The organism is Streptomyces sp. GL_140, assembly GCF_057834465.1.
The window spans coordinates 6,864,806-6,922,476 of the sequence record NZ_CM174404.1 but is presented as its reverse complement, the minus strand read 5'-3'; the positions used below and the strand labels follow the sequence as shown (position 1 = coordinate 6,922,476).

The following is a 57,671-nucleotide window of genomic DNA, read 5'->3' as shown; positions in this document are numbered from 1 at the left end:
CTCCGGGCGGGTCGCCACCGACGAGGTCCACCGGGCGGGCGACCGGCTCCTGGCCGTCAACGTACGGCCGACCAAGCCCTACGCGGGCCGCCCCTCGGGCACCGTCATGACCCTGCGCGACTCCACCGAGCTCGCCGCGCTCTCCGGCCGGGCCGCGGTGGCCCGCGACCGCCTCCAGCTGCTCTACGACGCGGGCGTGCGGATCGGAACCACCCTGGACGTGGTGCGCACCGCCGAGGAACTGTCCGAGGTCGCGGTTCCGCGGTTCGCCGACTTCGTCACCGTGGAGCTGCTGGAGCCCGTGCTGCGCGGCGAGGAGCCCACCGTGGGCGGGCACACCGAGATGCGGCGGGCCGCGATGAGCGGGGTCCGCGACGACCAGCCGCTGCAACCCGTCGGGGACATCATCCGGTTCGTGGTGCCGACCGCGCCGATGGCCGCGGCCCTGACGGCGGGGCGCGGGGTCCTCGCGGCCGATCTGGACTCCGCCTTCGGCTGGCGGGCCCAGGACCGGGACGGGACCCGGGTGGCCCTGGACTACGGCTTGCACTCGCTGATCTCCGTACCGCTCCAGGCCCGCGGGGTGGTCCTGGGCATGGCGAACTTCTGGCGGTCGGAGACCCCCGAGGCCTTCGACGAGGAGGACCTGTCCTTCGCCGAGGAGCTGGCGGCGCGGGCGGCCGTCTCCATCGACAACGCCCGCCGTTTCACGCGCGAGCACGCGGTGGCCGTGACCCTCCAGCGCAGCCTGCTGCCGCGGGCGCTGCCGGACCTGAGCGCCGTGGACGTGGCCTTCCGCTACCTGCCCGCGAAGGCGGGGGTGGGCGGGGACTGGTTCGACGTGATCCCGCTTGCCGGGGCCCGGGTGGCGCTGGTCGTCGGCGACGTGGTGGGGCACGGGGTGCACGCCGCCGCCACCATGGGCCGACTGCGGACCGCCGTGCACAACTTCTCCACCCTCGACCTGCCGCCCGACGAGCTGCTGGGCCACCTCGACGAGCTGATCGACCGGATCGACCAGGACGAGTCCGCGGGGGACGGCGGATCCGGGGAGGGCGAATCCTCGGGCGTCACGGGGGCCACCTGCCTCTACGCGGTCTACGACCCGGTGTCCGGCCGCTGCACCATGGCCAGCGCGGGCCACCCCGGCCCGGCCCTGGTGGGCCCCGACGGCCGGGTCGAGTACCCCGAGCTGCCGATCGGGCTGCCGCTGGGCGTCGGCGGGATGCCCTTCGAGGCCGCGGAGCTGCACCTGCCCGAGCCGAGCCGGCTGGTGCTCTTCACCGACGGGCTGCTGGAGGACCGCGACCGGGACTTCGACACCGGCCTGGCCATGCTGACCGAGACCCTGGCCCGGCCGGACCGCAGCCCCGACCAGGCCTGCGCCGACGTACTGGCAGCGCTGCTGTTCCCGGCGCCGAGCGACGACATCGCCCTGCTCATCGCGGACACCCGGCGGCTGGCGGCCGACCGGATCGCGGAATGGGAGGTGCTGGCGGACCCGGTGGACGTCTCGCGGGTCCGCCGGGCCGGGGCGGCGCAGCTGGCCGCGTGGGACCTGGAGGACATCTCCTTCACCGCCGAGCTCATCCTCAGCGAGCTGATCACCAATGCCATCCGCTACGGGACCGCCCCGATCCGGGTCCGGCTGCTGCGCGACCGCACCCTGATCTGCGAGGTCTCCGACGGCAGCAGCACCTCCCCGCACCTGCGGTACGCGGCCACGACCGACGAGGGCGGCCGCGGCCTGTTCCTGGTCGCCCAGTACGCGGAGCGCTGGGGCACCCGTTACACCGAGCGCGGCAAGGTCATCTGGGCCGAACTCCCGCTGACGGGCACGGTGGAGCCGATGCCGCCGGCCGTACTGGACCTGGACGCCCTGGAGGACCTGGCCTGGTAGCGGCGGCAGTGGTGGTGTCCGCCGCCCGGAGCCGGGCGCCCGGAGCCGGAGCCGGGTGCTCAGAGCCGCGCGCTCAGCCGTGCCTTCGCCTCGGGCCATTCGTCGGCCAGGAGGGAGAAGTAGACGCTGTCGCGCCAGGTGCCGTCCGGGCGGCGGCGGTGGCGGCGCAGGACGCCCTCGCGGCGGGCGCCGAGACGGGCGATGGCGGCCTGGGAGCGGGTGTTGAGGTGGTCCGTCTTCAGCTGCACACGGCCCATTCCGAGGTCTTCGAAGGCATGGGTGAGCAGCAGCAGCTTCGACTCGGTGTTGACGGCGCTGCGCCAGTACGCGCGCCCGTACCAGGTCCAGCCGATCTCCAGGCGCTCGTTCTCCGGGCTGATGTCGAGGTACGTGGTCCAGCCGACGGCCCGGCCGCTTTCGAGGTGGATGACGGCGAAGGGGAGGTAGATGCCCCGCTCCGCGTCCGCCAGCACCGAGTCGAGCGTGGCGCCCAGCTCCTCCTCGGACTGCGGGGCGGGCCCGCCCTGCCACTGCCACACCTGCTCGTCGCGGCCGCCGGCCACGTACAGGTCGGGGAGATGGCTCCGGGTCAGGGGCTCCAGGCGGACGTGACGGCCGGTGAGCGTGATGGGCGACGGCGACTTGGCAGACATGGAGGAGAAGATAACCGCCCGTTGCGCTAGACACAAAGGATTATTGCACTAGTGCAGTATCGGGTTCAGCTGGTCCGGGCCAGCAGGACCGCCACGTCGTCCTGCGGGGCCTCCGGGAGCAGGCGCGCCAGGATGGCGTCGCACAGGGACTCCAGCGGCTCCTGCGCACCCTTCAGGGCCTCCGCCAGACCCGCCATGCCCTCGTCCAGGTCGCGGTCCCGCGACTCGATCAGGCCGTCCGTGTACAGCACGAGCAGGCTCCCGGGAGCCAGCCGGACCTCCACCGTGCGGAACTCCCGACCGCCCGTGCCCAGCGGGGTGCCGGTCGGACCGTCCAGGAAGGTCACCTCCCCGGTCGGCGTGATCATGGCCGGCGGGGGGTGCCCGGCGCGGGCGATGACGCACGTGCCCGTCGCCGGATCGTGGACGGCGTAGGCACAGGTGGCCATCTCGTCCTCGCCCAGGTCGGCCACCACCGCGTCCAGTGAGCGGAGCATCTGCTCCGGGGCCACGTCGTGGCGCGCGAGCGTCCGTACCGCCGTGCGCAGCTGGCCCATGACGGCGGCGGCGTGGATGCCGTGGCCCATCACGTCGCCGATGACCAGGCCGGTCCGGCCGCCCGGCAGCTCGATCACGTCGAACCAGTCGCCGCCGACGTCGTGGTCGCTGGCCGGCAGGTAGCGGCCGGTCAGCTCCAGGCCGGTGACCTCGGGCAGCGCGTTGTTGGTGAGGCTGCGCTGCAGCGTCAGGGCCGCCGCGCGCTGGGTGGTGTACATCCGGGCGTTGTCGATGTTGAGGGCGGCTCGGGCGACCACCTCGTCGATGAGCACGCAGTCCTCGTGGTCGAAGGGCTCGCGCCCGCGCTCCCGGGTCACCACCACCACCCCGAGCACCTGACCCCGGGCCACCAGCGGGACCATCCGGGCGCAGCCGAGGGTGGCCAGGTACGCGCGCAGCGCGGCCGCGCGCGGATCCCTGATCAGGGCCGGGATGTCGGCCGTGAAGAGGTTCATCGGCACGCCCTCGCTGATGACCTGCTCGTAGGCGGTGCCCGCCGGGATCTGGAAGGTCTGCCCGGGGACCAGCCTGGCCGTGGGCGCGCCGGGATCCGGGAACAGGGCGGCGAGGCGCCGGAGCACGCCCCGGGTGGACGCAGCGGCCTCGTCGGGTTCCAGGACCGCTTCCAGCAGCTGTACGTCCGCCGAGTCGGCGAGCCGGGGCACCAGCACCCCCGCGAGCTCCTGGGCGGTCTGGCTCAGGTCCAGCGTGGTGCCGATGCGCGCGCCGGCCTCGGACAGCAGCGCGAACCGGCTGCGGGCCCGCTCGGCCTCGGCCTGGGCGCGCTGCCCGTCGGTGATGTCGATGAGGGAAGCGATCAGGCCGAGCGGCCGCCCGGAGCCGTCCAGCAGCGGGGCGTACGAGCAGGACCAGGTCCGGTCGTGGTCGGGGTCGGCCGGGGTGCGGCCGGTGCGGCGGACGTCGACGACCGGGGAGCCGCACTCCAGCACCTGGCGCATGAGGTGTTCGAGCGCGGTGGCGTTGACCCCCGGCACGACCTCGGTGAGCCGTTTGCCGACGTGCTCGGCGGCGGACACCCCGTTCATCCGGGCGAGGGCGTCGTTGACCCGCAGGAAGCGCAGGTCGGTGCCGAGGGTTCCGAGGCCGATGGGCGACTGGGTGAACAGGCTCTGGAGCGCGGCGAGCGAATCGCGCATCCGCAGGACCTCGGAGGTCTCCACGGCGATGAGCATGGCCCCGGTGCGCCCCTGCGGATCGGGGGAGGGCAGGATCCACATCTCCATCGGGACGCGGTGCCCGTCGCGGTGGCGCACGGGCAGGGTGCCGCCTACGGTCTCCCCGGCCTGGACCCGGCGGGTGAGGTCGGCGGCGAGCTCGTGGTTGCTGTCGGGGACCAGCACGTCGGAGCCGAGCCGGCCGAGGATGTCCTCGGGGCGGTGGCCGAGGAGGTCCTGGGCGGCCAGGGACCACTCGACGACGCGCCCGTCGGCGTCCTCGCGCCACAGGGCGATCGGCAGCAGCTCGCTCAGCACGCCCGCGTACCCGACCGCAGCCACCGGCCGGTCCGGTACCTCGCTCGTCTCCTGGTACGTGTCCAATGCGCCGACCTCACCCCAGGGGGCCCGATTCCTACCGATTCACCCTATCCGAGGCTCCGGCCACCGGCGCTGTGTCGGTTCCGCGCCCGGGTCGCGGCGCCCGCGCCCGGGTCACTCCCAGTCGTCCCACGGCGGGTCCATCTCCTCGTCCCCCGGTCCGAAGAGCGACTCGCTCTCCTCCGGTGCCGGAGCCCTGCCCGCCGGGGCGGCCACGACACTCGGCGCGGCCGCGGCCGCCCGGGCCGGCGCGGCCGACCGTACGGGCGCCGCCGCCCGTGCCGGGACGGCTTCCGGCGCCCTCGCCGGTGCCAGTACGGACACGGGCACGGGCACGGGCACGGGCGCTGGCACGGGCGCGGCCGCCTCCGCCCCGTCGGCCCCGGCCCCGTCTTCGGCTCCGGCTCCCGCTTCGCCCAGGGTCCGCAGGATGCCCTCGGCGTACTTGGCCAGCTTCGCCTCGCCGACGCCGCTGATCGTTCCCAGCTCCGCGACCGTGCCGGGCAGCTGCGTCGCGATCTCGCGCAGCGTCGCGTCGTGGAAGACGACGTACGCCGGCACGCCCTGCTCCCGCGCCGTCTCCGCACGCCAGGCGCGGAGCGCTTCGAAGACCGGCAGCGCGGCCGCCGGCAGATCGACCGGCACCCGGGCGCCCTTCCCGGAGCGGGACCCGGACTCCTTGCGGGCGGAGCCGGCGGCCGGCGCGGTCTCCTTGCGCATGGACAGGGTGCGGCGGCCCCCGAGCACCTCACCGCTGGCCTCGGTCAGCACCAGGGTCCCGTAGTCCCCCTCGACCGCCAGCAGCCCGAGCGCCAGCAACTGCCGCACCACTCCGCGCCATTCCGCCGTGCCCAGGTCCGCGCCGATGCCGAAGACCGAGAGCCCGTCGTGGTCGAACTGGATGACCTTGGCCGTCTTCTTGCCCTGGAGGATGTCGATGATCTGGCCGGCGCCGAACTTCTGCCGCCGTTCCTTGGCCAGCCGCCACACCGTGGACAGCAGCTTCTGCGCCGCGACCGTCCCGTCCCAGGATTCGGCCGGGGCCAGGCAGGTGTCGCAGTTCCCGCAGGGCTCGCCCGACTGCCCGAAGTACGCCAGCAGCCGCACCCGGCGGCAGCCGACCGTCTCGCAGAGCGCGAGCATCGCCTCCAGGTGCGCGGTCAGGGAGCGGCGGTGCGCGTCGTCCCCCTCGGAGCCCTCGATCATCTTGCGCTGCTGGACCACGTCCTGGAGGCCGTAGGCCAGCCAGGCCGTGGCCGGTTCCCCGTCGCGGCCGGCGCGGCCGGTCTCCTGGTAGTAGCCCTCGACCGACTTCGGCAGGTCCAGGTGGGCCACGAAGCGCACGTCGGGCTTGTCGATGCCCATGCCGAAGGCGATCGTGGCCACGACCACGACCCCGTCCTCCCGCAGGAACCGCGACTGGTTCGCCGCACGCGTGCGCGCGTCCATCCCCGCGTGGTACGCCACGGCGTCGATGCCCTGCTCCACCAGGGCGGCCGCCGTCTTCTCCACGGAGGCCCGCGAGAGGCAGTAGACGACCCCGGCGTCACCGGCGTGCTCGGTCCGGATCAGCTCCAGCAGCTGCTTGACCGGGTTGTTCTTCCCGACGATGCGGTACTGGATGTTCGGCCGGTCGAACCCGGCCACGAAGTGGCGGGCCTCCCCCAGGCCCAGCCGGGCGGCGATCTCGGCGTGCGTGGCCTCGGTGGCGGTCGCGGTCAGCGCGATGCGCGGCACCTTCGGCCAGCGCTCGTGCAGCATGGACAGCGCGAGGTAGTCGGGCCGGAAGTCGTGGCCCCACTGGGCGACGCAGTGCGCCTCGTCGATGGCGAAGACCGAGACCGTGGCCCGGTCGAGGAGCCGCTGCGTGCCCTCGGTGCGCAGCCGCTCGGGGGCCAGGTAGAGGAGGTCGAGCTCGCCGCCGAGGAAGGCCCGCTCGACCTCGCGGCGCTCGTCGACGCCTTGGGTGGAGTTGAGGAACCCGGCCCGCACCCCGAGCGCGTTCAGCGCGTCCACCTGGTCCTGCATCAGGGCGATCAGCGGCGAGATCACCACGCCCGGACCGTCTCTGACCAGCGCCGGAATCTGGTAGCAGAGCGACTTTCCGCCGCCGGTCGGCATCAGCACGAGCGCGTCGCCGCCGCCGACGACGTGCTCGATGATCTGCTGCTGCTCGCCGCGGAAGGAGTCGTACCCGAAGACGCGGTGGAGCACCTGCAGGGCATCGGGGATCTCGGCTGCTGCTTCCGGAGTGGTCATCCCAGAAGCCTAGCGACCTCTTCGAACACATCGGTCCGGATCCCCCGGCCCTGTGGACAACCCGGAGGGGCCCGCGGCGGCGCGGCCCGGCCGCGGGGAGGCCCGAGCGGTGCCAAAGTGGGACATCTCCGCCAGCCTCCGAGAGGAACGCGCGATGTGGCAGCCCGACGGGTGGGACGTACGCGTCCGCCTCGGTGTCCTCACCCCGCACGCCGACGTCGGCCCCGAGTCCGAGCTGCGGGCCATGGCCCCGGCCGACGTCGGCCTGCACACCGCCCGGGTGCCGTTCGGCGCGATGGGGCCCGGCGGAGCGATGGACCCCACCATCCCGCTCGCCCCCGTACGGGCCTTCGCGGAGCCCCCGCACCTGGACGAGGCCGCCGAACTGCTGGCCGCCGCGCCCGTGGCGGTGATCGCCTTCGCGTTCACCAGCTCCGCCTACGTCATCGGCCCGCGCGGCGAGGCCCACATGGTGGCCCGCCTGGAGCAGCTCACCCGCGGGCTGCCCGTGGTCGCCACCTGCGCCGCCGTGGTCCGGGCGCTGCGCGCCCTGGGGGCCGGCCGGATCGCCCTGGTGGACCCGCCGTGGTTCGACGAGACCCTGAGCGACCTGGGCCGGGGCTACTACGAGGACTCCGGGTTCGAGGTCCCGTACGCCGCCCCCTGCGGCCTCCCCAGCGGGCAGACCCTGATCGGGCCGCGGGCGCTGCACGACTGGGTGGCGGCTCAGGTCCCCGACACGGCGGAGGCGGTCGTCATCGGCGGCAACGGCTTCCGCGCCGTCGGAGCGATCGAGGCCCTGGAGGCCACCCTGGGCCGCCCGGTCCTCACCGCGAACCAGGTGCTCCTCTGGGCGGCCCTGCGCACGGCCGGCTCCCCGACCACCGCCATCACCGCCTACGGCCGCCTCTTCGCGACCTCCTAGGCCGTCTCCCCGGTCCCCCGGGACGGCTCGGCCAGCGCCGCCGCGAAGGATTCGTAGGCGCGTTCGTCGAAGAGCACGAAGCGCACCTCCTCGACCTCCGTCCGGGCCGCCCGTACGGTCTGCACCGCGATCCGGGCCCCGTCGTCCATGGGCCACCCGTAGATCCCGGTGGAGATCGCCGGGAAGGCGACGCTACGGGCTCCCAGCTCGTCGGCGACCCGCAGCGACTCCCGGTAGCAGGAGGCCAGCAGCGCCGAGCGGTCCTCCTCCTTCGACCAGACGGGCCCGACCGTGTGGATCACGTGCCCGGCCGGCAGCCGACCGGCCGTGGTGGCGACCGCCTTGCCCGTGGCCAGGCCCTTCCCGTAGTGGGAGCGGCGCAGGTCCTCACAGGCGGCGAGGATCTCCGGGCCGCCGCGCCGGTGGATGGCTCCGTCGACCCCGCCGCCGCCGAGCAGCGAGGAGTTCGCCGCGTTGACCACGGCGTCGGCCTCCTCGGCGGTGATGTCGCCCCGGACGAGGGTGATGCGCGGCATCGGGATTCCTTCCTTCGGGAGAGGTGCGGGCGGTCTCACATGCCCTGGACCGAGCGCAGGTGCCGCCAGACCGCCTTGGCGGCGTTGTGGCCGGACATGCCGTGCACGCCGGGGCCGGGCGGGGTCGCCGAGGAGCAGAGGAAGACCGCCGGGTGGGCCGTCGAGTACGGGGACAGGGTGAGCTTGGGCCGCAGCAGGAGCTGGAGACCGGAGGCGGCTCCGCAGGCGATGTCCCCGCCGATGTAGTTGGGGTTGCGGGCGGCGAGCTGCGGCGGGCCCGCCGTGGCGCGGGCCAGCACCAGGTCGCGGAAGCCCGGGGCGAAGCGCTCCAGTTGGCGTTCGACGGCGTCCGTGAGGTCGCCGTCCCAGCCCGCCGGTACGTGACCGTAGACCCAGAAGGTGTGCTTGCCCTCGGGGGCCCGGCCGGGGTCGACCAGGCTGGGCTGCGCGGCGATGAGGAAGGGGGTCCGGGGGGCCCGCCCGCCGGAGGCCAGCTGCAGGGCGGCGTCGATGTCTCGGGTGCGCGGGCCGATCTGGACGGTTCCGGCCCGGCGCGGCTCCTCGGCGGTCCAGGGCACGGGCCCGTCCAGGGCGTAGTCGATCTTGAATACGGAGGCGCCGTACCGGTAGCCGTCGTAGACCCGGCCCAGGCGCGCGATACGGGCCAGCGCGGTCGGCGAGGTGTCGAAGACGTACGCACGGGCCGGCGGGAGGTCGTCGAGCCGCTTGACCTCGAATCCGGTGTGGACGGTGCCTCCGAGCTCGCGCAGGTACCCGGCGAGGGCGTCGGAGATCGACTGCGAGCCGCCGCGCGGCATCGGCCAGCCGTTCGCGTGCGCGGCCAGCGCGAAGACGAGGCCGACGGCGCTGGTGCCGATCCCGCCCAGCGGGGCGATGACGTGTGCGACGAGCCCGGCGAACAGGGCGCGGGCCCGGTCCTCGCGGAAGCGGCCGAGCAGCCAGGTGGACGGCGGCAGTCCGGCGAGCCCGAAGCGCGCGAGGGTGAGCGGATCGCGGGGCAGCGCGGTGGACGGCAGCGACATGAAGTCCCGGGCGAGGGTGTCCCATTTCCCGAGGAAGGGCTCCACCAGCCGCCGGTAGGTCCCGGCGTCGCGCGCCCCGAAGGAGGCGGCCGTCTCCGCGACGGAGCGGGAGAGCACGGCCGCCGTGCCGTCGTCGAAGGGGTGCGCCATGGGCAGCGGGGCGTGCAGCCACTCCAGCCCGTAGCGCTTGAGCGGCATGGTGGCGAAGACCGGCGAGCCGGCTCCGAGCGGGTGCACCGCCGAGCAGGGGTCGTGCCGGAAACCGGGGAGGGTGAGCTCCTCGGTCCGGGCGCCGCCGCCCACGGTGTCCGCGGCCTCGAAGACCTCCACCGAGAAACCGCGCCGGGCCAGCTCGACGGCGGCCGTCAGCCCATTGGGCCCGGCCCCGACCACAACCGCATCGAGAATCGACGGCACTTGCGACTCCTTCGTCCGGTGGCGTCACCGCCCCCAGGGTATTGCGCCTGTCCAGACGCGAATTCCGCGGGCTCCTGCCGCCGTCGGCTCACTCGCCCCGCAGCAGCTCCCGGATCCGTACCGCCGTGGCCTCGTCGCGGCCGACCGCGAACGGCAGCGCGTTGTCCCGGTCCACCCGGAAGGGGATCCGGTCCACCGTGCTCTGCGCGCCACCGGCCTCCGCGACCAGCAGCAGCCCGGCCGCATGGTCCCAGGCCGAGGGCCAGTTGAAGGCCAGTCCGTCCATCTCGCCCCGGGCCACCCGGAGGTACTCCAGCCCCGCGGAACCGCACGGCCGCGAGGTGACCCGGGGCACCTCCAGACGCGCCAGGATCCGCCGGTCCTCCTCGGTGGTGTACAGCGGGTGGGCGGTGGCCACGCGCAGTTCGGCACCCGGCTCCGGCGAACCGCTGCTGATCCGCACGCCGTTGACGTGGGCGCCCTGTCCGCGGACGGCGGTGGACATCTCCTCCAGCGCCGGGGCGAAGGTCCAGGAGGCGAGTATCTCGCCCCGGTGCGCGAGCGCCACCAGCGTGCAGAACGCCGGGTCGCCGTGCACGAACTGCCGGGTGCCGTCGACCGGGTCCACGATCCACACCGGCGCGTCGCCGCGCAGCGCCCCGTACACGGCGGGGTCGGCGTGGACCGCCTCCTCGCCGACCACGGCGGAGCCGGGCAGGATCCGCGTCAGCTCGGCCGTGAGGTACTCCTCGGCCTTGCGGTCGGCGTCGGTCACCAGGTCGTGCGGGCCGCTCTTCTGGTCCACCTCGTGGTCGGCGAGCTGGCGGAATCTCGGCATGATCTCGATCGCCGCCGCCTTGCGGACGGCCTCGTCGACGGCGGACAGGTCACGGGCGAGGAATTCTTCGATCATGTCTCCAGCAAAGCACGCTCCGCTGACAATCCCCACCGGCGAACGGGACGGGCGGCGGACCCCCCAGTGGACCGCGGGTGAACGGGCCGGCCGCCCGTGGCCGCGTGCCGGACGGCTCCGGGGCCGCCCGGACACCCGGCGCAGTCGGCCGGGGACGGACCGGAGCCGGTGCCACCTCCTGGTGGGCTCCACCCCGCCGTGCCGCACCGGCCGACCCCCTCAGTTCCCGCGCACCGCCCCGCCGGGGCCCGGGACGCCGTAAGGACGCCCAGTGGGTGGCGAGGTCGCCGACCACCTATTGCTGCGGGTCCATGTGCTCGAACTGGACGTCGACCTGGCTCCGCGGAGCCAGGTGCTCGGACTGACCGTCGACCAGGCTCTGCGGAACCAGGTGCTGGAAGTTCCCGTCCATCAGGTACCGCGGGCCGTTCTGGATGTACTGCGGGCCCTGGCTCAGCGGGGCGACGGTGCTGTGGTTGTCGGCGAAGGCCGGTCCCGCACCCAGTGCGGCCAGCGCGAAGGCGGCGCCGGCGGCTATGGCGGTGGCTCTGACGTTCATGACGGTCCCCCCGGGTCCGGCCGGCCCGCGGTCGGACCGGCTCGGGACCCAAACTGTCAGGCGCGGACGGCGTCGTGCAACCGGCGCGGGACGGTCCTTCCGTCAGCGGGCCGCCGCCGCCTCGTCGAGCAGCAGCGCGATGCCCTCCTGGGCCAGCGATTCCTCGTACTTGTATCCCAGCCTCGGGGCCAGTTCCAGCGCCTGCCGGTGCAGCCGCAGGGCCTCCTCGGGCCGGCCCGCGAGCCGGCAGGTCTCGGCGTAGCCGTTGAGGAAGCGGATCTTCCAGTGCTCCTCGAACAACTCGTCCAGCAGCGCGAACGCCTCCCGGTGGCTGGCCAGGGCCTCCTCGTACCGGCCCATCCGGCGCAGCGCCACGCCCAGGCAGTTGAGGGACCACGCCTCGTTGTTCACGTGCCCGTCCTCGCGGGCCAGTGCCAGCGCCCGGTGCAGGTGCTCCGCCGCCTCCTCGGGCTCCTCCCCCGCGAGGGCCACGCCGAGAGTGATCCGGGCCGTCAGGGTGGGCGGCCACGCGGCGTCCTCATGGGGAACGTCCAGCACTTGCCGGGCCCGCCGCGCCGCCTCCTCGCGGTGTCCCAGTTGCAGCAGGGCCCAGGCCTCCGAGGCGGCCGCATGGGCCGCGCCCGCCGGGGATCCGGCCTGCTCGTACAGCTTCCCGGCCAGCCGGAAGAGTTCGAGCGGCTCCTCCTCACCCCCCTGGTCCCAGCTCAGGTATCCGCGGCGCAGGGTCAGTTCGGCCTCCGCCCTGACGTCGCCCGCCTGGGCCACATGGAGTCCGGCGGCTTCGTACGCGGCCGCGGCGTCCGCCATCCGGCCCGCGTTGTAGCGCGCGAAGCCCAGGTCGCTGCAGGCCTCGGCCAGTTGCAGCGGATCGCCCAGGCGCTCCGCGGCGGCCAGCGAGCGCTCGAAGAGGTGGTTGAGGTGCGTCGTGCCGCAGCGTCGCGCGAAGTACGCCCGTAGGAAGCGCGGCAGTTCGCACACGTGGGCGTCGGCCCCGACGGCGGCCGCCGTCTCGAAGACGGCGATCATCGTCTCGTACTCCGAGGTGAGCCAGGCGAGGGCCGCATTCTTGTCCGCGAACCGCGGCAGCTCGGCCGGGGGCCGCCCCGCGGACGGGGCGCGTCCGGGCGAGAGGACCGGCATCGCGGCGTCGGCGGCGGCCGCCGCGTGCACGTAGTAGTCGAGGAAGCGGCCCAGCGCCGCCTCCCGCTCGGCCTGCGAGTCCTGCTGCGCACAGGCCTGCCGGGCGTGCTGGTGGACCAGGTCGTGCAACCGGTAGCGGCCGGCCGTCGGCTGCTGGACCAGGTGCGCGTCGACCAGGTCCTCCAGCGCCTCCTGGGCGGCGTACAGCGGCACGTTCGCCAGGGCCGCCACCGCGTACTCGTCGAAGGATCCTCCGGGAAACAGCCCCAGCAGCCGGAACAGCCGGGCCCGGGGCCGGTCCAACTGCCGTACGGACATGGCGAACGCGGTGTCGAACTCGCTCGCCCCCCGCGCCATCCGCTCCACGAGGATGCCCACGGTCCAGCCCGGCCGGTGCCGCAGCCGGGCCGCGGCCAGTCGCAGGGCCAGCGGCAGATGGCCGCACAGCCGCAGCACCTCGGCGGCGGACTCCGGTTCGCGGGCGAGCCGGCCTTCGGGACCACCCGGGTCACCGCTGGCGCGGGCCAGCAGCTCCGCGCTCTCCTCCGGGCTCAGCACGTCGAGCGAGACCGGGGGCACCTCGTCCAGGCCCAGCAGCCGGTTGCGGCTCGTGATCAGGACCACGGAGGGCCCGGCGCCGGGCAGCAGCGGGCGGACCTGGTCGGCGTCGGCCGCGTTGTCGAGGACCACGACGGCCCGCCGCCCGGCCAGTTCCGACCGCCAGCACGCGGCGAGCTGCTCGAGGCCCTCCTGGGGGACCCGCTCGGACGGGACGTCCAGCGCGCCGAGCAGCATCCGAAGCGCGGAGTCGGGATCGAGCGGTTCCCGGCCCTCGGTGAATCCGTGCAGGTCCACGTAGAGCTGGGCGTCCGGGTACGCGTCGGCGAGGCGGTGCGCGGCGTGCACCGCCAGGCAGGTCTTGCCCACGCCCGCCATGCCGTCCACGGCGACCACCTGGTGCTCTTCCACCGCGCCGAGCAGGGCGGCGAGTTCGCCCTCGCGCCCCGTGAAGTCCGTTACGTCGCGCGGCAGATCGTTGCGGGGCCTGGGATGCACCTGACGGGATGCCTTCGGAGGCGCCGGCAACGGGTTGGAGGTCCGCTCCCACAGGGGCCGCAGGGGGCGCGGGTCGCGTTTGACCAGGCGGCAGAGGGCGATCACCGCGGGCCACGGCGGCACGGTCTGGCCGCTGAGGTAGCGCGACAGCGAGGAGGAACTGAGGCCGGCGTCACGCGCGAGGGCCCGTACGCCCAGTCCGGACAGCTCCTGGAGCAGTCGCAGCCGCGCGGCCAGCTCCTCCTGCGGGCCGGACTGCGCCGTCCCCGGTTTCGAATCCACGGTTCCCCCGTATCTCTGTCCCGCCCCGGTGGAATTGTCCCGGGCCCGATCTCCGCTGGTCAAGGCCGTTCCGCCTGTCCCACGGTGTCCCACCGCCGTGGCCGCGACGCGGCCCGGCGGCTGTCATGGAGTCACACCCCGAGGGAACGGGGTACGGACCCGAAAGAGGAGCACATCATGATGCAGTCCCGCATGCAGAACCCCGCGGTCGTCCTGTCCGGCGCCATGCAGCCCATCCAGGAGATCTTCAAGGCCGCGCACTCCGGCGGGGTGGAGGGGCAGATCCTGGAACTGGTGCACCTGCGGGTCAGCCAGATCAACGGCTGCAGCGCCTGCGTGGACGGCGGCGCCAAGACGGCCCGCAAGGCCGGGGTGAGCGACGAGCGGCTGGCCACGGTCGCCGCCTGGCGCGAGGCCCCTTACTTCAGCGAGGAGGAGCGCGCGGCCCTCACCCTGGCCGAGGCCGCGACCCGGCTGGCCGACCGCCCCGACGCGGTGAGCGACGAGGTCTGGGACACCGCCGCCACCTACTTCGACGAGAAGCAGCTCGCCGCGATCGTCCTGATGATCGGCGTCACCAACCTGTTCAACCGGCTCAACGCCGCGACCCGCCAGATCGCCGGCGCCTGGGGATAAGGGGAGCCGACCGCACCCGCCCCCGACCGACCTGCCGACCTGCCGACCTGCCGACCGGACCACGTCACTGATCACCGGCACCACCGCCTTCCTGGAGGAACCCGCGATGAACGACACCCAGAAGCCCGCCAAGAGCACCGCCGCGACAGCCGCGACCGCCGGATCGTTCGAGGGGTTCACGGCCGACGAGCGCGACGCGATGAAGGAGCACGCCAAGGAGCTGAAGGCGTCGGCCCGCCGCGGGTCCCGCGCCGAGAAGGCGGCGGAGGAGGAGGCCGCAGTGGTCGCGAAGATCGCCGAGATGCAGGACTCGGACCGGGTCATGGCGGAGCGGATCCACGCGATCGTCAAGGAGAACGCACCGGAGCTCGCGCCGAAGCTCTGGTACGGGATGCCCTCGTACGCCAGGGACGGGAAGGTGGTCTGTTTCTTCCAGAGCGCGGAGAAGTTCAAGGCGCGCTTCGCGACCCTCGGCTTCAGCGACCAGGCGCACCTCGACGAGGGCCCCATGTGGCCGACCTCCTACGCCCTGACGGAGCTGACCCCCGAGGCCGAGGCGCGGATCGGCGCGCTGGTGAAGAACGCCTCGAACTGAGTCTGCGGCCGGCGGGACGGGCCGTCGAGGAACCGTCGGCGGGGGTTCCTCAACCCCCGCACGGTCCGCCGCGGCCTCGTCTAGCCTGCTGCCGGTCGGAGAATTTCGAGCGCTGGAGGATCTCATGAGTGACCGTCAAGTACGCACGGTCGAGGTGCCCGTGGGCGAGGGCGGCGAGGATTTCGTCCGCGTGCAGATCCACGAGGTGGACGAGAGTCTCATCCGGGTGGGCCGCGGCGGCCGGTCCATAGCGCGGGCCGAGCAGTCGCTCGACGAGATGCTGGACACCGTACGCCCCGTGGCGGACAGCTTCGTGGGGAGGTTCCGGGGGCTCGTCCACGCGCCGGACGAGATCACGCTGGAGTTCGGGGTGTCCCTGTCGGCCGAAGCCGGCGTAGTCATCGCCAGCACCGCCACGGTGGCCAATTTCTCCGTCAGTTTGACCTGGAATCGCAGTGACGCCCGCAATGCCACCGGGGAAAACTCGCAGGGCGATCCGGCTCGGCGAGACCGGCAGGACGGGGGAGCACACAGTGACGGGGGAAGTGTGGACGGGGGCACGGAGTCCTGACGCGGCGCTGGCCGCGGCGGTCGTCCGTGTCAAGGGTGCGGACGGGATGGTGGGGGGCGCGGGCTTCCTGGTGGCCCCGGACCTGGTGCTGACCTGCGCCCATGTGGTCTCGGACGCGCTGGAGCGACCCCGGGACGAGGATCCGGCCGGGTCCGGGATCACGGTGGACCTCCCGCTCGCCGACGACCGGACCGACGGCGCCGAACCCCGCCAGTGGCCCGCCGTGGTCGAACGCTGGGTGCCCATCCACGCCAACCGCGCGGGGGACATCGCCCTGCTGCGGCTGCGGGAAGCGGTCCCCGGCGCGCACCCGCTGCTCATGGCCGACCCCGAGAGCGTCCTGGAGCACGGGGCGCTCGCGGTGGGGTTCACGGGCGGCGAACCCGGCGAGACCTGGTTCCGGGGCCGGCTCAGCGGGGCCACGAGCGAGGGCTGGCTCCAGCTGTCCCGGGCCGACGGAATGTCGGCGCACATCAGGCGGGGCTTCAGCGGCACTCCGGTGTGGGACGACGAACTGGGCGCGGTGGTGGGCCTGATGGTGGCGGCCCAGCCCGAACAGGACGCCCAGCAGGGCTACGTGCTGCGCACCCGGGCGATCGTGCGGGAGATCCCCGAGCTCGCCCGGGTGGTGCGCCCGCCCTCGCCCTTCCCCGGCCTGGAGGCCTTCCAGGAGACGGACGCCGACGCCTACTTCGGACGGTCCGAGGACATCGGGAAGGTCGTCACGGCTCTGAACGGCGACCGGCGGGTCGTCACCGTGTACGGACCCTCGGGCTGCGGCAAGTCGTCCCTGGCGCTGGCGGGCGTGGTGCCGCGCATGCGCCGGGGCGGGTACGAGGTCCTGACGCTGAACGCCGGGCAGATCTCGTCGCCGCGCGCCGCGCTCGCCACCGAACTGTCCCGGGCGACCCGGTCCGACCCCGACGACGTGGAGCGCTGGCTCACGTCCATCGGCCTCGCCGACACCTTCCACCGGGTCCGCGGCAAGGCCGGCGGCAAGCTGGTCGTCGTACTCGACCAGGCCGAAGCCCTCCTGGGGGACGACGCCGAAACCAAGATGGACGAGTGTGCCGACCTGCTGTTCTCGCGGCCGCCGACGAGCGGGCTGCGCGTCCTGGTCGTGCTGCGCGCCGACTTCATGGACGCCGTACTGAGGCACCCGCGCCTGGGGCCCGCGCTGCGCGACGGCACGGCGCTGCCGCTCACCCCGATGTCCCGGGAGCAGCTCCGGGCGGCGATCACCAGACCCCTGGAGCTGCTCCCGGCCGTGACGTACGATCCGGGGCTCGCCCAGCGGATCCTGGACGACACGGGCGGCGATCCCGGCATCCTCCCCCTGCTCGGGTTCGTCCTGCGGCAGCTGTGGGAGCGCCAGGCCGGTGGCCGCCTGCTGACCGCGGAGTACGAGGCCATGCGCGGTGTGTCCGGCGCGCTCGAATCCCATTCCGAAGCCGCCTGGAAGGCCTGTGTCGGCGGCCGGGAGGCCGTGGAGAGGGAGGCGCTGGCGCTCCTGACCGGCCTGGTGCGGATGCTGCCCGGGGGAACCCTGCCGCTGCGGCGCAGGCTGTCACGGCAGGAGGCCGGCGAGGAGCGGTGGCGGATCGCGCAGTCGCTGGCCGAGCGCAGGCTGCTGGTCCTGCACGGCGGCGAGGGCGAAGCGGAGACCGCCGAACTGGCCCACGAGTCCCTCATCACCACCTGGCCCACGCTGCGGCAACAGGTGAAGGCGGACGCCGAGTTCCTGGCGGGCCGGGCGGAGCTGGGCCACGACCGCGACCGCTGGGAGCGCGACGGAAGACCCAACCGGCTCCTGCCGGGGACACTGCAACTGCTGGTCGTCCGGGGCTGGCTCCACGGCCGTGAAAACGAACTGACCGACACTGAACGGGAGTTCCTGAGTCGGGCGCAGCGCCACAGCAAGCGGCTGCGCGCCCGGATGCGCGCCGCCTGGACCGCCTCGGCCCTGGTGCTCACGCTGATCGCGGGGCTCGGGACATTCCTCGTCTACCAGTCGGGCGTCAGCGAGAAGCGGCTGGCGGAAGGGCGCTCGCGCACACTGGCCACCCTGTCCGACGGGACGAGCGAGACCGATCCGGGTCTCGCGGCCCTGTCGGCCATCGCGGCCTACGAGGTCTCGCCGACCCAGGAGGCGCGCAGCGCGCTGCTCCGCCGCTGGGACGGGCTGAGGGACACGGCATTCGTGCTGTCCGGAGCCGAGGGAGGCATCGAGGCATCAGCAATGAGCTCGGACGGCCGCGTGACGCTGGCGACTTCGGAGCAGGGCCGCGCGACGCTGTTCCTCAGGACGGCGGCGGGCAGGGTCCTGCGCAAGCCGCTCGGCCTTCCCTCGAACGTCTACGCCCCGGCGGTCAGCAGGGACGGGCGCAGGATCGCCTACGTGCAGAGTCAGAGCGATGCCGTGGTCTGGCGCGACGTGGACCCCACGGCGTCCGAGGTCCTCGGGCCGGAGCAGACCCTGCGCGGCGGCGAGCTGAAGGAGGTCACCCTCGGGGCGCTCATGGGCGACCACCGCATCATGGCCTTCTCCCCCGGTGGTGACCTGATCGCCGCGGTGGCGCTCGACAAGCGGCTGCGGCTGTGGGACCTGAGGACGGGACAGCTTCGGCAGTTGCCGGACCGGATACCCGATCTCCAACAGGTGTGGTTCGGCCCGGACGGGAACACGGTCATCGGCGCGCGGAGCGAGGACGGGGCGGGAAGTCTGGACACCGCGATGGTCTCGGTCGACCTCCGTACCGGCGCGGTCCGTGAGCTGGCCCGGTCCGCCTACTCGGACAACGCCGCCGTATCGGGCAATGGCAGCGTGCTGGGCGTCTGCCGGCAGAAGAAGGAGGGCGACGAGACCAAGGCGGTCTACCTGGCCGTCGGCGTCGCGGACGGGCGGGAACTGAGCCGGTTCACGCCCGCGGGGAGCTACACCAGCTGCGAGCAGCCCGCCCTCGACGACACGGGCGAGCACGTCGCGGTCCACGTCCAGGGCGATTGGGCGCTGCTGGACACCCGCCCGGGGAAGGAGACGAAGCTCTTCGACGGGCCCACCCGCGTCAAGGCCGGCGGCCTGCCCCTGCTGGGGAGCCCGGACGAACCCGTCGTGGTGTCGCGGGGCAGCACCTCGGTGAGCGGACTGCGCCTGTCGGAGACGGACGGAACGACCGCCTACAGCACTCCGCAGCTGCTCGATCACGGCGACAGGATGGTGGTCCGGGTGGGCAGGAACGGCGACCGGCTGAGGGTCGCGGAGACGGCCCCTCCGGGAAGGACCCTCGCCGAGGTGAAATCCGACGCTTCGATCCCTCCTGACGCGCACCAGACCCTGGAGGTCAACCGCGCCGAGACTCTGGTGGCCGACGTGGCCGACGAGAACCGCATCGTGGTCCGGGCCCTTCCGGACCTGCACAAGGTGACGGAGTTCAAGACGGCCGCGCCGCCGCCCGCCTCGAAGGACGGGGGGAAGAAGAAGCTGGTGAGCTTCGTGTTCCTCAACGACAGCGAACTGGTGACCGACTCGGGCACGGTGGTCGAGCACTGGAACGCCGAGACCGGGCAGCGCCTCTCGCCGGCGTTCGACGTGCGCGATCTCGCCGGCGACGCGAAGGACATGCCGGAATTCTTCGTCAGCAGACACCCCCGGCCGGGACACGTGCAGGTCACCCTGGAGGGCGATCCGATCGTGCACGCCTTCGACCTGGAGACCGGCAAGGAGGACGAGGACCTGCGGATCGACCTGGGCCGCAAGGATCTCGTCACCGTCGCCCTGCACCCGGAGGGGCGCTACGCCCTGGTGCTGACCAGGGGTTCCATGGTGGAACTGTGGTCCGTGCGGTCCGGGCAGCGCCCGCACCGGATCCAGGGACCGCTCGGGCCGCTGGATTCCGGCCGGTGGACGGCGGGTGTCCTGAAGGGCTCCGGGTTCTACCTGGCCAACGGGAACTCCGTCCTCTTCCTGCGGGGCGAGGACCCCACCCACAACGACACCTACGACCTCAGCGGCAAGCAGGGCTTCCTCGACGGCACGGACGGCGGGACGACCGTACTGCGCGCCCCCTCGGACGGCGGCCCCATGGATGTGCTGAGACTCGACCCCGGGCTCTGGAAGCGCCATCTGTGCGGCGTCCTCGGCCGCGACCTGACCCAGGACGAGCGCGCCGTACTGCCCCCGGGGCTGCCGAAGACGCTCTGCCCGGCCTGACGATTCAGGCTGGGCCGGGAGCCAGGTCCAAGGTGGCGACCGCGCCCCCGTCCGGAGCGTTCGCGAAGGTCAGCCGGGCTCCGAGGACGCGTGCCTGCCCCTGCGCGATGGTCAGCCCGAGGCCGTGCCCGCGCCCCCGCTCGGGGGTTCCCGTGCGGAAGCGCTGCGGGCCCTCGTCGAGCAGCGTGGCGGGAAACCCCGGCCCGTGGTCCCGTACGGTGATCCGCGCGCCCGCGACGGTCACCTCGACGGGGGCGGCTCCGTGCCGGTGCGCGTTGGTCACGAGGTTGACCACGATCCGTTCCACCCGGCGCGGGTCGGTCTCCACCACCTGGGCGTCCCCGGCCGTGACGAGGGTCGGTGTCCCGGTCCGGCGCACGACGTCGGTGACCAGCTCGCCGAGCGGCACCGCGTCGGTCCGGGCCCGTTCGGCCCCGGCGTCGAGCCGGGAGATTTCCAGCAGGTCCTCGACCAGCCCGTTCAGGGCCCGGGCCCGGTCGCGTACGAGTCCGGCGGCCTCGTCGTCCTCCGGGAGCAGTCCGGCGGCGGTGGACAGGCCCATCAGCGGGGTGCGCAGTTCGTGGGCGACGTCCGCCGTGAATCGCCGTTCGCCCTCCAGTTTGCGCTGCAGGGCGGCGGCCATCTCGTCCACGGCCGCCGACATCTCGGTGATCTCGTCCCGGGCCCGGCCGCCGGGGCCGATCCGGGCGTCGAGGTCGCCGTCGGCGATGGCCTGGGCGGTACGGGAGCCCCGGCGCAGCCTGCGGTTCATCGGCTCGGTGGCCAGGGCGGTGAGCGGTACGACGACCAGGAGGGCGGCGAGCACGGCCTTGACGATGCTGCGGTCCAGGAGCTGCAGGCCGCGCACCTCGGCGCTCATGTCCGTCCGCGCGACGAGCACCCGGTCGCCCGCGACGGGCATGGCCGCCCACAGCCAGTACCAGTTGGGGGGTTTACGGTCGTACCAAGTCGCATAGGAGGCGTTCGTGTCCTTGGCGGCCAGTGCCCGCGCGAGCGGCGGGTCCAGCTGCTGCGGCGTGAGGACCTGGACGTCGAGCGGCGCGCTGCCCGTACGGGTGTACTCGCGCTCGGCGGCCTCCAACCGCGCGCCGACGCGTTCGAGTCCGGTCCGGTCGCTGCGCTCCGCCATCGCCTGGTGGACGAGTACGCCGATCACCGCGGCCACCGCGCAGCAGGCGGCCGCGGTCAGGGCGGCGATCTTCCAGCGCAGGGCGCGCGGGTTGAGGAATGCCATGTCCCGACCGGCTCCTCAGTCGCGGACGAGTTTGTAGCCGAAGCCGCGTACGGTCTCGATCCGGTCGGCGCCGATCTTCTTGCGCAGCCGCAGGACGCACAGGTCCACGACCCGGGTGTCGCCTTCCCAGCCGTAGTCCCAGACGTCGCGCAGCAGCCGGCGGCGGTCCAGCACGGCGCCGGGAGCCGCGGCGAACTCCAGCAGCAGGCGCAGTTCGGTGGGGGTCAGCGGGACGGGCCGGCCGCCCCGGTGCACCTCCAGGCCGAGGGTGTTCACGGTCAGGTCGCCGAAGACCAGGAGCCCGGGGGCCGTGCCGGCGTCCGGGGAGCCGGCCGACGACTCGGTGGGCTCCGTCGAACCCGTCTCCGGCTCGGGCCGCCGGAACGTCGCGCGGCGCAGCAGCGTACGGATGCGGGCGACGAGGACTGCGGTGTCGACGGGTTTGACGACGTAGTCGTCGGCGCCCGCCTCCAGTCCGGCGACCACGTCGAGGGCGTCACCGCGCGCGGACATCATCAGGACCGGGACCAGGCTCTCCTCGCGGATCCGTCGGCACAGCCCGATGCCGTCGAGCTCGGGCAGCATCACGTCCAGGATCAGCAGGTCGTGCGCACCGGCCCGGAAGGCTTCCAGGCCGTCGAGACCGTCCGCGGCCACGGAGACCTGGTAGCCGTAGCGCTCCAGGGACAGCTGGACGGCGCGGCGGATGGTGGCGTCGTCCTCGACGACGAGGACGCTGACGGGGTCGGGGACCCTGGGTTCCGGCACGCCACCTACTTGCTCATAAACGGACATATGCTCCGGCCATCGTAGTCAGTGGGTGGACCGTGCGGTGCGGTCACAGCTTCAGGGAGGCCGCGACGGGTAGGTGGTCGCTGCCGGTGGCCGGCAGATTCCACGAGGAGACCGGGGTCACGCCCTTCACCAGGATCTGGTCGATGCGGACCAACGGGAGGGAGGCGGGCCAGGTGAACCCGAAGCCGGCCCCGGCTTCCCGCTGCGCCGAGCGGAGCGGTTCGGTCACCGGCCCCAGGGCCGAGTCCTCGGTCGTCCCGTTGAAGTCGCCCATCACGACGACCCGGGGCAGCGGCTCGGCCCGTACGGCCTCGGCCAGATTTCCGGCCGCCTCGTTGCGGCACTCGGTGGTGAAACCGGCCCACGGGGTCACCCGCACCGACGCGAGGTGGGCGGCGAACACGGCGACGGGCCCGCTGGGGGTGTCGACCGTGGCCCGCACCGCGCGCGTCCAGGGCATGATCGGCACCGGCTCCACGCCGTGCAGCGGGTACTTGCTCCACAGTCCGACGCCGAGGTCCACCGAGTGGTACGGGTAGCGGGCCGCCAGCTCGCGCTCGTAGACGGGCGTCGCCTTGCGGGACAGCTCCTCCAGCGCGAGCACGTCCGCGCCCGACGCGGCGAGGGCCCGCGCGGTGCCCGCGGGATCGGGGTTCTCCTCGTCGACGTTGTGGCTGACCACGGTGAGGTCCCCGCCGGTGGAGCGCTTGTCGGTGAGCGTGCCGCCGAAGAGGGCGCCCCAGACGACCGCGGGCGCGAGGACGGCGACGGCCGCGAGCCGTGAGCGTCGTACGGCCGCCAGTACGAGCAGCACGGGGACGCCCAGTCCGGCCCAGGGCAGGAACGTCTGGAGCAGGCTGCCGAGGTTGCCGAACCCGTTCGGGACCCGGTCGTGCAGCGCCATGACCAGGGCCCCGAACAGAGCGGCGGCGGCGATCAGCCGGCCGCGTCGGCCCGTGGCGGCACCGCGCCCGCGAGCCCGTACGGCGTCCCGTGGCGCGGCGCCGGGCCCGCCCCCGGCGGTGGTGGGCTCGGCGCGGTTCGAAGTGCTCTGCACGGCAACGGCCTCCCGGCATCACGTACACCGGGAATCGGGTACCTCCACAGCCTCGGACCGACGCCCTTCCGAATGGTCAGGGCACCGCTTCGAGCACCGCGCGGCTGTGTTTCAGGTGGGTATCGCTCCGTGGGTCCTCGCCCGGAGTGGTCAGTCGAAGGACGGAATGATGTCGGAGCCGTACGCGTCGATCGTCGCTTCCCTCGCGTCGTGCATGGCGTACACGGCGAACTGGTCGACGCCCAGATCGCGTAGGGCCCGGAGCTTCTCGATGTGGGCCTCCGCCGGGCCCAGCAGGCAGAAGCGTTCGACGATCTCGTCCGGGACGAAGTCGGTGGAGGTGTTCCCAGTCCGGCCGTGGTGGCTGTAGTCGTAGCCGTGCCGGTCCTTGATGTACGCGGTCAGTTCCTCCGGCACCATCCCCGAGTGCTCGCCGTAGCGGGAGACCAGATCGGCGACGTGGTTGCCGACCATCCCGCCGAACCAACGGCACTGGTCGCGGGCGTGCGCCAGATCGTCGCCGACGTACGCCGGGGCGGCCACGCAGATGGTGATCGAATCCGGGTCCCGGCCGGCCTCGACCGCGGCCTGCCGGACCGCCTTGACCATCCACTCCGTCAGGAAGGGGTCCGCGAGCTGGAGGATGAACCCGTCCGCCTTCTGCCCGGCCAGGGCCAGCGCCTTCGGTCCGTACGCCGCCATCCAGACGGGCAGCTTCCCGTCCTTGATCCAGGGGATGCGGATCGGGTTGCCGTCGACCATCGCCTCGCGGCCTTCGGCGAGGTCGCGGATGACGTCCATGGACTCGCCGAGGCGGGCCAGGGTGTTCGGCGCCCGGCCGGCGACCCGCATCGCCGAGTCGCCGCGGCCGATCCCGCAGACGGTGCGGTTGCCGTACATGTCGTTGAGGGTGGCGAAGGTGGAGGCGGTGACCTCCCAGGTGCGGGTGCCGGGGTTCGTCACCATGGGTCCGACGTGGAGCTTCTGGGTGTTGGCCAGGATCTGGCTGTAGATGACGAACGGTTCCTGCCACAGGACCGCCGAGTCGAAGGTCCAGCCGTAGCGGAACCCGTTGCGCTCGCCGCGCTTCATGAGGCTCACGACCTGGGAGGCCGGCGGGTCGGTTTGCAGGACGAGGCCGAAGTCCATGCATGGCTCCTTGCTTCTGCGTGCGGGCTTGCGGCTTACAGGTACTGACAGGTGGAGCGGTGGATGAAGGCCCCGTGGCCGGCGCGGCCGGTGAATTCGCGCCGGTCGATGACGAGTTCGCCGCGCGAGAGGACCGTGTCGACGCGTCCGGTGATCCGCTTGCCCTCGTACGCCGAGTAGTCCACGTTCATGTGGTGCGTCTCGGCGGAGATGGTCTGCTCGGCGTGCGGATCGTAGAGGACGATGTCGGCGTCCGAGCCCGGCGCGATGGTGCCCTTCTGCGGGTAGAGGCCGAACATCCGGGCCGGGGTCGCGCAGGCGATCTCGATCCAGCGGCGACGGCTGATGTGCCCGTCCAGGACCGCCTGGTGGAGGAGGTCCATACGGTTCTCCACCCCCGGCAGCCCGTTGGGGATTTTGGAGAAGTCCCCGCGGCCGAGCTCCTTCTGGCCCCGGAAACAGAAGGGACAGTGGTCGGTGGAGACCACCTGGAGGTCGTTCGTGCGCAGGCCCCGCCACAGCGCCGCCTGGTGCTCGCGCGGCCGCAGCGGAGTGGAGCAGACGTACTTGGCGCCCTGGAAGTCCGGCTCGGCCAGGTTGTCCGTGGACAGGAACAGGTACTGCGGACAGGTCTCGCCGAAGACCGGCAGCCCCTTGTCGCGGGCCGCCGCCAGCTCGGCTACGGCCTCCTCCGCCGAGACGTGGACGACGTAGAGGGGGGACCCGGCCACCCTCGCGAGCTGGATGGCGCGGTGGGTGGCCTCGGCTTCGAGGAGCACCTTGCGGACCTCGCCGTGGTGGCGGGGGTCGGTCTCCCCGCGGGCCAGGGCCTGTTCGACGAGGACGTCGATCGCGATGCCGTTCTCGGCGTGCATCATGATCAGCCCGCCGTTGCCGGACGCCCGCTGCATCGCGCGCAGGATCTGCCCGTCGTCGCTGTAGAAGACCCCGGGGTAGGCCATGAACAGCTTGAGGACTCTAAGAACCCTCAAAAGCGCTCGCGTTGAGCGTTGCGAGAGTCTCAATGAGCCGCGGAGGACACGACGGCAGGATTCGAGCCCACGCCTTCGTGCCCTCCGTGCACCCATCGAAGCGTGCGCCGATCCCCAACTGGGCCCCAATGGAGGCCACCGGGGCCCTGGGGGCCGCCCGCCTGTAGTGAACGGGCCGCCAGGGAGTGCGCGGCTCAGGAAGCAGTGTGGTCCCGCTTCTGTTCGGCTCGGCGCCGCAAGTCGCGAACGACCTCACGCCAACGCCGCGAGTCGTCCCAGCTCCAGCTCTCGTGGCTGCCGGGCTCCCATTGCGCGAGCTCGTCCAGCTGCTTGATCAGAGCCTCTGGTTCGACAGGAGCGCGGTAGGTATGCCCGCCGTCGAGCTGGCCGGCGATGTCGTGGAGTTGGTGGGCAGCGTGGTAATAGGAGAGTTGGGTGTCGGTCAGTCGGCGCACCGAGTAGCCGCCGCACTTACTGCACCAGTCCCAGTCGTCGCGGGCGAGGAGCTCGGAGACGCTCAGGAGGTCGTCGTCATGCGCCAGACCTCGGTCCCGTGTGTGTCGGCAGAAGGGTGAATGTCCCTTTCCTTCGAAGGCAGGATCCGCGTTCGTTGCGTAGATCTGCACCCTTCGCAGAACGCCCAGCGGCAGGCTGCTACCGCCGCGCCAGCGGTCGGGGCCGGGCGCTCGGAACGGCGCCAAACGCAGTGGGCCGAGCGTGAGCAGTCCCTCCCAGAATGTGACCGACAGCGCGCCGGAACGTCCGATGTCGAGGCTGCGCAGGTCGTGGACGCCACGTGCGATGGCGAGCAGACGCAGGTTGCGCTCTTTCGCCCGCTCTCCGTGCGTCCACCGGACAGCTGCCTGAGCCCCGGCTGCAAGACCCAGGTCGACTCCGAGGCGGTCAGTATGCCCTGTGTTGTCGTGGTCCGCGCTGAGGCTCTCGTCGATCTCAGGGCTGGGATGGACCTCCCTGATCCACGGGTTGATCACGCTTTCGGGAAGGTCCGACGCTCCGGCGACGATGACGCCGAGCCAGCCCTGCTCGACGCGCTTCTCGATAGCCTGGAGGGGCAGGACCTCCGCTCCCCCACTCGTCGAGAAGACGATGTACAGCTGGTCTGCGGCGTAAGAGAAGTTCCGCAGCGCTCGCAGATGAGCAGGGGAAACAGGCTGGCGGTCGAAGACAGCGGTGTCGTCGAAGACACCGGGAATCACGGAGCCTCCTTGGGGAGCAGCCTCGAGCAGCGCAGCTTCGGCCCCGCTCACGCAGGCGAGGGGGCTCGCGGATGCAAGGAGCCTGTCGGCGACGAGGGAGGGAACCTTCAGCGTCATGGTGCGCTGGCTCCAGTCTGCGGTTACCGTCCAGGCCACCACCACTCCGAGAGTCCACCGATCCAGGCCGTCAAGGACACCACGTACGTCCCCGCACGCGACCTCCTCCGCCTCCTCCGGCAAGCGCGCCGTGACCCACACCATCGCTGTCTCATCCGTCATCGCGGCAGCAGCTCCGGCCTCGTCCTCCCAGGACTGGATCAGACGGGCGGCCCCCTCTAGGGCTTCCGCCCGCCCCTTCTTATTGGACCTGATGCCCTCCACGAGGTCGTAACGCCTGAAGGCCCGGGAGACCGCGCCCTCCCAGCCGTCTTCGGCATCACGCTGCCACCTGCGCCATAGCGCACTCAGGCCGGCGGAAACCTGCATGCCGCTGCCGAGAACCGCGAAAGCAGGATCGTCGGCCGGCAGCGGGGGTGTCTCCAGTACAGCAGCTGCGGCGGCTACGACGAGACCGGCCGGTTCCACGAAGAGGGCCGCCTGTGCCCGAACAGTCTCCAGGTAGTCCTCCTTCGCCAACAGCTTCGGCCGCGCCCAATCCATCAGCCAAGGGAAGTCAGCGATGATTGCCTGTGCTCGGTCAAGGCTCCCCGCGGCATGACGCCAACGAGACAAAACCTCCTCCTGCAGTTGGTTGGCCTCCCTACGGGCTTCCCACCGCTCGTCGTCGTCCTCGTCGTCTTCAACATCCCGCTTCGTGCGCAGGAGCTCGGCTGCGGCCCGCACCTCCTCCTGAGTCCAGTACACGTCCTCGTCCGGCTCCACATAGGACTGCAGCTGGTGAAGCAATCCCAAGCCGCTGAGCGCCCCCATGAAGATGCCCAGCCCGGACGTCGGCCGCGCCCTTGGCCCCCAGTCCGCGCAACCCGAGCAGAATCTGCCCACCACGTCCGCGTTCAACGGGACCTCAGTCGTGGTCACGTTGGCCGTGCGGAGCAGGCCGCATTCCCTCCGGACATGCAGTCTGGCGTTCTTTCCCTTCGCCGAGTAGATGGTGATCTTGGTGCCTTCGAACGGACCGAGCGGTACGTCGGCTGTCAGCATGCGGTCGCGCACTCCCTTCCCCCCTTGCCCTGCCTCGCGAGCTTAGAGGCGAGCAGTGACACATGCCTCCAGCGATGAATCGCCTGCCCCGCCGGATACCAGCCGGATCCGATGTCAGTTCGGTGCCTCCTCCAGGCGCTGGAGGACATCCAAAGCGGACCAGGCCCGGAAGCAGGCCTTCACGCAAGGAGGGAGCTCTCTTGACTCAATCGAGATCCCTAAATCTTCAAGTTGAGCAGCCCGCGGCACCCTCAACGAGCACAGATACCCAGCCGCACATGGCGTCAAGGAGCATTCGATGGCGCCTACCGGATCGCGCTCCTTCACCCACGAAGCGGAGCGCCGTGTAGGCCGGAACGTGGAGAGGACACACGAGCCGGGGCCGTCGTTGAACCAGCAGACCCGGAAGTCGGCGAGCCTACGGTGGACAGATGCCGCTTGGGAGTGGAAGCGGTCTGCTGTCCACCGCCAGCAACGGTTGTAAGGGTGAGACCGAACAGAAGTCTGTTCATCTCCTCGCCGGTCAACCCCACTTCCGCCGCGACTGCAGAAGGCCGGACGCCCTTCGTTCGCAGTGCCGCAAAGACCTTGGTCAGCACCTGTGACGTCTCCCGCTGCCCCATGCCCTCGGGTTCAGCAGAACGGAATCCCAACCGACTCAGTTCCGCGCATGTTGACCTGTACTGCCAATCCGTAAGCAGGCCAAGATCGTGCATGCGGTACGTCAGAGCCATCGCGGAAACCTTCCAGATCCGCTTGCCGCGAATAATCTGGTCGACATGGGCGCCCGACGGCATGTGGCCCAGAACGCTCGCCCTGGGCATGAGGAACGCGGATGCGAAGGCGTTTGCCTGCCGTTCGGCATCGGGCCCCGAGCAGGCATGCTCGCTGCCGTGCATCACTAGGTGCCCGAGTTCGTGCGCGGCGTCGAAGCGGCCGCGTTCGGCCGACTTGAGGGTGTTGAGGAACACGAAGGGCACGCCGGCACGCCACACCGCGAACGCGTCGACCTCAGCGTGGTCGGGGTCCAGGGAAAACACTCGCACCCCATGGGCCTCCAGAAGGTGCACCATATTCGGAGCCGGCGCCTCGCCCAGCTCCCAGCGGGTGCGGACCATTCCGGCGGCCGTTTCCGGGTCCGGCTTGCCCAGGGATGGCACGTCCACAACTGGAAGGCGGAAGCTTTCGGCGATCCAGTCGTAGAGCGTCGCACCGAGCGTTCCTGCCGCACGGGCGGCATCCAGCACCCGTGGCGAGGTCTTACTGCGCGCCCGCCACGAAATCCCGTCGGCAGGCAGTTCCTCTAGCGCCGGACCCTGGAAGAAGGCGGCGGGGAAGTCCAGGGCAGAGGCCAGCTTGTTCAGGGTGCCAGCGCGCGGAGCGGTTCGTCCCGTCTCGTAGTTCGACAGGCTTTGCATCGAGACCCCTGCCCGGTCCGACAGCTCGGCCAGGGTCAACCCCCTGCGCTTGCGTGCTAGGGCGATACGGGACGGGGTCACCATGTGGGAGCTGCCTCAGCTATCGGTGGTACTTGGTGGGGGCGGTGGACTCCGCCGCCCCCACCAACGGACTCAGCGGAAATCGACAGGGATGTCGATCTCCCCAGACCCATCATCGTTCAAGGGTTCGATTCCGTCCATCGCGAGTGCGGGAAGCGGAATCCGACTTCCCCATTCGACCACAAATCCATCCACGAACCTCTTAGGCCGCGACAGCTCGCAGTCGATACGCACCGCGTCTCCGACCTGCGTGCGGTACGACAACAGAAACCACGTCTTCAGCGCACAGCCTTCCTCTTCGCTGAGCGACACACCCCCAGGCCCCGCACCAGCCACGAACAGAGCGGTCTGGACGTGCGCCGCTCCCTCGCCCTCGTTGGCGCGAGTGACCTGCCCGGTGGCTGCGCCCCGGCGACGCCCGTTCTTCGGAAACAGGCTCGCCTGACCGGTGGCCGCATCGCCGACCATGACGCCCACCGCTATCGACCGGTCGGCGTTGCAAACCAGCTCCAGCCGGCCGTGCACGAGTCGCGCCCACCCTTCGTGCTCGATATGCAGCTCCCGGACGGTGCGCACGTGCGCCTCATAGGCTCGCCGCCCCCGGTCCCCGTTGGGTCATTGGGGACTGCGGTTCGCCGTGCCGCTTCGCCCGCACGTAGCACTTCATGCAGGTACTCCAACCTGGTCCCCATTCCACCAAGTTGAGCCCGTACATCATCGGACTCCGCAGGGGACGTTGACAGGGAGAATGGCAAGAAGACCTCCGGTAGGCGGCAGCTGAGTTACGGAGACCCTACCGCAAGCGGGGGGCCATTTTTATAAGATTTTCGCGATCTCGGACGGAGTCGGCAGCATCAATCCGACTGTGACGGCCTCCACTTGACGCACTCGCTCAACCGTGCACGATGCCAACGGCTTCCGGCGGACGGCCCACCTGTACTAGGCCAGCTCCCAGCCGGACAGGCGAAACCTAGTGGGGGTGTGTGGCCGCGAGGTCGTTGAGAGCCCCGTTGACGACCCACCAGGAGACGTTGAGGGTGTCGCGGTCAGGTTTGTGCTCCTCGCGATACTCACGGTGAGGGTGGACGAAGTTGCGGTAGTCACGCAAGGTGTGGCTGTAGCTCGTGGTGTCCGCGTCGATCCATCGCGCCTGCGTGCAGATGTCGATCAGCTCCCCCAGGCCGATGCGTTTGAGGTCCCGTCGGGTCAGCAGCGAAGCGTCGCGCTCCTGAATGACTGTAAGGAGAACGCCTTCGAGCAGGGAGCCGAGCATGATGACCGCGGCGATGTGGGCTCCGTTGGCGAAGCACGTGCGGGCTTCGTCGAGGCGGTGCTGCAGGAGTTGCGCCATACGCTCATCGGCGATGACATCGGCCATGGTGGCCTTCAGCTCGACGGGGGCCTGCTCCCCGGGGTGTCCGAGTGCGGGGTCGCAGGCGACCAGACGGGGACGTCCACCGGGGTTTTCCAGACGCAGGCCTTCGTGGACGAGGAAAATGTTGACCGCCTGGAGAACCTTGGCCAGTTGGTGGGGTTCCTCGTAGTACTCACGGGCATCGGCGAGGCGCAGCAGGACCTGGTCGATGGCCACACTGTCGGCGCGGCGTTCGGTGAGTCGGTCCAGGGTCCACTCGCTGCGGGACTCACCGTCGAAGTCGAGGACGTTGAGCCAGCCGGCATTCTCGAAGAAGCGAGTGAGGTCGCGCGTACCGCGGTAGTAGAGGTGGTCGTCGCCGCAGATGATGCGCGCCAGCTCCTTGATGGTGTTGGTGTCCAGGGTGCGGGTGCCGTTCTCCGGTGCATGGGTCATGCGCTCTGCTCCAGTTCCTCTGGGTCGTCGTCCCCGCCGTAGCCGGAGAAGTCGCTTAGGTCTGTGGGGTTGCTGGTCTGGACGCCCCGCGATGAGGTGCCGCCGGAAACGGCAAGCTGTTCGCCGTAGTCGGCGTCATAGGCTTCGTCGCCGTTGGGTGCCTCGTCCTCCTCCTCGCGATCGGGGCCGGATAGGTCGAGGGGGCTCCAGGCGGGCGATTCTTCGGGCGCTGTTGTTGGGAGCGTGTATTCGGCAGGTTGGATGTCCAGGCGCTTCAGTTCGGACCACAGCCCAGTGAGCGACTCGTCCGGGTCGAAGCGGAACTCGCTCTCGGGGATGCGGTAGAACTCCCAGCCCACTCTGCGTAGTTCTCGGTCGCGCTGGTGGTCGCGTTCGATCTGCTCGCGGGTGGTGTCGTGGAAGTAGGCGCCGTCGCACTCCACGGCAAGACGTCCGCGTGCACCGACGACGACGAGGTCGATCTTCTTGGTGCCGGCTGGATACTGCGGCAGGACGTGGTAACCGCGGTTCTTAAGTCGCAGATAAACCTCTTGCTCGAACATCGACTGGAACGGTGCCTGCACGACATCGGGTGATACGAAGCCGATGTCATGCACGGAGGAGAGGGCAGCCGGCGGGTTGTGCATGTAGGTGATCAGGTTCAGGCGCATGTCGTTGGGCTTGAGGCGGTCCACCGGCACTGAATGGAACAGCCACATCTGGTCCTGGGCGCGGCTGGCGGCCACGTTGTACGCCTGCTGTTCGCTACGGGCGCCGCCTGCGATCTTCGGTGGGTCGGTGACCACCATGGACAGCAGGATGACGTGGCGCTCATCGCCCTGGAACGAAGCGGCGTTGCCTACCTGGATGCGATGGCGTTGGCGGACAGCAGGGGCGATGCGCTGCTCGATCAAGGCCTGGATGAATTTGGTCTGGCCGTGGCCTTGCAGGACGATCACACCGATCGTCTTGTCACGGTAGGCCGCATCCTCGGTCATGCGCTCAAGGGTGTCGACGATGGCTTCGGCTTCCCTCGGGTTGTGGATGCGAACCTCGCGGCCGACCGTAGCCCCGTCCTCGACGTAGGTGACACGTAGGGGGTCCAACCGTTCGCCCCCGTACTGGCGGAGCGGCAGAAGAGAGTGGTCGTAGAAGTTGGCCGACGACCAGTTGATGATCTCCGGGACGCAGCGGAAGTGTTCATCCAGGCGGATGACTTCGGGGAAGAACGAGCTGAGTAGGCCGTAGAGGTTGGTGTGCGGCATGTACAGCTCACGGACGCCGGAGGGCATGTCGTGGAGATAGGCGGCGAGTTTGTCGCGGATGGCCTGGTGACGGCCGAACCCCGTGGATGGTGGTGAGCACTGCTTGTCGTCACCGACGACGATGACGCGCGGCGCGAGCCACAGCAGGAAGAGGGCGTCCATGCTGGCCTGACTTGCTTCGTCGACGATGACGACGTCGAAGCTGTTGTGTCTGGTCTGCACCATTTCGGCGACGTCCGCGATGGGCATGACCCAGGCGGGTACGGCGCCCTGGGCTACCCGCATGCGTTCCTTGGCGGCAGCACGCAGTCGGTCGGCGCTGCGGCCCGAACCACGACCTAGGCTGGACATGTGAGTTTGGTACATCTGCAGGGCCGACCGCTGTTCGGAGGTCATGTTCTTCAGGCAGTGCAGCCGGCCCCAGGTCGCGGCAAGTTCACCGGTCACCTCCTCCAGCAGGTTCTCCTGCTGACCGAGTTCCGTGTCCAGCCTCTGTTCCAAGCCGGGCGTGCGGCGAATAGCGACGAACTGCGCGGCTCTGGCCCATGCCCATGCACGCTCGATCTGGGCCAGTTGTTCATCCCACTGCGGGTCATGGGCTTCTTCCAGCAGGCTGGCGGCGAGCACGGGGTGGGCGGTGCGAATCCGGTCGAGTAGGTGTCGGCAGCGGCTCCGGCGTGCATCGCGTTGATGTGCGGCGTACAGGGCGTCGAGGGCTGTGATGTAGCCGGCTGAGTCCTGTTCGCGAAGCGCAGCCGACAGGGCACGTGCCTCTGGGGCTGGCTGTTGTCCGTCCTCGGTAGCACTCAGGTACTGGTCCCAGGAGGTGAGCTGGGCAAGCGCTTTGTCAGCAGCACGCCTGTGGGCAAGGGCGCCTGCCGCGTACGTGAGGACCTGCCAGGCGGATCGCGTGGCCAGAGCGAGCCTGACCCCCTGGCCGACGAGGATCCGGTCGATGCTTTCCCTCGCCTGCGCAAAGCAGGAAATGTGCTCCAACTGCTTCTGACGATGGTCTAGTTCCGCAAGGAGAACTTCGAGGTCTCCTTCGGGTAGAGATGCCTTCACCTGCTTCCAACGCACCGCAACGACGTCCAGGGCAATGTGGGCCCGCAGGTACGCCAGGACGTGCTTCAAGTCATCAACGGTGCGCGGACTCTGACCGTCGATGGTGCACAGAGTCAGAAGGGCATTGGCGTTCTTCTGCTCACGTGAGGCGAGCGACATGAACCGCTCTCGCACATGTGGCTGACCCTTGACCTGCAGATACTTGAGGAGGTCCTGCCCGGAACTAGCCATGCTTCCAGCTGTCTGTACATCGAGACCGTCGGGCAGGTGCACGCGCCGCACCCCGACCGAGTCGAGTGCGTTGCGCGCCTGGGTGATGTATTCAGCGGTGTCCTCGACTCGCTTCCACAGCAGCGTCTGAGGGTGTGCCAAGCGCTCGGTGAGTGCCTGGCTCTCCCACCAGTCTTCCTCCCAGCGGGACGGGTCCGCGGGAAGACCGAGGTAGTGCAGCGCAGTCGCCGCGCTGTCCAGATGACCTGCGATGTCATCGGTCAGCGAGGGGTCCAGCCCGGCAAGAACGTCGCGTAACTGCAAGGTCTGTTCGTCCAGGCCTTGCGATGTCACGCGGCTCGCGGCGAAGGTCGCATCCACCAGGTCAGAGGCCGGCAGCTCCTCGACGGGGGGCAGTACACCGCCGGTACGGGGTTCACCCGCGCCTTCTCGCAGCAGCACCAGCAGTTCCTGGGCCAGCTGAGCCGACAGCGGCGACTCTTCGGGCACATTGTCGGCCAGGGCGCCGATCCAACTCAGTGACGGCTTGTGGTCCTGGACTCGCTGCACGATCTCGGCCAGTGTGCCGGTGTAGCCGGGTGCCACCCCTTGGTGGCGGTACTCCTGCTCTCGTACCGACAACAGCTGGTCGGTGAGGGTGCCGATGCGGCCCTGGATGTCCAGGCGCCGTCTGGTCAAGTGGGTGATCTCCGCCTGCAGGGTCTCGACATCGGTGCTGGCCACTTGCTTGGTCAGCGCTGTCACGGTCCGTTCCAGTTCGCTGGTGCCGTTGTTGCTGCGGGTGGAACTCAGCAGCAACACGCACAGGTCCCTGACTGGCTTGGGAAGTTTGTCGCGCAGTACGGCGAGCGGCTGGTCACGGGCGCTGGTGACCAGGACCCGCTGACCCTCTGCGAGCAGAGCCGACACCAGGTTGGCGATCGTGTGCGTCTTACCCGTGCCCGGCGGGCCCTGCACGACCACACCGGTGTCCCTCTGCAGACGGCGCAGCACCCTGCGCTGCTGCTCATTCGTCTTGCCTGGAAAGAGCGGATCACCCTGAAAGAGCGGAGCCTGCCGCAGGCCATGGCCGTCCCAGGCCGCGCGCTCCTCGGCGCTCAGACCGTCCAAGACCATCTGGGCCAGGCCGAGGGGCGCGTACTCCTCCGCTGCGATGGTCTCCGCGATCTTCCCGTACAGGCGCAGCAGGGCGTTCAAGTTCCGAGGCCGCATCACCAAGGCGGGTGCGTACGTCAGCCGCGACACGGGCTCGGGCGACCCCGGCGGCTGCCATCGGGCGCTGAAGGCGATCCGGTGCTGGTATGCGCGGTCTTGCCACTTAGACAGCAACTCGAGCGCATCCGGGTCCAGTGGGTGCACAGCACTGGCGGCGATGTCATCGCCCAGGACCGCGGACTGCTCCCGGACCCAGCCGTCTCCGGAGTCCAGGAGGTCCTGATCTTCCAGGCGCATCGCCCCTTCCGCCGACAGCCGCACCGTCACCTCGGCGGTCCCGCGGTGCACTGAGGTCTCCACGCGCTGGACAAGCAGATGCCGGTGTACCGCGTCCGGCCCCGGCTTGTCCCACGTCAGCAGGCCCACCGCCAAGACCAACTCGACCCGGTCGTCCTCCAGCGCGAGCCTCTGATGCCAGGCGTAGACCATGTCGTACAAGGCGCGCAGTGGCTGCTCACGTCGTTCCTTCTGCGCCCACGCCCGCCAGCGGCTCAGCCACGGTCCGTATGCGCGCAGGACCTCGGCCGCCTCATCCCGGGCTATAACTGCAGGCTCGTCATCCCGGAGTGTTCCCGCCGGGACCGGCAGCCTGCTGTGGGCCGGCCCTTCGTCGGCCAGCGGCGGGTCTTCTGCGTCGGGGTCCAAGCACGCCAGCGGGTCGATCCAGCCTTCCAGGAGTTCCGGGAGATCCGGCGGCGGCTCCTGCGGAACGTGCTTGAGCTGTAGGAGCACGCCGTCGTCACGGACACCGGGCTTACGGATTTGGGCGGGCAGATCTGACAGCCACAGCCGGTCCTTCCCACGGCTACGGTCATCTCGCTGGCGCTGATGGCTGCTGCGCACCATCTCCTGCAGGAAGTTCACCAGCCCCGTGGTCCTGGTCAGGACATCCGGATCTGCGGCATGACGGCGTAAGGCGTTCATCGTTTCCCCCTCCGTGTGGTGACGAACGTTCCAGGATGAGGTAGCGACCTGCTTACATACCCGCGCTTCACGCAGGATGACTGGATTTCGATAGCGGAGCGTGATCTCTTGATGGCTGAAAGTGACTCAATTTCGGACTCATGGATATGTAGGCGCGATCGAAGCGCGCACGTACACACGACTTCGCCATGCGTGAGGCGTGGACCCCGCACGAGGGGAGGGCGGCTCGATATAGCCCCAGCCGGCCTCTTCCAAGACCGCCGCCGTGACGTGAACTCGCCGACCCGAGAGGCTTAAGGAGGCCTCTAGTCCGGAGGGAAAACGATTCCGATCTGGACAGACATGCGTGCCGCAGCCTGGTGGGCGCGACAGATCGGCCGACACCCAGCGGTTCCCGCGGAAGTCCTAGCCGTCCAAACCGCTCGGCGCCAACCCCGTCAACCATGAACCCGGATACGGCGGAGCAGCAGGCCCCAGCGCGGGTCACGAAGAGCCCGAATGCCCCCAGTGCGCCATCAGGCTCGCATCGAAAGTGCAGGTGATCTCGATGTCCGGCAATACGTACAACGGCGGCACCGCCGTACCCCCGTAGTCCCCCAGCGCGTCCACTGCGCGCTGCCAGTACCCGTCCTTCAGGTAACCCAAGGCGCGCTGATAGACGCCTTGCGGACGCTGCCCCTGCAGTACCCCCACCGGGAGAGCATCCCACCGGATGCCGTGGCGCACCTTGTACAGCGCTGCTTCGAAGGCCACTCGCGGTGGCACCACGCGTGACCGCTTCCGCGGCACAGGAAAGCACGAGGCCAACGCGGCCCACTGGTCATCGGTCAACGGCCGAGGCACGGCACGTTGACGCTCATTGAACCAGGCCTCAAACAGGCAACCCGCTGCCCGTACCGCGCCCGGAACCTTCGTGACAGTACGCACCTCAACGCCCAGGAGATCAAGCAGTTCCAGTCGCTGCTCAACGTCGAGCAAATCCAGGCGGCGCTGCACGTCCACACCACCCTCCAGTACGCGTCTCGCCCGGATCTCCTGCCGCTGCGCCGCCGCCAAGCGGCCAGCGACGACCCCACGCAACTGTCCTAGCCGTCGATCTTTGTCAGCAAAGTCGTCTCCGACCTCAGCAAGAGCCGTCCGCAGTTCCTGGACGAAGCTGGAGTTCTCGCTCCCTTCTGCCGTAACGGCCCCCGCGAGGGCAACGAGCTTCTTCTTCCTCACGTGGCGGCAGCGTTCAATGCGCGCATCAAGATCGGCCAGGCGTTCGTCAAGCGATCTCTCCTGGCCAGGAACGACACCAAGCAAGTCTTCAGCCACTACCCGGAGCTGGACGTGGTCGACGAGAAGCTTGGCGACCTCACGCCACACCGCGTCCTCCAGCGGGCCGGCCACGATCTCGCCACAGCTGCAGGGCGGGTCGGAGCGACGCCCCGTACACCGGTAGGTGGTGCGGCCGCGGTCCTCCCTGTGTGCCCCGATGTAGTGATGCCCGCACAAGGAGGTGGTCCGGCCCGACAGCAGGTACGTCTTCTGCTCTTCCCTCGCGTAAGACCGGCGCGCAAGCGCGGCCCGTACCTGGCGGACACGGCCCGCAGGAAGCGGCATCGGCACAGCAATCCGGACCGCCTCCTCCGGTAGCGGCGTCCCATCGCCCACTTCGCGATCGTGGCCGGCCCCGCGATGCCGTGCGAACCGAAAAGCGACGTAGCCATCCAGGGCCGTCTGCTGGAAGACCCTGGCCAGGTTCTCCCCCTGTCCACGGCAAGCCCCGTGCCGTCACATACCCCAGCGCGTTGAGGTTCCCCGCCGCCTCTGCGGCGCTCAGCTGCTCATCGGCGATCAGCCAGGCTCCGACATCGAGTAGCTCCACTCCCTGGGCCCGCAGGGTCGGCGCCTCACAGTCCCCCCTCGCTGGCAGCATCAGCCAGAACGGTGCGACGCCCCCGGGCCAGCCCCCCCGCTGCCAGCTTCATCTCTCGGCCTCTCAGGGTCCGTTCCAGGAGCAGGGCGTGCTCCAGCTCTGCCACGTAGGCGAGCAGGCTCAGCTGGATGCCGAACATGGGATGTTCGCTGTCGATGCGGCCGTCCGCAGTCGCCACACGGACCCGCTGCCCCCGGCGGGTCTCGATGTCCGTGGTGTCGTAGACCCAGCGATGGATCTCCCTCATCGTGCGGCCGATGCGGTCGAGCTTTCCGAACACGACCACGTCGTAAAGGCATCGCGCCAAATCGGCGTCCAGTTCCGTCAAGTCCGGCCGACGGGCCAATTTCCCCGACACTGCGCCATCGGTATACACATCATAGGAATACCGCCCCTTCCCCACTGCGAAATCAAGCCAGGCGATACATTCACTCAGCTGGATATCGATACCGTAGCCACATAGCTGCCCGACTGTCGAAACCCGAAGATAGACAGCCACACGAATGAGGGTGGTGGATTCGACGTTCACCAGTCCCGTTCACTCACCCAGAGTCGAGTCACCGGCACGAAAGAACCCGCCGGTTGGACGCACAGACAACGGGGTGGGTACTGGTACAACTTCAGACAAGCAGGCGCCTCGATCAGTGTCTGCCCGGCCATCGCCGAGAAGGATAACCGCCAACCGCCGACGCTCCTCCATGCCGAACGGGCGCGCTTTCAAGATCACGTTTACGGCCGGCTCCCTGCAACAGCCCTCGGCCATACACATCTCGACGTGCATCGATTCGCCACCCATTTATCACACACGAGGAGATGGAGGGATTCCACTACCCATATCGATTAGGCCCCGCAGAATCGGTTGAGTACGTTTCCGGTGAGGGACCACTTGCATCCACTTCATGCCCAGGCACTTCTCTCGTTACACGTCTTAGGACCCGTATGACATGACGCAGAATCCAGGGCCAGTGAGGCGCGAACAGAATTCAATGCTTGTCGGATCGGCGGGCAGGGCATGCCGTATTGCCTCGGTCGAGAAGGGCATCGTGCTTTGGGGCGCGGCTCCCCTGCTGATCGAAGACGGTGCCGCTCATGGGCGCCGCCTGCCTGCCATCAGGACCACGTAGACGGTGAGTGACACGCCGAGTCCGACGGCCCAGCCGTAGTCCGCGAGGGGTTTGAGGAGCGGGATGATCCCGTCCGTGGGGAACGGACCCGCCTTGTTGCCCTTCGCGTCGAGCGTCGAGTACGAGCCGCCCACGGCGAGCGCCCCGCCCGCCGCGAAGGCCGCGACCGCCCGCCAGTTCCAGCCCGCGGCGTACCAGTAGCGGCCGCCGGCCACGTACAGGTCGGTGAGGTGCAGCACGGTACGGCGGATGATCCAGTAGTCGGCGATCAGGATCCCGGCGATCGTGCCGAGGAGCCCGCCGACAGTGCCGAGCCAGGTGAAGATGTAGAGCTCGGGCGTGGAGGTGAGCTTCCACGGCATGACGAGGACGCCGAGGACACCCGTGATGAGCGCTCCCGTACGGAAGTTGATGACCTTGGGTGCGAGGTTCGCGAGGTCGTACGCCGGTGAGACGACGTTCGCGGCGAGGTTCACCGAGATCGTCGCGACGAGGACGGTGACGAGGGCGAAGAGCAGCCCGAAGACGTTGTCGGTCTTGGCGGCGAGTGCGACGGGGTCCCAGATCGCCGCGCCGTAGACCTTCTGCGAACCGGCCGTCACCAGAACGGAGATCAGCGCGAAGGCCGTCATCGTGGTGGGCAGGCCGAGGGTCTGGCCCCAGACCTGCGCGCGCTGGCCCTTCCCGAAGCGCGTGAAGTCCGGGATGTTCAGCGACAGGGTGGACCAGAAGCCGATCATGCCCATCAGGCCCGGGAAGAAGACCTTCCAGAAGTCCGCGCCCCAGCCGACCTTCGACGGCTCGTGCAGCAGCGGGCCGAAACCGCCCGCCTTGTTCGCGATCCAGATCAGCAGGACGACGGCGCCGACGAGGACGAAGGGGGCGGCCCAGTTCTCGAAGCGGCGCAGGGTGTCCATGCCCCGGTAGATGATGGCGAGTTCGAGCGCCCAGAAGATGACGAAGCACAGCCAGAGGGTCCACGGGTAGCCGCCGACCTCGGACGCGCCGGCCCATCCCCCGAAGATCTTCCCGAGGAGCAGGAAGATGCCCTGGCCGCCGATCCAGGTCTGGATGCCGAACCAGCAGCAGGCCACCGCGGCGCGCACCAAGGCCGGCAGGTTCGCTCCGCGCATCCCGAACGAGGCGCGGGCCAGAACCGGGAACGGGATGCCGTACTTGGGTCCGGCATGTCCGGTCAACAGCATCGGCAGCAGCACGATCACGTTGGCGAGCGCGATGGTGAGCACGGCCTGTTTCCAGTCCATGCCGAGCGCGACCAGACCAGAGGCCAGGGTCCAGGACGGGATGCAGTGGGCCATGCCGATCCACAGGGCCACGAAGTTGTACGTGGTCCACCGCCGGCGGGCCACCGGTACGGGCAGCAGGTCGTCGTTGACGAAGCGGCTGTCGGACAGGCGGGTGCCCGGCGGGAGTTCGACGCGCCCCGCCGTGTCGGATATCGGTCCTTCGGGCGGGACGGTCGCGGTCATGCTGCCTGGCCTTTCAGCTGATGCGGACGGTCATGACGGTCATCTGGTGAGCGCCGGGATGATCTGCGCGCCGTAGGCGTCGATCGTGGCCTCGCGGGCGTCGTGCATGTCGTAGACGGCGAACTGGTCGACCCCCAGGTCGCGCAGCGCTTTCAGCTTCGCGATGTGGGCCTCGGCCGGACCCAGGAGGCAGAAGCGGTCGACGATCTCGTCGGGGACGAAGTCGGTGGATGGGTTCCCGGCCCGGCCGTGATGGCTGTAGTCGTAGCCCTGGCGGGACTTGACGTACTCGGTGAGCTCGTCCGGGACCATCGAGGAGTGCTCGCCGTAGCGGGAGACCAGGTCGGCGACGTGGTTGCCGACCATCCCGCCGAACCAGCGGCACTGGTCCCGCGCGTGGGCCAGCGCCCCCGCCGAGTCATCGGCCGTCACGTACGCGGGGGCGGCCACGCAGATGGTGATTGAGTCGGGGTCGCGGCCCGCCTCCACGGCGGCCTGCCGGACCGCCTTGATCATCCACTCGGTGAGGTAGAGATCCGCGAGTTGCAGGATGAACCCGTCGGCCTTCTGTCCGGCGAGCGCGAGGGCCTTGGGCCCGTACGCCGCCATCCACACGGGCAGCTTCCCGTCCCGGATCCACGGGATCTGCAGCGGCTTCCCGTCGACCTGGGCCTCACGCCCCTCCGCAAGGTCACGGATTACGTCAATGGCCTCGCCCAGCCGGGCCAGGGTGTTCGGCGCGCGGCCGGCGACCCGCATCGCCGAGTCACCACGACCGATCCCGCACACCGTCCGGTTGCCGTACATGTCGTTCAGGGTGGCGAACGTGGACGCAGTCACCTCCCAAGTGCGAGTGCCCGGGTTCGTCACCATGGGGCCGACGTGCATGCGCTGGGTGTTAGCGAGGATCTGGCTGTAGATGACGAACGGTTCCTGCCACAGCACGGCGGAGTCGAAGGTCCAGCCGTAGCGGAATCCGTTGCGCTCGCCGCGCTTCATGAGGCTGATCACCTGGGAGGCTGGCGGGTCGGTTTGCAGGACGAGGCCGAAGTCCATGCATGGCTCCTTGCTGCTGCGTGCGGGCGTGCGTGTGCCTTACAGGTACTGACAGGTGGAGCGATGGACGAAGGCCCCGTGGCCAGCCCGCCCCGTGTACTCGCGCCGGTCGATGACCACCTCGCCGCGCGAGAGCACGGTGTCGACGCGTCCGGTGATCCGCTTGCCCTCGTACGCCGAGTAGTCCACGTTCATGTGGTGCGTCTCGGCGGAGATGACCTGCTCGGCGTGCGGATCGTAAAGGACGATGTCGGCATCGGAACCCGGCGCGATCGTGCCCTTCTGCGGATAGAGACCGAACATCCGGGCCGGGGTCGCACACGCGATCTCGATCCAGCGACGGCGGCTGATATGCCCGTCCACGACCGCCTGGTGGAGCAGATCCATGCGGTTCTCCACCCCCGGCAGCCCATTCGGGATCTTCGAGAAGTCGCCCCGCCCCAGCTCCTTCTGACCCCGGAAACAGAACGGACAGTGGTCTGTCGAGACCACCTGGAGGTCATTGGTCCGCAGCCCCCGCCACAACGCCGCCTGGTGCTCGCGCGGACGCAGCGGAGTGGAGCAGACGTACTTCGCCCCCTGGAAATCGGGCTCGGCAAGGTTGTCCGTGGAGAGGAAGAGGTATTGCGGGCAGGTCTCCCCGAACACCGGGAGGCCCTTGTCTCGGGCAGCGGCCAGTTCGGCTACGGCCTCCTCCGCCGAGACATGGACCACGTAGAGAGGTGAGCCGGCCACTCGCGCAAGCTGGATGGCGCGGTGCGTGGCCTCCGCCTCCAGGAGGGCCTTCCGGACCTCGCCGTGGTGGCGCGGGTCCGTCTCTCCACGGGCAAGAGCCTGTTCCACGAGGACGTCGATCGCGATGCCGTTCTCCGCGTGCATCATGATCAGCCCGCCGTTGCCCGACGCCCGCTGCATCGCCCGCAGGATCTGCCCGTCATCCGAATAGAAGACTCCCGGATATGCCATAAACAATTTGAACGAACTTACGCCTTCTTCGACGAGTCCGTCCATTTCCTTGAGGGAGTGCTCATTGACGTCGGACACGATCATGTGGAATGCGTAGTCGATCGCACATTGCCCGTCGGCCTTCGCGTACCAGGTGTCCAATCCCTCTCGGAGGGAGTGCCCGGGTGTCTGCACTGCGAAGTCGACGATCGTCGTCGTGCCGCCCCAGGCTGCGGCTCGGGTCCCGGTCTCGAACGTGTCCGACGCGAAGGTGCCGCCGAATGGCAGCTCCATATGTGTGTGCGCATCGACCCCGCCCGGAATCACGTACTTACGCGAGGCGTCGATCACCCGGTCAGCGGTCCACTGCTGGCTGCCCGCTGTCGCCATCGCCACGACACGGCCGTCCTCGATGAGGACATCCGCGTGCAACTCGTCGGAAGCCGTAATCACAAGGCCGCCGGTAATGAGAGTTCTAGTCATGCCCGAGAATTCCCTTCGCCTTGCAATTCCGAACCAAGAGGGGCGCCGACCGGACCACCGCACGGAATGCGGTGGTCCGGTCGGCGGTACAAGCCGTTGCGACGCCGGCAGCCCACACCGCTGGCCCTCGCGTCGTTCAGCACGAGGCGCCCGCACCCACTAGGTCGCCGAGCCGCCGTGGAAATTCCTGGTCACGTGAGCCAACGAAACTCTTGAAGGAGGTGACGCCCTCCCCCACCAGGTGGTCCATCTCCTTCAGGGTGCTCTCGTTGACGTCCGAGAGGATCATGTGGAAGGCATAGTCGACGGCGCACTGGCCGTCGGCCTTGGCGTACCAGGTGTCGAGGCCCTCGCGCAGGGCGTGGCCGGGGGTCTGCACGGCGAAGTCCACGATGGTGGTGGTGCCGCCCCAGGCGGCGGCCCGGGTTCCGGTCTCGAAGGTGTCGGAGGCGGAGGTGCCCCCGAAGGGGAGCTCCATGTGGGTGTGCGCGTCGACCCCGCCGGGGATGACGTACTTCCCGCTCGCGTCGATCGTCCGGTCGGCCGTCCAGGTCTCGGCGGCGGCCGTGCCGTGCGCCGCGAGGGCGGCCACGCGGCCGTCCTCGATCAGCACGTCGGCGTGGAGCTCGTCGGAGGCCGTGATGACGAGGCCGCCTCGGATGAGGGTGCGGATGGTCATGTACGTCGTCTCCCCGGTTACTGGTTGAGGATGCCGAGGGCCTCGGCGAGGATGCCGGCGCCCTCCTCCGCCTCGGCGACGGTGAGGGAGAGCGGCGGCGCGATGCGCAGCACGCTGGTGTTGTGCCCCCCGCCCTTGCCGAGGAGGAGGCCGCGGGCGCGGGCGGCCTCCAGTACGGCCGCGGCCGCGTCGGGATCGGCCTGGTCGGTACCGGGCTTCGTGAGCTCCAGTCCGGCCATCAGGCCCCGGCCGCGCACCTCCCGTACGGCCGGCACCGTCGCGGCGACGGCCCGCAGCCGCTCCAGCAGGAGGCCGCCGACCCTGCGGGCGTTGCCCTGGAGGTCGTGTTCGAGGAGGTACGCGAGGTTGGCGTTGCCGGCGGCCATGGTGACGGGTGAACCGCCGAAGGTGGAGATGGAGTTGGAGTCGAGGCAGTTCATCACCTCGGCTCGGGCCACGACTCCGCCGATGGACATGCCGTTGCCGATGCCCTTGGCGAAGGTGAGGATGTCCGGCGGGCCGTTCTGGGCGTGGGCCTGCCAGCCCCAGAAGTTGTCGCCGGTGCGGCCCCAGCCCGTCTGCACCTCGTCGCTGATCCAGAGGATCCCGTGGCGGTCGAGGACCTCGCGGAAGGCCCCGTAGAGCCCGTCGGGCGGGGAGGTGAACCCGCCGACGCCCTGGATCGGTTCGGCGATGAGCGCGGCGAGGCCGCCGCGGGCCTGGCCGAGGACGTCTTCGAGGTCGGCGACGGCGGCCGCGGTGAAGTCGGCGTCGTTCAGGTGCGCGAAGGGGCCCCGGGAGCGGACGGCGCCGTGCACGTAGTACGTCTGGAGCGGCGAGAGGCTGGTCGGGGACCAGCCGCGGTTGCCGGTGATCGAGACGGTGGAGAAGGACCGGCCGTGGTAGCTGTTGCGCATCGCCAGGATCTGGTTGGAGCGGCGGTACGTCGTCGCGAGCAGCAGGGCGGTGTCGTTGGCCTCGGTGCCGGAGGTGGTGAAGAAGACCCGGGCGTCCGGGATCCCGGACAACGCGGACACCCGCTCGGCGAGTTCGATCATCGGCCGGTTCAGGTACAGGGTGGACGAGTGGATGATCCGCTCGGCCTGCTCGGAGACGGCCTTGGTGACCTCGGGCAGGGCGTGGGCGGTCATCGTGGTGAGGATGCCGCCGAAGAAGTCCAGGTAGCGGTTGCCGTCGGCGTCCCAGACGTGGCGGCCTTCGCCGTGGGTGAGCTCGATGGGCCGGTCGTAGTAGAGCGCGAGCCAGTCGGGCAGGACGGAGCGGTGGCGGCTGTGCAGGGGGATCGGGTTGGTCACGGCTGTACGAGCCCTCCGTAGGCGTCGGGTCGGCGGTCGCGGTAGAAGGCCCACTGGTCGCGGACCTCCTTGATCAGATCGAAGTCGAGGTCCCGGACGAGGAGTTCCTCCTCCTTGTCGCTGGCCACCTCTCCGACGAACTGGCCGCGCGGGTCGACGAAGTAGCTGGTGCCGTAGAAGTCGTTGTCGCCGTACTCCTCCTGGCCGACGCGGTTGATCGCGGCGACGAAGTACTCGTTGGCGACGGCGGAGGCGGGCTGCTCCAGCTGCCACAGGTACGCGGACAGGCCCCGGGAGGTCGCGGACGGGTTGTACACCAACTGAGCTCCGGCGAGCCCGAGTTCGCGCCAGCCTTCGGGGAAGTGGCGGTCGTAGCAGATGTAGACGCCGACCCTCCCCACGGCGGTGTCGAAGACGGGCCAGCCGAGGTTGCCCGGCCTGAAGTAGTACTTCTCCCAGAAGCCCTTGACCTGGGGGATGTGGTGCTTGCGGTACTTGCCGAGGTAGCTGCCGTCGGCGTCGATGACGGCGGCGGTGTTGTAGTAGAAGCCCTCGGACTCCAGCTCGAAGACCGGCACGACGATCACCATGCCGGTCTCGCGCGCGAGTGCCTGCATGCGCTGGACGGTGGGCCCGTCGGGGACGGCCTCGGCCCAGCGGTAGTGCTCGGGTTCCTGGACCTGGCAGAAGTAGGGGGCGTTGAAGACCTCTTGGAAGCCGATGATCTGCGCGCCCTGGGCGGCCGCCCGGCGGGCGTGCTCCTCGTGTTTGGCGATCATCGACTCGGTGTCTCCGGTCCAGGTGGCCTGGACGAGTGCGGCGCGGACGACTTGGGCCATGAGCTGCTCCTCGCGACGGGTACGCCGAGTTCTACGCACGTAGAGGGGTGCACGGCTGCGCGTAGGGAGTTGAAGGTAGGCCTCGGCACAGCGCGGAGCAAGACCGCCTCGCACAGTTGGAGTAGTCGATCAATAGACGTCGCCGCTACGTCAACACTCGGTCGTTATCCGTCAGGAGACGGACAGCTTCGCGACGCGCAGTGCATGCAGCAGATCCCGGTGGTGCGTCCGCGAGAGCGCTTCGGCCGCGCGCAGCAGGCGGGGCGCGAACCACTGCGGATCCCGGCGGGCGAGGCGGGCCGACTCCTCGGCGGTGCGGACCCTGACGAAGGCTTCGAGCAGGGCGTCGGCCTCGTGGGTCCGGCCGGCCTCGCCGAGCGCGAGGGCGGCTTCGGCGATCTCCGCGGCGGGCCGGGCGGCGCCCTGGCGCAGCAGCGCCGCGCAGTCGGCCGGGCCGAGCACCCCGGCGGCCGCGGCGAAGCGGGCGGGGGGCAGCGAGGCCGCCTCCCAGAGCAGGGTGGCCCAGTCGGCCGCCAGCCCGGCCCGGACCAGCTCCTCCCCCAGCCCCGGCAGCCACTCCACGGGCCCGGCGGCGGCCTCGCAGAGCAACGCGTGCGCTTCCCCGCTCCGCCTCTGCGCACGCAGCGCGATGAGCGCGGAGACGATCCCGCCGACGGGATCCCGGGTCGGGCGCTGCGCGGTGGGCTCCGCCCCGGCGGCGGGATGGGCGGCCGGATGGGCTGCGGAACCGGCTGCGGGCTCCGCCCCGGCGGCGAAGCCGGCTGCGGGGCCGGCTGCGGGGCCGGGGCCGGGGTCGCCGATGGAGCCGCGGCCGTGGTCGGCGCCGAGGCCGGCTTCGGCGTCCGGCTCCGCCCCGGCCCCGGATCCGCCCTCTTCGGACGGACGGACGGGCCGGCCGAAGCGGGCGCCGCGGAGGGGGGCTTCGGTCGACGGGTGCCCCGGGGGCGGGGTGAACTCCCGGGCTTCGGGGACCGCCGCGCCCGCGAACCGGGCTCCGCCGGTCCGCCGGGCTCCGCGCAGCCAGCGCCCCTCGGCGCGACCGACCGGAGCCTCGGCCCCGCCGTCCCCGCCGGAGCGCTGCCCGGGTCCGTCCGAACTCCCCTCGACCCGGCCCGAGCCCTGCTCAGGCCCGCCGGAGCGCTGCCTCGGGACCCCTGCCAGGGCGTCGTCGGCGGGTGGAGCGGAGCTCGCGGGGGCTGCGGGTCCCGTTCGGGTCGCCTCGGCCGGTGGAGCCGCCCAACCGGGGCGGCCCGTCGACGGAGCGAGTGCCGCCAGCCGGGCCGTCAGGTCCTCGTGCCGGGCCGCCGCGCGGGCCGCGTCGTCGCGGGTCCACGAGAGCTCCCGGGACAGGGCGTCCGCCAGCGCCGGGTCGGCCGTCCGGTCGAGCCGGGCCGACAGCGCGCGCAGCGAGGCCTGGGCCTGCGAGCGCTGCGCGAGGGCCGCGGCCAGCAGGGTGTGCAATTCCTCGACACCGCCGGGCAGCCGGTCCCAGGCCTCGACCGCGGCCGCCCGCAGTCCGGCCGCGTACCGGGTCTCCCGCGCGATCGCAGCCGGGTCGACCGCTCCGGGCGCTCCGGCGGCTCCGCCCTGACCCGCCAGACCCGCCAAATCGCCCAGCAGCGACTCCAGTACGTCCCACGGCGGCATCGCGGCCCCGTCCAGGCAGGCCCGCATCCCCTCCGGGTCCCGCCGCAGGAATTCCCCGTACCAGCCCGTCCCGGGATCGAGCCTCTGCGTCAACCCCCGCATGTAGCCGGAGAGTTGGCCGATCACCAGCGAAGTCGCGGTCTCCATGCCCGCATTGGATCCCACCCGTGTTACGGGCGGGCTACAGGAATCTCAAAGCTGGACGGCAGTCTCGTCAAGCGTGATGCCGATCCCCTCGTGCGGACGCTTGCCCCGCCGGGCCAGCGCGGCCGGGACGTCCAGGACCCAGTACTGCCACGTGTACTTGCGCGAGATCAGCTTGCGCACCCGGTCCAGCCCGGCCTGGTCGAGCAGCCGCGCCTGGCCTTCGACCACCGGAGTCCCCGGCGCCACTCGGCCGCGCACGTCGCACGCGCTGACCGTGACACGCCCGTTGTTGCGGATCCGCTTGACCTTCCACGAATCGCTCCGCGTCCACACGTACAGCTCACCACCGTCCGCCGCCGCCCACACCGGCGTCGCCACCGGTGTGCCGTCCTTGCGGAAGGTGGTGAGACTGACGTACCGCGCTCTGCCCAGGTCCTCGACCGTAACCGTCATGCGCCCGACCCTACGCGCAAGGCGAGCGCCGGGCCGAGGGCCGGGGCGAGGGCTAGGGCGAGGGCTGGGCCGCGGGGGTCGCCTCCCCGTGGCTGACCGTCTCCCAGGCCACGAACAGGTCGTCCGTTCCGGCCGGCCGCGTCTTCTCGACCAGCTCGCGCGTAAAGGGAAGTCTGGCGCCCGTCCGCAGCTCATAGTGCTGGAGCGCGACCTCCAGGTCGGGGCCCATGGTGCGCTCCACCTTGCCCCCGCACAGCCACTCGGGAGCCTCGGCCCCCAGCTGGTACTTCGAGTGGAACTCGAGCGCCGCCTTGAGCCGCTCACCCTGCTCCCCGTACAGGTCCACGCCCTGGTGCCACGCCGTCTCCGCGATGTGCGCGGACGCGGCGAGGGCGTAGCCGACGTGCATGAGGTTGCGGCAGGTCTCCTGGGCGATGCCGTCGACGTACGTCCCCTGGCCGAACCAGTACGCCTTCACCTTGTCCGGCGAGTCGATGCCGGTGCGCGGCGGGGCGAGCGGGTGCGCGCCGTCCTTCTTCAGGTAGAAGTACGCCGGGACGCGCGCACGGAACCGTTCCAGGGACTCCCGGAAGACGGCCTGGTCCTCGAGGAAGACGGCGATGCCCATCGCGGCGTCGGTCATCGCCAGCTCCCAGTTGCCGTTGTACGTCGGCACCTGCGCGCGGACGGCCGGGAGGTAGGCGGTGCGCAGCATCTCCTTGAACCGGGTGACCTGGACGTTCTCCCAGTTCGGGTAGTCGGCGTGGATGATCTCGGCGGCCCGCGCCCAGGTGGAGCCGGACCAGGCGGCCTGCAGGCCGGCGTTGCCCTCGGCGTGCCGCTTCATCACCGCCGACCAGCCGTTCATGATCTCCACGGCCTTGCGGGCGTGGGCGGTCCTTCCGTTCACCGACCACAGCAGGGCGTGGGTGTAGGCGGCGATCGCGTCCTGGCGTTCGTCGAGGCAGGACTGCGGCCCGGAGTTGAAGGGGCAGGGCACGATGTCGGCGGGGTGCGCCGTGTAGTCGAGGGAGGCGTAGCGGCTCTTCAGGAGGGCCTGGTACGCCGAGCTCCACGGCTCCTTGCCGGCCGCGATCATCTGCTTCGCGTGCTGGAGCCGGGTGTGGCTGACGACGACGCCCGGGTGGCGGAAGACCACCTCGTCCGGGGCCTTGGCGTGGGCCCGGCCGTCGGGGGCGGCGCATGCCGCGAGCAGCAGGCCGCCCGCGAGGAGGGCGCCGACGAGTCCGAGACCGAGTCGCTTGGATGCGGATGCGTTCATGTCTGGCACGCTTCACGCTTGCCCCGCGCCCCGGCCGCCCCACCGCCGATTGGGCCGATCGGCCGCCGGGCCCGCCCGAACGGCAGGCTGAGGCGGCCGATCGGCCGAGGGTGTTGGGGGCGTCGAGAGTGTTGGGGACGCCGGCTCACCCGAAGGCGCGGCCGGGCCGGCCGGGTCCGTCAGACCGGAACGAAGGCGCACCGTCGCAGCACGTCGTCCAGCGAGAGCCCGAGGGCTTCGGCGAGGGCGGCCACGGTGAAGAAGGCGGGCGTCGGGGCCCGGCCGGTCTCGATCTTGCGGAGCGTCTCGGCGGAGAGCCCGGCGCTGGCCGCGACCTCGACCATGCTGCGATCGCCGCGGGCCGCGCGCAACAGGGCGCCCAGACGCTCGCCGCGCTCGCGCTCTTCGGGGGTGAGAGGGGTACGGACCATGACCCCATCCTACCCCGGACACCAATAACTATCCCGGTAAACTTATACCGGTATAGTTATTGGCATGGTGAATCTGAAGACAGACCGTTCGATCGACGAGATGCGCGCCGCGGGGCGCGTCGTCGCGCACACCCTCGCCGCCGTCCGGGACCGGGCGGACGTCGGAGTCTCCCTGCTGGAGCTGGACCGGGTGGCCCGCGAGGTGCTCGGGGAAGCCGGCGCGAGCTCGCCGTTCCTCGGCTACCGGCCGCGGTTCGCGCCGGTGCCCTTCCCCGCCGTCGTCTGCGCCTCGGTCAACGACGCGATCGTGCACGGCATCCCCGACGGCTACCGGCTGCGCGACGGCGATCTGGTCAGCATCGACTGCGGGGCCAAGCTCGGCGGCTGGGTCGGCGACGCCGCCGTCAGCTTCACGGTCGGCCGGGCCCGCCCCGCCGACCTGCGGCTCATCGAAACCGCCGAGGCCGCCCTGGCCGCGGGGATCGCCGCCGCGCTGCCCGGCAACCGCATCGGGGACATCGCCCACGCCATCGGCACGGTCTGCCGCGCCGCCGGATACGGCATCCCCGACGGCTTCGGCGGCCACGGCATCGGGCGCTCGATGCACGAGGAGCCGGGCGTACCCAACGAGGGCCCGCCGGGGCGCGGCATGAAGCTGCGCCCCGGCATGGTGATCGCGATCGAGCCGATGCTGATCGCGGGCGGCACCGACGACTACACCCACGACGCGGACGGCTGGACCCTGCGGACCGTCGACGGCAGCCGGGCCGCGCACGCGGAGCACACGGTCGCGATCACCACCGAGGGCCCGAGGATCCTCACCGCCCTCTAGAGGGACCCGCTACGGCTCGGTGCCCGCTACGGCTTCCCGTACGGGCGCACCACCATCGCCGCGCCGCCGCCCCGGCGGGTCGGCTCGGCCGCGGCCAGCCAGCGCCCGTCGGGCAGCCGCTGGACGCCGGTGGCGGCGCCGATCTCCGGGTTCTGCCGGAAGCCCTGGCCGAGCGCCTCCAGCTCGGCGCGGACCGGGCTGTTCCACAGGCCCGGCTCCAGCTCGGTGGTGGTCTGGTTGCGCTGGCTGGCACGCGGTGCGGCGATGGCATCACCGAGCGGCAGCCCGCGGTCCAGGTGCCCGATCAGGGTCTGGAGCACGGTGGTGATGATGGTCGCTCCGCCCGGGGAGCCCACGGCCAGCACCGGACGGCCGTCCTCCAGCACGATGGTCGGGGACATCGAGGAGCGCGGCCGCTTGCCGGGGCCGGGCAGGTTCGGGTCGGGGACGCCGGGCGCGGCCGGGGCGAAGGAGAAGTCGGTCAGCTCGTTGTTGAGCAGGAAGCCGCGGCCCGGGACCGTGATGGCGCTGCCGCCCGTCGACTCGATGGTCAGGGTGTACGAGACCACGTTGCCCCAGCGGTCGGCGACGGTCAGGTGCGTCGTGTTCTCCCCCTCGTAGGTGGTCGGGGCGGCCTGCCCGCCGGCGCCGCAGGCGACCGGGTGCCGGGGATCGCCCGGAGCGAGCGGGCTGGTCAGCGCCTTGCCCGGGTCGATGAGGCAGCCGCGCGTGTCCGCGTACCGCTGGGAGAGCAGTTCCTTGGTGGGCACGTCCTCGGCGGCCGGGTCGCCGACCCAGCGGCCGCGGTCGGCGAAGGCGATCCGCGAGGCCTCGATGTAGCGGTGCAGGTACTGGGCTTCGGAGAGCGAGCCGAGGTCGGAGCGCTCCAGGATGTTGAGCGCCTCGCCGACGGTGGTGCCGCCGGAGGAGGACGGGGCCATGCTGTAGACGTCCAGGCCGCGGTAGCCGACCCGGGTCGGGTCCTGCCGCTTGGTGGCGTACGCGCGCAGGTCGGCGGCGGTCAGGTCGCCGGGGCGCACCACACGGGTGGCGGCCGGGTCCACCGGAGGCGTCCGGACGGCGCGCACGATGTCCTCGGCCAGCGGTCCGCGGTAGAGGGCGCCCGCGCCCTTGCGGCCGATCTCCAAGTAAGTGGCCGCCAGATCGGGGTTCTTGAAGGTGGATCCGACCACCGGGAGGGCCCCGCCGGGCAGGAACAGCTTCTTGGTGTCGGGGAAGTCCTTGAAACGGTCCTGGTTGAGTTCCGTCTGCGCCCGGAAGGTGGCGTCGACGGTGAACCCGTCACGGGCCAGCTTCTCGGCGGGCTTCAGGAGTTGGCCCAGCGAGCGGGTGCCCCAGGCCTCCAGCGCGCTCTGCCAGGTCGCCGGGGTGCCGGGGACTCCGACGCCGCGGCCGCTGGTCTGTCCCTCGGCGAAGGGGATGGGCAGGCCGTTCTCCTGGAACAGCGTGGCGGTGGCCGTCGCCGGGGCGGTCTCGCGCCCGTCGATGGTGCGCACTCGACCGGAACGGGCGTCGTAGTAGACGAAGTAGCCGCCTCCGCCGATCCCGGAGGAGTAGGGCTCGGTGACTCCGAGCGCCGCGGCCGTCGCGACGGCCGCGTCCACGGCGTTGCCCCCGGAGCGCAGGACCGCGATCCCGGCGGCGCTGGCATCGGCGTCCACGCTGGCGACGGCCCCGCCGTACCCGACGGCCACCGGCACCTTCGCCGGAGTCCCGCCCCCGGCCGCCTGCGACGGCGGGGCGGCGGCGCCGGTGGAGACGAGCGCACCGGCGAGTGCGAGGAGCGCTAACTGACGTGCTGCGGCGGGACGACGCATCCGTACCTCCAGTCGACGACCTGTCAGCCCCCCTGGCCCCAGGCCTAGGCTGGGCACTTTAACTTCACCGCACCCCCCGCGTCAGGACGGCCTGACGAGCGTTAACATCCGCGGCATGAACGACGACGTGCGCAACATCGTGCTGGGGGTGGTGGCCACCGCCGTCAGTGGTGGATTCGGGTGGTTCTCCCGGACTTATCTGTGGCGCCGGGCGCTGCGCCGCAAGCAGGCCTTCTTCGGGCTGCCGACCGGCTCCGACTGCCTGTTCGTGGTCAACCGGCAGATGGGGGGCACCGATTCGTCGCTGCACCGCAACGACGCCTTCGCCCTGCTGGAGATATCCGCCCTGATCAAGGACTGCGGGGCGAACGTGCAGATCGTGACCCACGACGGCGCCCGTCAGGGCTTCGGCGAGCGGGCCGAGTTCTGCGTGGGCGGGCCGTCCTCCAACGCCCGGACGACGGCGCACCTGTCCTCCATGCTCCCCGGAGTGCGGATCATCGTCTCCAGCGAGCCCTTTCCGGACCGCGGGGCCATCACCGTCGGCGGGGAGACGTACCGCTGGGAGAAGGGTCTCGTCGAGTACGTGCTGCTGGCGCGGCTGACGACCGGGCAGGGGTCACGGCCGGTGTTCCTGCTGTGCGGGCAGACCGCCAACAGCAATCAGGCGGCGGCCCGTTACCTGGCGAGGCACCACCGGAAGCTGGCCGACACCTACCGCCACGACTCCTTCTGCATCCTGCTCAAGGTCATCAACTCCGATGCCTACGGCCCCGACGTCACCGAGCTGGTCGCCGACGTCACCGGGCCGGCCCGGACACCCGCAGCGGCAGCCGTGTGATCCCGTTGATGAAGTTGGAGACCAGCCGGCGCGGCTCCCCGGTCAGTTCGGGCGCGGGCATCCCGTCGCGCCACTCCTCGTAGAGGACCCTCAGCTGGAGCCGCGCGAAGTGGGCACCTAGGCAGACGTGCGGGCCGTCGCCGAAGGAGACGTGCGGGTTGGACGTCCGGGCGAGGTCGAGGCGGCCCGGGTCGCGGAAGACCCGCTCGTCGTGGTTGGCGGAGGCGTGGAAGACCACCACCTTGTCGCCGGCCCGGATCGGCCGCCCGGCCAGTTCGGTGTCCACGGCCGCCGTGCGGCGAAAGCTCAGCACCGGCGGGTGGACGCGCAGGAGTTCCTCGACGGCGCGGTCCACCGGGACCCGCCCCCGCGCGAGCCGGGCGTACGCGTCCGGGTCGCGGGCCAGGGCCAGCAGGCCGCCGGGCGCGGCGCTGCGCACGGTGTCGTTGCCCGCGACGGTGAGCAGGAAGAAGAACATCTCCAGCTCCGCGTCCTGCAGCCCGGCGAGCGCGAGCGCGGTCATCACGTCGTCGCCGGGGTGGGCGCGCTTGTGGGCGGCCAGTTCGCGGGCGTAGCCGAACATCTCCCCCAGCAGCGCCGGGGAGCGCGGGTTCAGCGGTTTGCCGTCCGGGCCGAGCAGGGGCGCGGGCGCGTCCTCGGGGTCCTGGTAGCCGATGATCCGCACCGTCCACTCCAGGAGCAGGCCCCGGTCGGCGGCCGGGACGCCCAGCAGGTCGGTGAGGTTGAGCAGCGCGTACTCGTCGGTGACGGCCCGCACCAGGTCGGCGCTCCCGTCCTCGGCGCCGTCGCGGGCGGCGCGCAGCAGCGTACGGGCGCGCTCGCGGACCCGGGCGGCGAAGGCGTCGACGCGTACCGGGGTGAAGGCGCGGGCCACGGTCCGGCGGAGCCTTCCGTGTTCGGGGGGATCCTGGTTGAGCATGGTGCGCCGCAGGAAGGGCAGGTCGGCCGGGTCGGGGTCGCGGATCTGGGTGGCGCCCAGGTGGGAGGAGTACGTGGCGTGGTCGCGCAGGACGCGGACCACGTCGGCGTGCCGGGTGACGGCCCAGAAGCCCGGACCGGCGGGCCAGCCGAGGACCTCCGGCTCGGGCTGCCAGGCCACCGGGTGGCGGTCGCGCAGCAGCCGGTAGCGGTCGTACGGGACGCCTTCGGCGTAGACGCGGGGGTCGAAGACGTCCGGGACGTGGTCGGGGGCTGCGGCTGGGTCCATGCCCCACACGGTGGCGGGGCGCGGTCCCGGCCCGCAAGGGTGCCGCGCGGGAAGCCGGGCGGAGGAGCGGGCGAAGGGCCGCGCGCGAAGGGAGGGAAGGGCGGGCGGGCGCGTCAGTCGCGGATCCCGCAGGTCACCTCCACCTGCTTCCCGTCGGAGCCGACGAGGACCATCTTGGGCTCCGGGGTCCTGCGCACCGCCGAGTCGACCGTGCAGGCCACCTGGCGGCGGGCCAGGATGGGCAAGGAGGTGGTCGGGAAGGGCAGGACCACTCGGACGTCGTGCCCGTTGTCGCCGACTCCGAACTTGATCACGCCGTCCGCGAACTCCCGGGATTCCGGAGCCGGGAGCTCGGTCCTCAGGCCCGCCGCGCGCGCGGTTTCGTTCGGGCCGGCCAGCAGCGTGGACAGGGTGGCGCTGACCGAGGTCTGGGGCAGGTCGGTGACGGTCACCGGCATGAGCGTGCCTTCGGGCGAGAGGAAGTAGACCAGGGCGGACTGGGGCCCGCCCACGTTCATGGTGCCCGCCCCGCCGCTCTCGACGACCCCGGTGGTCGCGATGCCGCAGCCGGTCGCGAGCAGCAGCGGACCGAGCAGCACGGCCGCGGCGGCAGCCGTCCGGAGTCTGGTCACGACTCCACCTCCAGGGGGATGTCGATGGTGAAGACCGCGCCCCGCTCGGCTCCGTTGGCCGCGCGCAGGGTGCCGCCGTGCAGCCGGACGTTCTCCAGGGTGATGGCGAGGCCGAGGCCGCTTCCGGAGGAGCGGGTGCGGGCGGCGTCGGCCTTGAAGAACCGGTCGAAGATGTGCGGCAGCACGGCGGGGGCGATGCCCGGCCCGCTGTCGGCCACCTCGACGACCAGCCGCGTCCCGCCGGTGCCCGCTCCGGCGCCGGCTCCCTGCTCCGGCCGGACCTCGGTGCGCACGGTGACGTGGACGGGGGCCTCGCCGTGTTTGAGGGCGTTGCCCACCAGGTTGGCGAGGACCACGTCGAAGCGGCGCGGGTCGAGCCGGGCCCGGACACCGGGCTGCAGGTCGGTGAGGACCCGGCCGTCGCTCCAGTGGCGGCGCTCCAGGGTCTTGGTGACGAACTCGGCGATGTCCACGTCGTCCGCGTTGAGCTCGGCCGCGCGGGCGTCGAAGCGGGATATCTCCATGAGGTCCTCGACGAGGACGGCGAGCTTCCCGGTCTCGGCGCTGATCAGGCGCAGCGCGGCGGCGGTGTCGGGATCGAGCCCGCCCGCGTCCTCGTCGAGGACCTCGGTGACGGCGAGCATCCCCGCGAGCGGGGTGCGCAGTTCGTGGGAGACGTCGGAGGCGAAGCGGCGGGCCCGGGCCTCGGCGTCCTGGAGCTCGCTCACGGACTGTTCGAGGGCGCGGGCGGTCTCGTTGAAGGTGCGGGCAAGGCCCGCGAGTTCGTCGGCGCCGCGCACCTCGATCCGGGTGTCGAGGCGGCCGCGGCCCAGCCGCTGGGCGGCGCGGCGCATGTCCCGTACGGGCCTCAGGACGCTGCGGGCGGCGAGCAGGGCCGGAATGACCGCGATGGCGAGGCCGGGGATGGCCCCCTGTCTCGCGGCGGCGACCATGGCGTCCACTGTGGTCTTCTCGTTGGAGAGCGGCATCGCGACGAAGAAGACGGCGCCGGTGGGCTCGTAGGACCCGTTGTTCTTGAAGACGGCCGGCATGCCGATGGTGAGGTAGGGGTTGCCCCTCTGGTCCTCCACCCGCTGGAAGGCTCCGTGCGGATTGGTGGCCACCTGGCTGCGGAGCTTGTCGGTGATGACCGTGGAGGTGGTCTGGACCTGGTTGGTGGAGGCGCGCAGGGTCCCGTACTCCGCGAACATGATCCAGGGGTGCGGCTGGCCCCGCTTGCCGAGGTCCAGGACGATCCGCTGGAGCTGCTCCTGGTCCAGCGGCAGCTGGATGGACTGCTGGTCCATCAGGTCCCGCAGGGTGCTGACGGCGGTGTCCTGGCTCTGCTTGAGGATGGCGGTGCGGGCCTGCTGGTAGGTCAGGGCCGCCGTGCTGACGGCGCTGATGGCGGCGACGAGCAGGAAGGCGGCCATCAACCGGGTGCGCAGGCCGAGCGGTGCGATGCGTCTCACGGCGCGCGCCTACAGCGGACCGAAGCGGTAGCCGAAGCCGCGCACGGTCTGTATGTAGCGGGGGCTGGAGTCGGGATCCTCGATCTTGGTGCGCAGGCGTCGTACACAGGCGTCGACCAGCCGGGCGTCGGCGTGGTAGCTGTGGTCCCAGACGTATTCGAGGAGCTGCTGGCGCGAGAAGACCTGCTCGGGCGAGGCCGACAGGTGCAGCAGGAGCTTGATCTCGCTGGGGGCGAGGGGGACGCGTTCGCCGTTCTTGGCGACGGTGAGCCCGCTGCGGTCGATGGACAGTCCGCCGTGGACGTCCACGTCGGGGCGGCCTCCGGCCGGATCGGCGAGGCGGCGCAGCACGGCCTTGATGCGGGCTTCGATGACCTCGGTGCGGGCGGGTTTGACGATGTAGTCGTCGGCTCCGGCCTCCAGGCCGACGACTATGTCGAAGTCGTCGCCGCGCGCGGTGAGCATGATGATCGGGACCTGGCTGGTCTCGCGGATCCGGCGGCAGACCTGGACCCCGTTGATGCCGGGGAGCATGAGGTCGAGCAGGACGAGTTCGGGGCGGAAGCTCGTCATGAGGGCGAGTCCGGCCTCGCCGGTCTCGGCGGCGCTCACCTCGTGGCCGCGTCGGCGCAGGCCCAGGCCGACCCCTTCCCGGATGGAAGGGTCGTCCTCGATCAGCAGTACACGTGGCATCGGGTCAGTATTCCAAGCTCGTCGATCGTTTTCCTCCCCCGTCCGGCCGAGACGCGGTGGCAGGAAGCGGGGCGTCATCCCGTCAGCGGCCGACCTTACGGCGTACGGAGTCCAGCAGGTCGGTGATCTCCGTCAGGCGCAGTGGTCCCGCAAGGAGGACGACGACGAGGGCGATCGCCGCGGTTCCCGCTCCGACGCCCGCGAAGTTCCCGAACCGGTCGGCGGCGAGCGCCGCGGCGTACCCGGCGGCGCCCGCGGGCGCGCAGGCCGCGAGGAGCCGCAGGTGGGTCCGTGCCGCGGTGTTGCGGCGTTCGGTACGGGTCCCCGTGCGCGGGCCGAGCCGGCGGGCGAGGACGTACGCGGTGACGGCGGCGCCCGCGGTGAAGGCGACCGAGCAGGCCGCGGCCATGCCCGTGACGGCCCAGCGCGGGGGCAGCAGGAAGTACGCGGCGGCCGAGAGCCCGGCGTTGAGGGCGGCGATCACCAGGTTGAGGAAGAAGGGGGTCCGGGTGTCGGACAGGGCGTAGAAGCCGCGGGAGAGCACGTACTGCGCGGAGTAGGAGATCAGGCCGGGCGCGAAGGCCGCCAGCATCCCCGCCATGACCGTGACGTCGGCGGCGCCGGTGCGCCCGTATTCGAAGACGCTGCCGATCACCCAGGGTGCGAGGGCCGCGAAGACCGCGGCGGCGGGGACCACGAGGGCGGCGCTGGAGCGCAGCGCGTAGGAGACGTCGGCCCGCACCCTGCCCGGGTCCCCGTCGGTGGCGGCCGCGCTCATGCGGGGCATGAGGGCGGTGACGAGGGAGACGGTGATGATGCCCTGCGGGACCATCCAC

At 70.9% G+C, this 57,671-nt stretch carries 42 protein-coding genes and 2 pseudogenes (2 of these 44 running past the window's edge); 8 read left to right on the top strand and 36 right to left on the bottom strand.

Annotated elements, in window-relative coordinates; all coding sequences use genetic code 11:
- Positions 1-1,900: the 3' portion of a SpoIIE family protein phosphatase gene (locus AC3IYJ_RS32280; protein WP_489398038.1), read on the top strand. It extends 1,085 nt beyond the left edge of the window; only the last 1,900 of its 2,985 coding nucleotides appear in the window; its start codon lies beyond the left edge, outside the window; it ends in the stop codon at positions 1,898-1,900.
- A gap of 59 nt (positions 1,901-1,959) precedes the next feature.
- Here the strand turns inward: AC3IYJ_RS32280 and AC3IYJ_RS32275 are convergent, their stop codons facing one another.
- From AC3IYJ_RS32275 to recQ, 3 genes are all read right to left on the bottom strand, one after another.
- The gene (locus AC3IYJ_RS32275) at positions 1,960-2,553 is read right to left on the bottom strand and encodes a GNAT family N-acetyltransferase (protein WP_489398037.1); all 594 of its coding nucleotides are present in this window, start codon (positions 2,551-2,553) and stop codon (positions 1,960-1,962) included.
- A 65-nt stretch (positions 2,554-2,618) separates the two neighbouring features.
- Positions 2,619-4,670 carry a SpoIIE family protein phosphatase gene (locus AC3IYJ_RS32270; RefSeq protein ID WP_489398036.1) on the bottom strand — a complete coding sequence of 684 codons (2,052 nt, stop codon included), beginning with the start codon at positions 4,668-4,670 and terminating at the stop codon, positions 2,619-2,621.
- Between the two features lie 111 nt (positions 4,671-4,781).
- Positions 4,782-6,926, bottom strand: a complete 2,145-nt coding sequence (recQ, locus tag AC3IYJ_RS32265) for a DNA helicase RecQ (protein ID WP_489398035.1) — start codon at positions 6,924-6,926, stop codon at positions 4,782-4,784.
- A 154-nt stretch (positions 6,927-7,080) separates the two neighbouring features.
- Between recQ and AC3IYJ_RS32260 the strand changes: the two genes are divergently transcribed.
- On the top strand, positions 7,081-7,851 hold the full coding sequence (locus tag AC3IYJ_RS32260) for a maleate cis-trans isomerase family protein (RefSeq protein WP_489398034.1): 771 nt from the start codon (positions 7,081-7,083) through the stop codon (positions 7,849-7,851).
- On the opposite strand, the gene AC3IYJ_RS32255 is transcribed toward AC3IYJ_RS32260, so the two are convergent.
- The 5 genes from AC3IYJ_RS32255 to AC3IYJ_RS32235 all read right to left on the bottom strand — a co-directional run bounded on the left by AC3IYJ_RS32255 (position 7,848) and on the right by AC3IYJ_RS32235 (position 13,818).
- A complete protein-coding gene (locus AC3IYJ_RS32255) occupies positions 7,848-8,387 on the bottom strand; it encodes an O-acetyl-ADP-ribose deacetylase (protein WP_489398033.1) in 540 nt (179 codons plus the stop codon). The two genes, AC3IYJ_RS32260 and AC3IYJ_RS32255, sit on opposite strands and share 4 nt — an antisense overlap.
- A gap of 35 nt (positions 8,388-8,422) precedes the next feature.
- Positions 8,423-9,847, bottom strand: coding sequence for a phytoene desaturase family protein (locus AC3IYJ_RS32250; protein WP_489398032.1), 1,425 nt, complete (start codon positions 9,845-9,847; stop codon positions 8,423-8,425).
- Positions 9,848-9,935: 88 nt separating this feature from the next.
- Entirely contained in the window at positions 9,936-10,760 is an 825-nt protein-coding gene (locus tag AC3IYJ_RS32245; RefSeq protein ID WP_489398031.1) for an inositol monophosphatase family protein, read from the bottom strand.
- Positions 10,761-11,055: 295 nt separating this feature from the next.
- Positions 11,056-11,319 (bottom strand): hypothetical protein, encoded by a 264-nt coding sequence (locus tag AC3IYJ_RS32240; RefSeq protein ID WP_489398030.1) that lies wholly within the window; start codon positions 11,317-11,319, stop codon positions 11,056-11,058.
- Between the two features lie 102 nt (positions 11,320-11,421).
- Complete coding sequence (locus tag AC3IYJ_RS32235; protein WP_489398029.1) at positions 11,422-13,818, bottom strand: tetratricopeptide repeat protein; 2,397 nt, start codon at positions 13,816-13,818, stop codon at positions 11,422-11,424.
- A gap of 180 nt (positions 13,819-13,998) precedes the next feature.
- Between AC3IYJ_RS32235 and AC3IYJ_RS32230 the strand changes: the two genes are divergently transcribed.
- The 4 genes from AC3IYJ_RS32230 to AC3IYJ_RS32215 all read left to right on the top strand — a co-directional run bounded on the left by AC3IYJ_RS32230 (position 13,999) and on the right by AC3IYJ_RS32215 (position 19,830).
- Positions 13,999-14,454: a carboxymuconolactone decarboxylase family protein gene (locus AC3IYJ_RS32230; RefSeq protein ID WP_489402996.1), complete on the top strand. Its 456-nt coding sequence runs from the start codon at positions 13,999-14,001 to the stop codon at positions 14,452-14,454.
- A gap of 106 nt (positions 14,455-14,560) precedes the next feature.
- On the top strand, positions 14,561-15,049 hold the full coding sequence (locus tag AC3IYJ_RS32225; RefSeq protein ID WP_489398028.1) for an iron chaperone: 489 nt from the start codon (positions 14,561-14,563) through the stop codon (positions 15,047-15,049).
- A 124-nt stretch (positions 15,050-15,173) separates the two neighbouring features.
- Positions 15,174-15,620 carry a CU044_2847 family protein gene (locus AC3IYJ_RS32220; RefSeq protein ID WP_489398027.1) on the top strand — a complete coding sequence of 149 codons (447 nt, stop codon included), beginning with the start codon at positions 15,174-15,176 and terminating at the stop codon, positions 15,618-15,620.
- A complete protein-coding gene (locus tag AC3IYJ_RS32215; protein ID WP_489398026.1) occupies positions 15,583-19,830 on the top strand; it encodes an nSTAND1 domain-containing NTPase in 4,248 nt (1,415 codons plus the stop codon). The genes AC3IYJ_RS32220 and AC3IYJ_RS32215 overlap by 38 nt, the downstream gene beginning before the upstream one ends.
- Positions 19,831-19,834: 4 nt before the next feature.
- Here the strand turns inward: AC3IYJ_RS32215 and AC3IYJ_RS32210 are convergent, their stop codons facing one another.
- The 22 genes and pseudogenes from AC3IYJ_RS32210 to AC3IYJ_RS32105 all read right to left on the bottom strand — a co-directional run bounded on the left by AC3IYJ_RS32210 (position 19,835) and on the right by AC3IYJ_RS32105 (position 49,299).
- The gene (locus AC3IYJ_RS32210; protein ID WP_489398025.1) at positions 19,835-21,085 is read right to left on the bottom strand and encodes a sensor histidine kinase; all 1,251 of its coding nucleotides are present in this window, start codon (positions 21,083-21,085) and stop codon (positions 19,835-19,837) included.
- 15 nt (positions 21,086-21,100) lie between these two features.
- Positions 21,101-21,880, bottom strand: coding sequence for a two-component system response regulator CseB (gene cseB / locus AC3IYJ_RS32205; protein WP_489398024.1), 780 nt, complete (start codon positions 21,878-21,880; stop codon positions 21,101-21,103).
- Positions 21,881-21,923: 43 nt separating this feature from the next.
- Positions 21,924-22,820: an endonuclease/exonuclease/phosphatase family protein gene (locus AC3IYJ_RS32200; RefSeq protein WP_489402995.1), complete on the bottom strand. Its 897-nt coding sequence runs from the start codon at positions 22,818-22,820 to the stop codon at positions 21,924-21,926.
- Positions 22,821-23,087: 267 nt separating this feature from the next.
- Positions 23,088-24,086: a TIGR03842 family LLM class F420-dependent oxidoreductase gene (locus AC3IYJ_RS32195; protein WP_489398023.1), complete on the bottom strand. Its 999-nt coding sequence runs from the start codon at positions 24,084-24,086 to the stop codon at positions 23,088-23,090.
- Positions 24,087-24,121: 35 nt separating this feature from the next.
- A pseudogene (locus AC3IYJ_RS32190) lies at positions 24,122-25,057 on the bottom strand (amidohydrolase family protein); the annotation flags it as partial.
- Positions 25,058-25,272: 215 nt separating this feature from the next.
- Positions 25,273-27,456: a hypothetical protein gene (locus tag AC3IYJ_RS32185; RefSeq protein ID WP_489398022.1), complete on the bottom strand. Its 2,184-nt coding sequence runs from the start codon at positions 27,454-27,456 to the stop codon at positions 25,273-25,275.
- Positions 27,457-27,779: 323 nt separating this feature from the next.
- Positions 27,780-28,958: a helix-turn-helix domain-containing protein gene (locus tag AC3IYJ_RS32180; protein WP_489398021.1), complete on the bottom strand. Its 1,179-nt coding sequence runs from the start codon at positions 28,956-28,958 to the stop codon at positions 27,780-27,782.
- A gap of 69 nt (positions 28,959-29,027) precedes the next feature.
- The gene (locus tag AC3IYJ_RS32175) at positions 29,028-29,531 is read right to left on the bottom strand and encodes a hypothetical protein (RefSeq protein WP_489398020.1); all 504 of its coding nucleotides are present in this window, start codon (positions 29,529-29,531) and stop codon (positions 29,028-29,030) included.
- Positions 29,532-29,925: 394 nt separating this feature from the next.
- Positions 29,926-30,765, bottom strand: coding sequence for a hypothetical protein (locus tag AC3IYJ_RS32170; protein ID WP_489398019.1), 840 nt, complete (start codon positions 30,763-30,765; stop codon positions 29,926-29,928).
- Positions 30,762-35,465, bottom strand: coding sequence for an AAA domain-containing protein (locus tag AC3IYJ_RS32165; RefSeq protein WP_489398018.1), 4,704 nt, complete (start codon positions 35,463-35,465; stop codon positions 30,762-30,764). Before AC3IYJ_RS32165 ends, AC3IYJ_RS32170 begins: the two co-directional genes overlap by 4 nt.
- Positions 35,466-35,948: 483 nt before the next feature.
- On the bottom strand, positions 35,949-37,070 hold the full coding sequence (locus tag AC3IYJ_RS32160; protein WP_489402994.1) for a transposase: 1,122 nt from the start codon (positions 37,068-37,070) through the stop codon (positions 35,949-35,951).
- Between the two features lie 290 nt (positions 37,071-37,360).
- Positions 37,361-37,915, bottom strand: a complete 555-nt coding sequence (locus AC3IYJ_RS32155) for a recombinase family protein (RefSeq protein WP_489398017.1) — start codon at positions 37,913-37,915, stop codon at positions 37,361-37,363.
- Positions 37,916-38,473: 558 nt separating this feature from the next.
- A complete protein-coding gene (locus AC3IYJ_RS32150) occupies positions 38,474-40,000 on the bottom strand; it encodes an NCS1 family nucleobase:cation symporter-1 (RefSeq protein ID WP_489398016.1) in 1,527 nt (508 codons plus the stop codon).
- A gap of 39 nt (positions 40,001-40,039) precedes the next feature.
- The gene (locus AC3IYJ_RS32145; RefSeq protein WP_489398015.1) at positions 40,040-41,056 is read right to left on the bottom strand and encodes a TIGR03842 family LLM class F420-dependent oxidoreductase; all 1,017 of its coding nucleotides are present in this window, start codon (positions 41,054-41,056) and stop codon (positions 40,040-40,042) included.
- 39 nt (positions 41,057-41,095) lie between these two features.
- A complete protein-coding gene (gene hydA / locus AC3IYJ_RS32140) occupies positions 41,096-42,484 on the bottom strand; it encodes a dihydropyrimidinase (RefSeq protein ID WP_489398014.1) in 1,389 nt (462 codons plus the stop codon).
- 202 nt (positions 42,485-42,686) lie between these two features.
- Positions 42,687-43,163: pseudogene (locus AC3IYJ_RS32135) on the bottom strand (amidohydrolase family protein); the annotation flags it as partial.
- Positions 43,164-43,180: 17 nt separating this feature from the next.
- On the bottom strand, positions 43,181-44,479 hold the full coding sequence (locus AC3IYJ_RS32130; protein WP_489398013.1) for an aspartate aminotransferase family protein: 1,299 nt from the start codon (positions 44,477-44,479) through the stop codon (positions 43,181-43,183).
- Positions 44,476-45,318, bottom strand: a complete 843-nt coding sequence (locus AC3IYJ_RS32125) for a nitrilase-related carbon-nitrogen hydrolase (RefSeq protein ID WP_489398012.1) — start codon at positions 45,316-45,318, stop codon at positions 44,476-44,478. The genes AC3IYJ_RS32130 and AC3IYJ_RS32125 overlap by 4 nt, the downstream gene beginning before the upstream one ends.
- Positions 45,319-45,489: 171 nt before the next feature.
- A complete protein-coding gene (locus AC3IYJ_RS32120; RefSeq protein WP_489398011.1) occupies positions 45,490-47,133 on the bottom strand; it encodes a hypothetical protein in 1,644 nt (547 codons plus the stop codon).
- Between the two features lie 45 nt (positions 47,134-47,178).
- Positions 47,179-47,586 carry a PPOX class F420-dependent oxidoreductase gene (locus AC3IYJ_RS32115; RefSeq protein ID WP_489398010.1) on the bottom strand — a complete coding sequence of 136 codons (408 nt, stop codon included), beginning with the start codon at positions 47,584-47,586 and terminating at the stop codon, positions 47,179-47,181.
- 52 nt (positions 47,587-47,638) lie between these two features.
- The gene (locus AC3IYJ_RS32110; RefSeq protein ID WP_489398009.1) at positions 47,639-48,868 is read right to left on the bottom strand and encodes an alginate lyase family protein; all 1,230 of its coding nucleotides are present in this window, start codon (positions 48,866-48,868) and stop codon (positions 47,639-47,641) included.
- Positions 48,869-49,047: 179 nt separating this feature from the next.
- Positions 49,048-49,299 (bottom strand): helix-turn-helix domain-containing protein, encoded by a 252-nt coding sequence (locus tag AC3IYJ_RS32105; RefSeq protein ID WP_489398008.1) that lies wholly within the window; start codon positions 49,297-49,299, stop codon positions 49,048-49,050.
- A 64-nt stretch (positions 49,300-49,363) separates the two neighbouring features.
- On the opposite strand from AC3IYJ_RS32105, the gene map reads away from it, so the two are divergent.
- Positions 49,364-50,131: a type I methionyl aminopeptidase gene (map, locus tag AC3IYJ_RS32100; protein WP_489398007.1), complete on the top strand. Its 768-nt coding sequence runs from the start codon at positions 49,364-49,366 to the stop codon at positions 50,129-50,131.
- 26 nt (positions 50,132-50,157) lie between these two features.
- On the opposite strand, the gene ggt is transcribed toward map, so the two are convergent.
- The gene (gene ggt, locus AC3IYJ_RS32095; protein ID WP_489398006.1) at positions 50,158-51,969 is read right to left on the bottom strand and encodes a gamma-glutamyltransferase; all 1,812 of its coding nucleotides are present in this window, start codon (positions 51,967-51,969) and stop codon (positions 50,158-50,160) included.
- 115 nt (positions 51,970-52,084) lie between these two features.
- Here ggt and AC3IYJ_RS32090 point away from each other — a divergent pair, with 115 nt between their 5' ends.
- Positions 52,085-52,810, top strand: a complete 726-nt coding sequence (locus AC3IYJ_RS32090; protein WP_489398005.1) for a hypothetical protein — start codon at positions 52,085-52,087, stop codon at positions 52,808-52,810.
- Here AC3IYJ_RS32090 and AC3IYJ_RS32085 read toward each other — a convergent pair.
- The 5 genes from AC3IYJ_RS32085 to murJ form a co-directional block, all read right to left on the bottom strand.
- Entirely contained in the window at positions 52,770-54,038 is a 1,269-nt protein-coding gene (locus AC3IYJ_RS32085) for a cytochrome P450 (RefSeq protein WP_489398004.1), read from the bottom strand. The two genes, AC3IYJ_RS32090 and AC3IYJ_RS32085, sit on opposite strands and share 41 nt — an antisense overlap.
- A 113-nt stretch (positions 54,039-54,151) precedes the next feature.
- A complete protein-coding gene (locus AC3IYJ_RS32080) occupies positions 54,152-54,670 on the bottom strand; it encodes a hypothetical protein (RefSeq protein WP_489398003.1) in 519 nt (172 codons plus the stop codon).
- On the bottom strand, positions 54,667-56,103 hold the full coding sequence (locus tag AC3IYJ_RS32075; RefSeq protein WP_489402993.1) for an ATP-binding protein: 1,437 nt from the start codon (positions 56,101-56,103) through the stop codon (positions 54,667-54,669). Before AC3IYJ_RS32075 ends, AC3IYJ_RS32080 begins: the two co-directional genes overlap by 4 nt.
- A gap of 48 nt (positions 56,104-56,151) precedes the next feature.
- The gene (locus AC3IYJ_RS32070) at positions 56,152-56,835 is read right to left on the bottom strand and encodes a response regulator (RefSeq protein WP_489398002.1); all 684 of its coding nucleotides are present in this window, start codon (positions 56,833-56,835) and stop codon (positions 56,152-56,154) included.
- Positions 56,836-56,917: 82 nt separating this feature from the next.
- Positions 56,918-57,671, bottom strand: partial view of a murein biosynthesis integral membrane protein MurJ gene (murJ, locus tag AC3IYJ_RS32065; RefSeq protein WP_489398001.1) — the 3' portion only. The gene runs 983 nt beyond the window's last position; 754 of the gene's 1,737 nt are visible here — the last part of the coding sequence; the start codon falls outside the window, past its right edge; it ends in the stop codon at positions 56,918-56,920.

Bases quoted from the DNA above. Each gene is read 5' to 3' on its own strand.
- AC3IYJ_RS32210 (WP_489398025.1), bottom strand. From the start codon at position 21,085: ATGGCATTCCTCAACCCGCGCGCCCTGCGCTGGAAGATCGCCGCCCTG.
- AC3IYJ_RS32230 (WP_489402996.1), top strand. From the start codon at position 13,999: ATGCAGTCCCGCATGCAGAACCCCGCGGTCGTCCTGTCCGGCGCCATG.
- AC3IYJ_RS32120 (WP_489398011.1), bottom strand. From the start codon at position 47,133: ATGGAGACCGCGACTTCGCTGGTGATCGGCCAACTCTCCGGCTACATG.
- AC3IYJ_RS32260 (WP_489398034.1), top strand. From the start codon at position 7,081: ATGTGGCAGCCCGACGGGTGGGACGTACGCGTCCGCCTCGGTGTCCTC.
- AC3IYJ_RS32110 (WP_489398009.1), bottom strand. From the start codon at position 48,868: ATGAACGCATCCGCATCCAAGCGACTCGGTCTCGGACTCGTCGGCGCC.
- AC3IYJ_RS32195 (WP_489398023.1), bottom strand. From the start codon at position 24,086: ATGGACTTCGGCCTCGTCCTGCAAACCGACCCGCCGGCCTCCCAGGTC.
- AC3IYJ_RS32165 (WP_489398018.1), bottom strand. From the start codon at position 35,465: ATGAACGCCTTACGCCGTCATGCCGCAGATCCGGATGTCCTGACCAGG.
- AC3IYJ_RS32160 (WP_489402994.1), bottom strand. From the start codon at position 37,070: ATGCCGCTTCCTGCGGGCCGTGTCCGCCAGGTACGGGCCGCGCTTGCG.
- AC3IYJ_RS32240 (WP_489398030.1), bottom strand. From the start codon at position 11,319: ATGAACGTCAGAGCCACCGCCATAGCCGCCGGCGCCGCCTTCGCGCTG.
- AC3IYJ_RS32275 (WP_489398037.1), bottom strand. From the start codon at position 2,553: ATGTCTGCCAAGTCGCCGTCGCCCATCACGCTCACCGGCCGTCACGTC.
- AC3IYJ_RS32255 (WP_489398033.1), bottom strand. From the start codon at position 8,387: ATGCCGCGCATCACCCTCGTCCGGGGCGACATCACCGCCGAGGAGGCC.
- recQ (WP_489398035.1), bottom strand. From the start codon at position 6,926: ATGACCACTCCGGAAGCAGCAGCCGAGATCCCCGATGCCCTGCAGGTG.
- AC3IYJ_RS32180 (WP_489398021.1), bottom strand. From the start codon at position 28,958: ATGGTGACCCCGTCCCGTATCGCCCTAGCACGCAAGCGCAGGGGGTTG.
- ggt (WP_489398006.1), bottom strand. From the start codon at position 51,969: ATGCGTCGTCCCGCCGCAGCACGTCAGTTAGCGCTCCTCGCACTCGCC.
- AC3IYJ_RS32145 (WP_489398015.1), bottom strand. From the start codon at position 41,056: ATGGACTTCGGCCTCGTCCTGCAAACCGACCCGCCAGCCTCCCAGGTG.
- AC3IYJ_RS32105 (WP_489398008.1), bottom strand. From the start codon at position 49,299: ATGGTCCGTACCCCTCTCACCCCCGAAGAGCGCGAGCGCGGCGAGCGT.
- cseB (WP_489398024.1), bottom strand. From the start codon at position 21,880: ATGTCCGTTTATGAGCAAGTAGGTGGCGTGCCGGAACCCAGGGTCCCC.
- AC3IYJ_RS32125 (WP_489398012.1), bottom strand. From the start codon at position 45,318: ATGGCCCAAGTCGTCCGCGCCGCACTCGTCCAGGCCACCTGGACCGGA.
- AC3IYJ_RS32070 (WP_489398002.1), bottom strand. From the start codon at position 56,835: ATGCCACGTGTACTGCTGATCGAGGACGACCCTTCCATCCGGGAAGGG.
- AC3IYJ_RS32220 (WP_489398027.1), top strand. From the start codon at position 15,174: ATGAGTGACCGTCAAGTACGCACGGTCGAGGTGCCCGTGGGCGAGGGC.
- AC3IYJ_RS32075 (WP_489402993.1), bottom strand. From the start codon at position 56,103: ATGGCCGCCTTCCTGCTCGTCGCCGCCATCAGCGCCGTCAGCACGGCG.
- hydA (WP_489398014.1), bottom strand. From the start codon at position 42,484: ATGACTAGAACTCTCATTACCGGCGGCCTTGTGATTACGGCTTCCGAC.
- AC3IYJ_RS32085 (WP_489398004.1), bottom strand. From the start codon at position 54,038: ATGGACCCAGCCGCAGCCCCCGACCACGTCCCGGACGTCTTCGACCCC.
- AC3IYJ_RS32245 (WP_489398031.1), bottom strand. From the start codon at position 10,760: ATGATCGAAGAATTCCTCGCCCGTGACCTGTCCGCCGTCGACGAGGCC.
- AC3IYJ_RS32185 (WP_489398022.1), bottom strand. From the start codon at position 27,456: ATGCTGACAGCCGACGTACCGCTCGGTCCGTTCGAAGGCACCAAGATC.
- AC3IYJ_RS32090 (WP_489398005.1), top strand. From the start codon at position 52,085: ATGAACGACGACGTGCGCAACATCGTGCTGGGGGTGGTGGCCACCGCC.
- AC3IYJ_RS32225 (WP_489398028.1), top strand. From the start codon at position 14,561: ATGAACGACACCCAGAAGCCCGCCAAGAGCACCGCCGCGACAGCCGCG.
- AC3IYJ_RS32170 (WP_489398019.1), bottom strand. From the start codon at position 30,765: ATGACCCATGCACCGGAGAACGGCACCCGCACCCTGGACACCAACACC.
- map (WP_489398007.1), top strand. From the start codon at position 49,364: ATGGTGAATCTGAAGACAGACCGTTCGATCGACGAGATGCGCGCCGCG.
- AC3IYJ_RS32115 (WP_489398010.1), bottom strand. From the start codon at position 47,586: ATGACGGTTACGGTCGAGGACCTGGGCAGAGCGCGGTACGTCAGTCTC.
- AC3IYJ_RS32150 (WP_489398016.1), bottom strand. From the start codon at position 40,000: ATGACCGCGACCGTCCCGCCCGAAGGACCGATATCCGACACGGCGGGG.